At 40.1% G+C, this 57,671-nt stretch carries 45 protein-coding genes, 1 tRNA gene and 1 other RNA gene (2 of these 47 only partly in view); 13 read left to right on the top strand and 34 right to left on the bottom strand.

The window, feature by feature from the left end; translation table 11 throughout:
- A protein-coding gene (locus tag HG267_RS14235; RefSeq protein ID WP_096621593.1) for an IS701 family transposase crosses the window boundary here: on the bottom strand, positions 1-562 show its 5' end (the start). The gene continues 749 nt to the left of window position 1, outside the view; the window shows 562 of its 1,311 coding nt (coding positions 1-562); the start codon lies at positions 560-562; its stop codon lies beyond the left edge, outside the window.
- 213 nt (positions 563-775) lie between these two features.
- Here HG267_RS14235 and HG267_RS14230 point away from each other — a divergent pair, with 213 nt between their 5' ends.
- The 3 genes from HG267_RS14230 (at position 776) to HG267_RS14220 (ending at position 4,329) form a co-directional block, all read left to right on the top strand.
- Positions 776-1,774, top strand: a complete 999-nt coding sequence (locus HG267_RS14230; protein WP_045872571.1) for a hypothetical protein — start codon at positions 776-778, stop codon at positions 1,772-1,774.
- Between the two features lie 947 nt (positions 1,775-2,721).
- Complete coding sequence (locus HG267_RS14225) at positions 2,722-3,288, top strand: hypothetical protein (protein ID WP_045872570.1); 567 nt, start codon at positions 2,722-2,724, stop codon at positions 3,286-3,288.
- Positions 3,289-3,351: 63 nt separating this feature from the next.
- Positions 3,352-4,329: a sucrase ferredoxin gene (locus tag HG267_RS14220; RefSeq protein ID WP_045872569.1), complete on the top strand. Its 978-nt coding sequence runs from the start codon at positions 3,352-3,354 to the stop codon at positions 4,327-4,329.
- A gap of 534 nt (positions 4,330-4,863) precedes the next feature.
- On the opposite strand, the gene HG267_RS14215 is transcribed toward HG267_RS14220, so the two are convergent.
- Both HG267_RS14215 and HG267_RS14210 read right to left on the bottom strand, forming a co-directional pair.
- Positions 4,864-6,744, bottom strand: a complete 1,881-nt coding sequence (locus HG267_RS14215) for an ABC transporter ATP-binding protein (protein ID WP_045872568.1) — start codon at positions 6,742-6,744, stop codon at positions 4,864-4,866.
- A gap of 192 nt (positions 6,745-6,936) precedes the next feature.
- Positions 6,937-7,656, bottom strand: coding sequence for a class I SAM-dependent methyltransferase (locus HG267_RS14210; protein ID WP_045872567.1), 720 nt, complete (start codon positions 7,654-7,656; stop codon positions 6,937-6,939).
- A gap of 211 nt (positions 7,657-7,867) precedes the next feature.
- On the opposite strand from HG267_RS14210, the gene HG267_RS14205 reads away from it, so the two are divergent.
- Both HG267_RS14205 and HG267_RS14200 read left to right on the top strand, forming a co-directional pair.
- A complete protein-coding gene (locus tag HG267_RS14205; RefSeq protein WP_045872566.1) occupies positions 7,868-8,107 on the top strand; it encodes a hypothetical protein in 240 nt (79 codons plus the stop codon).
- A gap of 570 nt (positions 8,108-8,677) precedes the next feature.
- A complete protein-coding gene (locus HG267_RS14200; RefSeq protein WP_045872565.1) occupies positions 8,678-9,208 on the top strand; it encodes a GNAT family N-acetyltransferase in 531 nt (176 codons plus the stop codon).
- A gap of 149 nt (positions 9,209-9,357) precedes the next feature.
- On the opposite strand, the gene HG267_RS14195 is transcribed toward HG267_RS14200, so the two are convergent.
- From HG267_RS14195 to HG267_RS14185, 3 genes are read right to left on the bottom strand one after another with little or no spacing between them, the layout of a single operon-like run.
- Positions 9,358-11,640 carry a response regulator gene (locus HG267_RS14195; protein WP_045872725.1) on the bottom strand — a complete coding sequence of 761 codons (2,283 nt, stop codon included), beginning with the start codon at positions 11,638-11,640 and terminating at the stop codon, positions 9,358-9,360.
- Positions 11,641-11,645: 5 nt separating this feature from the next.
- A complete protein-coding gene (locus tag HG267_RS14190) occupies positions 11,646-12,071 on the bottom strand; it encodes a response regulator (RefSeq protein WP_228045638.1) in 426 nt (141 codons plus the stop codon).
- A gap of 17 nt (positions 12,072-12,088) precedes the next feature.
- A complete protein-coding gene (locus tag HG267_RS14185; RefSeq protein WP_045872563.1) occupies positions 12,089-15,034 on the bottom strand; it encodes a PAS domain-containing protein in 2,946 nt (981 codons plus the stop codon).
- 722 nt (positions 15,035-15,756) lie between these two features.
- Here HG267_RS14185 and HG267_RS14180 point away from each other — a divergent pair.
- A complete protein-coding gene (locus HG267_RS14180) occupies positions 15,757-15,954 on the top strand; it encodes a hypothetical protein (RefSeq protein WP_045872562.1) in 198 nt (65 codons plus the stop codon).
- A gap of 275 nt (positions 15,955-16,229) precedes the next feature.
- Here the strand turns inward: HG267_RS14180 and HG267_RS14175 are convergent, their stop codons facing one another.
- The 10 genes from HG267_RS14175 to HG267_RS14130 all read right to left on the bottom strand — a co-directional run bounded on the left by HG267_RS14175 (position 16,230) and on the right by HG267_RS14130 (position 26,045).
- Positions 16,230-16,640, bottom strand: a complete 411-nt coding sequence (locus HG267_RS14175) for a hypothetical protein (RefSeq protein WP_045872561.1) — start codon at positions 16,638-16,640, stop codon at positions 16,230-16,232.
- A 31-nt stretch (positions 16,641-16,671) separates the two neighbouring features.
- Complete coding sequence (locus tag HG267_RS14170) at positions 16,672-17,016, bottom strand: hypothetical protein (protein ID WP_155539474.1); 345 nt, start codon at positions 17,014-17,016, stop codon at positions 16,672-16,674.
- Complete coding sequence (locus HG267_RS14165; RefSeq protein WP_045872560.1) at positions 16,949-17,218, bottom strand: YciI family protein; 270 nt, start codon at positions 17,216-17,218, stop codon at positions 16,949-16,951. The genes HG267_RS14170 and HG267_RS14165 overlap by 68 nt, the downstream gene beginning before the upstream one ends.
- A 111-nt stretch (positions 17,219-17,329) precedes the next feature.
- The gene (gene pheT / locus HG267_RS14160; protein WP_045872559.1) at positions 17,330-19,765 is read right to left on the bottom strand and encodes a phenylalanine--tRNA ligase subunit beta; all 2,436 of its coding nucleotides are present in this window, start codon (positions 19,763-19,765) and stop codon (positions 17,330-17,332) included.
- Positions 19,766-20,220: 455 nt separating this feature from the next.
- A complete protein-coding gene (locus HG267_RS14155) occupies positions 20,221-21,519 on the bottom strand; it encodes a M16 family metallopeptidase (protein ID WP_045872558.1) in 1,299 nt (432 codons plus the stop codon).
- A gap of 575 nt (positions 21,520-22,094) precedes the next feature.
- Positions 22,095-23,336 (bottom strand): M16 family metallopeptidase, encoded by a 1,242-nt coding sequence (locus HG267_RS14150; protein WP_045872724.1) that lies wholly within the window; start codon positions 23,334-23,336, stop codon positions 22,095-22,097.
- Positions 23,337-23,617: 281 nt separating this feature from the next.
- Positions 23,618-23,801: non-coding RNA, 6S RNA (gene ssrS / locus HG267_RS14145), on the bottom strand.
- A gap of 51 nt (positions 23,802-23,852) precedes the next feature.
- Positions 23,853-25,010 (bottom strand): 5-(carboxyamino)imidazole ribonucleotide synthase, encoded by a 1,158-nt coding sequence (locus HG267_RS14140; protein WP_045872557.1) that lies wholly within the window; start codon positions 25,008-25,010, stop codon positions 23,853-23,855.
- On the bottom strand, positions 25,007-25,495 hold the full coding sequence (locus tag HG267_RS14135) for a pentapeptide repeat-containing protein (protein ID WP_045872556.1): 489 nt from the start codon (positions 25,493-25,495) through the stop codon (positions 25,007-25,009). Before HG267_RS14135 ends, HG267_RS14140 begins: the two co-directional genes overlap by 4 nt.
- 133 nt (positions 25,496-25,628) lie before the next feature.
- Positions 25,629-26,045: a Fur family transcriptional regulator gene (locus HG267_RS14130; protein WP_045872555.1), complete on the bottom strand. Its 417-nt coding sequence runs from the start codon at positions 26,043-26,045 to the stop codon at positions 25,629-25,631.
- Positions 26,046-26,264: 219 nt separating this feature from the next.
- Here HG267_RS14130 and HG267_RS14125 point away from each other — a divergent pair, with 219 nt between their 5' ends.
- From HG267_RS14125 to HG267_RS14115, 3 genes are all read left to right on the top strand, one after another.
- Entirely contained in the window at positions 26,265-26,837 is a 573-nt protein-coding gene (locus HG267_RS14125; protein ID WP_045872554.1) for a peroxiredoxin, read from the top strand.
- Between the two features lie 338 nt (positions 26,838-27,175).
- Positions 27,176-28,528 carry a glutathione-disulfide reductase gene (gene gorA / locus HG267_RS14120; protein ID WP_045872553.1) on the top strand — a complete coding sequence of 451 codons (1,353 nt, stop codon included), beginning with the start codon at positions 27,176-27,178 and terminating at the stop codon, positions 28,526-28,528.
- A 759-nt stretch (positions 28,529-29,287) separates the two neighbouring features.
- Positions 29,288-29,611, top strand: coding sequence for a hypothetical protein (locus HG267_RS14115; RefSeq protein WP_194007866.1), 324 nt, complete (start codon positions 29,288-29,290; stop codon positions 29,609-29,611).
- 142 nt (positions 29,612-29,753) lie between these two features.
- Here the strand turns inward: HG267_RS14115 and HG267_RS14110 are convergent, their stop codons facing one another.
- The 4 genes from HG267_RS14110 to recR all read right to left on the bottom strand — a co-directional run bounded on the left by HG267_RS14110 (position 29,754) and on the right by recR (position 33,826).
- On the bottom strand, positions 29,754-30,845 hold the full coding sequence (locus tag HG267_RS14110; protein WP_263420060.1) for a hypothetical protein: 1,092 nt from the start codon (positions 30,843-30,845) through the stop codon (positions 29,754-29,756).
- Positions 30,829-31,476 (bottom strand): hypothetical protein, encoded by a 648-nt coding sequence (locus HG267_RS14105; RefSeq protein ID WP_263420059.1) that lies wholly within the window; start codon positions 31,474-31,476, stop codon positions 30,829-30,831. Before HG267_RS14105 ends, HG267_RS14110 begins: the two co-directional genes overlap by 17 nt.
- A 567-nt stretch (positions 31,477-32,043) precedes the next feature.
- Positions 32,044-32,913: a hypothetical protein gene (locus HG267_RS14100; RefSeq protein WP_263420058.1), complete on the bottom strand. Its 870-nt coding sequence runs from the start codon at positions 32,911-32,913 to the stop codon at positions 32,044-32,046.
- 355 nt (positions 32,914-33,268) lie between these two features.
- The gene (gene recR / locus HG267_RS14095) at positions 33,269-33,826 is read right to left on the bottom strand and encodes a recombination mediator RecR (RefSeq protein ID WP_045872549.1); all 558 of its coding nucleotides are present in this window, start codon (positions 33,824-33,826) and stop codon (positions 33,269-33,271) included.
- Between the two features lie 220 nt (positions 33,827-34,046).
- On the opposite strand from recR, the gene HG267_RS14090 reads away from it, so the two are divergent.
- Both HG267_RS14090 and HG267_RS14085 read left to right on the top strand, forming a co-directional pair.
- A complete protein-coding gene (locus HG267_RS14090; RefSeq protein WP_045872548.1) occupies positions 34,047-34,340 on the top strand; it encodes a type II toxin-antitoxin system HigB family toxin in 294 nt (97 codons plus the stop codon).
- Between the two features lie 17 nt (positions 34,341-34,357).
- Entirely contained in the window at positions 34,358-34,738 is a 381-nt protein-coding gene (locus tag HG267_RS14085) for a type II toxin-antitoxin system HigA family antitoxin (RefSeq protein WP_045872547.1), read from the top strand.
- Positions 34,739-34,820: 82 nt separating this feature from the next.
- Here HG267_RS14085 and ftsH2 read toward each other — a convergent pair whose 3' ends face one another.
- The 9 genes from ftsH2 to HG267_RS14040 form a co-directional block, all read right to left on the bottom strand.
- On the bottom strand, positions 34,821-36,707 hold the full coding sequence (gene ftsH2 / locus HG267_RS14080; protein ID WP_045872546.1) for an ATP-dependent zinc metalloprotease FtsH2: 1,887 nt from the start codon (positions 36,705-36,707) through the stop codon (positions 34,821-34,823).
- Positions 36,708-37,416: 709 nt separating this feature from the next.
- Entirely contained in the window at positions 37,417-37,911 is a 495-nt protein-coding gene (locus tag HG267_RS14075; RefSeq protein WP_045872545.1) for a hypothetical protein, read from the bottom strand.
- A 383-nt stretch (positions 37,912-38,294) separates the two neighbouring features.
- Positions 38,295-39,737: a glutamate--tRNA ligase gene (gltX, locus tag HG267_RS14070; RefSeq protein WP_045872544.1), complete on the bottom strand. Its 1,443-nt coding sequence runs from the start codon at positions 39,735-39,737 to the stop codon at positions 38,295-38,297.
- Positions 39,738-39,787: 50 nt separating this feature from the next.
- Complete coding sequence (locus HG267_RS14065) at positions 39,788-41,020, bottom strand: RNA-guided endonuclease InsQ/TnpB family protein (protein WP_045872723.1); 1,233 nt, start codon at positions 41,018-41,020, stop codon at positions 39,788-39,790.
- A 228-nt stretch (positions 41,021-41,248) separates the two neighbouring features.
- A tRNA-Asp gene (locus HG267_RS14060) sits at positions 41,249-41,322 on the bottom strand.
- Between the two features lie 248 nt (positions 41,323-41,570).
- A complete protein-coding gene (locus tag HG267_RS14055) occupies positions 41,571-43,121 on the bottom strand; it encodes a serine/threonine protein kinase (RefSeq protein WP_045872543.1) in 1,551 nt (516 codons plus the stop codon).
- A gap of 200 nt (positions 43,122-43,321) precedes the next feature.
- Positions 43,322-44,938 (bottom strand): serine/threonine protein kinase, encoded by a 1,617-nt coding sequence (locus tag HG267_RS14050; protein ID WP_045872542.1) that lies wholly within the window; start codon positions 44,936-44,938, stop codon positions 43,322-43,324.
- A gap of 610 nt (positions 44,939-45,548) precedes the next feature.
- A complete protein-coding gene (locus HG267_RS14045) occupies positions 45,549-46,724 on the bottom strand; it encodes an esterase-like activity of phytase family protein (protein WP_045872541.1) in 1,176 nt (391 codons plus the stop codon).
- A 373-nt stretch (positions 46,725-47,097) separates the two neighbouring features.
- A complete protein-coding gene (locus HG267_RS14040) occupies positions 47,098-48,381 on the bottom strand; it encodes a CCA tRNA nucleotidyltransferase (RefSeq protein WP_045872540.1) in 1,284 nt (427 codons plus the stop codon).
- A gap of 87 nt (positions 48,382-48,468) precedes the next feature.
- On the opposite strand from HG267_RS14040, the gene HG267_RS14035 reads away from it, so the two are divergent.
- Together HG267_RS14035 and tsaB are read left to right on the top strand one after the other, a co-directional pair.
- Positions 48,469-48,717, top strand: coding sequence for a Ycf34 family protein (locus HG267_RS14035; protein WP_045872539.1), 249 nt, complete (start codon positions 48,469-48,471; stop codon positions 48,715-48,717).
- A 416-nt stretch (positions 48,718-49,133) separates the two neighbouring features.
- Positions 49,134-49,790, top strand: a complete 657-nt coding sequence (gene tsaB, locus HG267_RS14030) for a tRNA (adenosine(37)-N6)-threonylcarbamoyltransferase complex dimerization subunit type 1 TsaB (RefSeq protein WP_045872538.1) — start codon at positions 49,134-49,136, stop codon at positions 49,788-49,790.
- Positions 49,791-51,043: 1,253 nt separating this feature from the next.
- Here the strand turns inward: tsaB and HG267_RS14025 are convergent.
- The 5 genes from HG267_RS14025 to HG267_RS14005 all read right to left on the bottom strand — a co-directional run.
- Entirely contained in the window at positions 51,044-52,927 is a 1,884-nt protein-coding gene (locus HG267_RS14025; protein ID WP_045872537.1) for a CHASE2 domain-containing protein, read from the bottom strand.
- Positions 52,928-53,404: 477 nt separating this feature from the next.
- A complete protein-coding gene (locus HG267_RS14020) occupies positions 53,405-54,082 on the bottom strand; it encodes a response regulator (RefSeq protein ID WP_045872536.1) in 678 nt (225 codons plus the stop codon).
- 386 nt (positions 54,083-54,468) lie between these two features.
- Positions 54,469-55,176: a hypothetical protein gene (locus HG267_RS14015; protein ID WP_309227627.1), complete on the bottom strand. Its 708-nt coding sequence runs from the start codon at positions 55,174-55,176 to the stop codon at positions 54,469-54,471.
- Between the two features lie 340 nt (positions 55,177-55,516).
- Positions 55,517-56,926: an HlyD family efflux transporter periplasmic adaptor subunit gene (locus tag HG267_RS14010; RefSeq protein WP_045872535.1), complete on the bottom strand. Its 1,410-nt coding sequence runs from the start codon at positions 56,924-56,926 to the stop codon at positions 55,517-55,519.
- 29 nt (positions 56,927-56,955) lie between these two features.
- Positions 56,956-57,671: the 3' portion of a peptidase domain-containing ABC transporter gene (locus HG267_RS14005; protein WP_045872534.1), read on the bottom strand. The gene runs 1,435 nt beyond the window's last position; 716 of the gene's 2,151 nt are visible here — the last part of the coding sequence; its start codon lies off the right edge, out of view; it ends in the stop codon at positions 56,956-56,958.

Raw genomic sequence — 57,671 nt, 5'->3', positions numbered from 1 at the left:
GTACTAAGTTGAATTTAAAACCCATTGATTGTAGCTTTTTTATCAGTATTGCTGCTATTTCTGGTTTAGTGCGGTACTTATCTCCTGCCTGTAATCTTTCCCTGGGTTTATACACTTCAAACAGTAATGGAAATGTCATCCCACAGAAAACACCATATACTGTCACTGCCACAATTCCATTATCTGTTTTTCCCAAATTTCCTATATACTGCCGTTTCACATAATCTGTCTTGCTCCCTTTCTTTTTATCCCCTGTCTCATCAATAATTAAAATGATTGGTCTACCTTTTAGCACTTGTAAAATTAACTCTAACCTTAAGGTTCTTAACTTTTCTATATCCCAAGGTGATGTAGTTAGAAAATGATGCAACCCTTGCTGGTTATCTAATCCTACGATTTTTGCTATTTCTGGCAATGTTTTACGTTTTAGATCAGAAATGCAGCCTACATGGAGATATTTAAAAGCCTCGAAACTCCTAACATCTGGAAACAGACTTTTATACCACTGGCAATATTCGTCCACAAATTTGACTGTTGGTGCGGCTGGACGGGGCTGTACCATGCTCTGTGTCTTGGTTCTAGCATTTTTACCTTATTATACTACTGCCAGAGTGACAAAACAGGGTTAATATTTAGTAACCTCAGCGTCACCGCTACTAGCAAAGTAGTACGCAAATTTAAATAATTCCCGAAAAATTATCACTATTAAGTGCTTATTCCGGAGAATTGGGATGAGTAGCTAGTTTAACTATGCAATTCTCAAGGTAATAAAAGCATGACAAATATTCCTAAACAATCCCATGTGAGCAACGTTACCAGTCATATACCGCAAGGCGTGATTTTAACTTTAGCGCTAACCAGTCTCCTATCCTACGGAATTGGACTTAGCAGTAATAATACTGCTACTGCGGCTCCGCGCACAGCACAGATACAATTATCCCAAAATGTCCAAAATACTGGAAACAGACTACCCAAAGTTGTGGCTCAAGCTGTACTTAATGATGTATCAAAGCGTTCTGGAGTAGCGATCGCTAATTTAAAAATAACTCAAGCTACAGCCAAAACCTTTGCTAATCCTTGTATTTTCCAGTTTGGGGAAGTTTGCACAAGGGAATATCGGCCAATTCAGGGTTGGGAAGTAATTGTGCAAGTTAATGAGCAATCTTGGACTTATCACGCCAATAGAAATGGCTCACAAATTCTCTTAGATCCCAAAATTAATGTATCGGGAAATGTTACTTTACCAAGAGCGATCGCTAATAAAGTTTTAGCAGATGCGGCTAAACGTTCTGGAGTAGCAGTTACAAATTTACAAATTACCCAAGCGACAGCCAAAACTTTTGGTAACGAATGTCATTTTAATTTTGGCGAAGTTTGTGCAGAGATTTACAAACCTGTTGAAGGCTGGGAAGTAATAGTTAAGGTAAAAGAGCAATCTTGGACTTACCATGTGAATAAATCCGGTTCACAAATTGTTTTAGATCCCAAAATTAAGACATCGCCAAATGCTAGTTTACCAAGAGCGATCGCCAATAGAGTTTTGGCAGATGCGGCTAAACGTTCCGGGGTAGCAGTTGCAAATTTACAAATAACTCAAGCGACAGCCAAAACTTTTGGTAATCCTTGCGAATTTAACTTTGGTGACATCTGTACTAGAGAATTTAATCCTGTTGAAGGCTGGGAAGTAATAGTTAAGGTAAAAGAGCAAGCTTGGACTTACCATGTCAATAAATCTGGTTCGCAAATCGTTTTAGATCCAAAAATTAAGGTATAGGCAAATGTTGCTTTATATTCTAGAGAGCACAGTTATGCTTGCCCTCTAGAATATATTGATATGCCGCAAAGATTATTTGAATTGGTATAAGCTGCAAAATTCTTGTGTAGCCAATTTGCAATAGCAACAGGCGATCGCAGATGTAAATTTCTCAAATGGACATACTCTGGTTGAGTAAATAGCTGGGGGTATTCCCTGCGCTTTTTATAGTAAGTCTTTAGCGCCCACAAAATTAGGAATCGTGGCTAAAAGTAGTTTGTCATGTTTCGCAGTTGCCATTGCAGACTTCTTGTTGTATCACTACCCGCGACATTGTGCGCCGCAATATTCGACTCATCACCCTGACCAAAAATAATCTAACCACATAATTGATGGATGATCAGTACAGTAGCGCAGTTTTTTGGGATGCGATCGCCCTTGCACCATAGTATAAAAATTATCCCTTATGTGTTATCTAACATTGATTTGTCACCTTTCTCACTGCAATATTCATTCACTATTGAGAAAAACTATTATTTGTATTGAAGAACACAATAGTTATGATCAGGAGCAAACTCAACTATTAATTATGCTATTAGTCTTGATTTATCTAGGATTGATGAGTCTGTAAATTGCAGCGAAATCCATAAAAGTTATCAAATACTTGCATTTATTCTTGACTTCAGTTACATTCAAAGTAGGTATAAAATCAAAGCCCAATGAAAATTTCAGTAGATGAAACGAGTAAAAGGGATGGCAATTTCTTTAAAAACTGAATATAACTGCAAAATTAACAATATTTGCTGGAAAATAGTTCCCTACCTCCAAAAATCAGCAACTTATTTATTCACAGTTAATTTTGCTTTTTTTAACCTTACACAATGTCAGTAAAGGTGATAAAACAAAATACCTAATTTTTAGTTATAAAATTCTATTTTTTTCTAGCTTAATTGAGAATCTTTATCAATATGTTTTTAAAGCCCAATAGAGATAAATACTTAAAAGACCATGAATCAATCCAGACAATTTCTCTATCTGATGGCGGATTACATCCAGCAGTAGGAGTATATAAGCGAAATGCGATTCAATCTATTAGATGGTGGCGAAAACAGCTAAGTTCCTTAGTAAAACAGTACAAATGTAAATTTATACCTACAGATGTAGAGACACGGACTACAAATGATTATATATATCATTTAATTAAAAAAAATTTAAATAACTCCCGTAATTTTAGCCAGATTTATGACTGTGTTATCAGTTACTTGAATCGCTTAAGTAGGCTAAAGCTACAATACTTTGACTGTGGCTCTTTCATCAAGAGTACACAAGGCTGTCATCAGCAATTGAGAATTTTTCAACTGTCAAATGGCAAAGGATACAAAAATAACTTTGTCGGTACGGAAGAAATTTTTCTCAGCTTTTCTACCCCTATTGTGGAGAATTTATTAACCGGAAATAGGTTTAGTAGAAATGAATGTTATAAAGTGGCTACCTGGTTTTATCCAGTTAATTCAGTTAATTGTAGGCTATGGTAGCCAGGCTCACAATTTTATTTTGTCCTCACATTGTCCATAAAATATCAGCATGAGATCAGGTAGATGAATACTTTTTTCTGTTCAGACAATTCTAAACAAATAGGAGAAGATTTAATTGGTAGCGCTACCAATTCCGAAACTTATATTTTAGTTGAATGTCCACCACCTTGGACTTCAGAAGCTTTTAATTCTAAATGGGTACCTAGTAATTTAAAGGCTTTGGTAGATGATGTAAAACGTGCTAAATTACCAATTCGCTTTCTATTAATTGCAAATGATTTATCGCATAAAGTCGAACAAACAACTCTGTTAATTTACCAAAAACAAAAGGGCTTAAGTCAAGGATACCGTAAGCATGAATTTCAGCTAGCGAATATTGAGCAAGTAGCAACGCTACTAAAGAAATTCTTATGGGGTAATGTTTCTGATTATGAAAGAGAAACTAAAGTTACTAGAGATATTTTAGTATGTACTCACGGCAGCCATGATAAATGCTGTGCAAGATATGGTAATCCTTTTTATTTCTACGCTGAAGAAACTATTGCTCATTCAGGCTTAGAAAATGTGCGGATTTGGAAATCAAGTCATTTTGGTGGACATCGATTTGCGCCGACAATGATTGATTTACCAGAAGGACGCTATTATGGTAATTTAGACCAAGATACTTTTAAATCAATTTTGACTCGAACCGGAGATATTCAGTTATTTAATCAAGTTTATCGCGGCTGGGGAATTTTGCCAGCATCCTTGCAAATTTTAGAAAAGGAATTAATTCTGCGTCATGGATGGGATTGGTTCAATTACGCAGTAACAGGTAAAATTCTGGAACAAAGTTTAGATAATCAGACTTTATTAGCTGAACTGAGTTTTGAAGATAATTCAGGTTCGCTATATACTTACAAAGCTAAGTTAGTGAAGGATGAAAAGAGAACTGTGGAAGTGAAGAGTTCTTGTAATGCTAAAGAATCCTCAGTAGTTCTTAAGTATTCTATAGCTGCACTTTGCCTAGATTCTAGAAAAGTTGTGAGTTTAAGCGCTTAAAAAATCAGTATTCTTTCAATTAGCAAAGGAGTGAACATCTACCAAGAATCGGATTGAGGATTGAGACATTTCACATCATCAATTTGTAGCAAAATTTTTTAAATCCATAATTAATTGCAAATGTAGGGTGTGTTGTCGCGCAGTGCAACGCACCAATGTAAAATCAAAAATGAGGTACGAAATTTGATTGAATAAACCGCAGATAAACGCAGATAAACGCCGATGAAATTGAATTTTATGTAAATACAGTTCAGTTAAGAAAATTAATTGATCACAAAACCAAAAAACTAGTTACTCAACAAAAAAACAGAACAATAATTTTGGAGGGGGTTTGGGGGACGCAACCGTCACCCAATCGGGGGTTTGGGGGAGAATCCCCCCAATTCTTCTGGCTTTTTTAATAAGTGACAAATCAATCACTAATGAGCTTAAACCAACCGTATTGAATTTTAAGTTCTTCAAAGAGCTATTAAAAATTAAGGTGCGCTGCGCGACAACACACCCTACGAAATCTTAAATTTATTTTGAGTTTGTTTACGTTCCTAACATTTGTAAGTTATGCAAGGTGGCGTACATTCCGCCTTTTCGCAGTAATTCTTCATGGCTTCCTTGCTCAATCAGTTCACCGCGCTTTAACACAAAAATGCGGTTGACATTGCGAATTGTCGATAGGCGGTGAGCAATAATAATTGCAGTCCGCCCTATCAAAAGCTGATTTAAGGCTTCTTGTACTAAAGCTTCTGTTCCTACATCTAAGCTAGCTGTAGCTTCATCTAATACTAATACTTGGGGATTGCGAATTGCCGCACGAGCAAAAGCTAAAAGTTGTTTTTGTCCGCTAGAAATATTTGTACCCCGTTCTCTGAGTTGGGTATCATAGCCTTGAGGTAATTGTTGAATAAACTGATCGATATTAGTTCGGTGTGCAGCTTGTTGGATTTGATCAAAGCTGTAATTATCTCCCAGGGTGATATTACTTTTCACATCCCCAGCAAATAAAAACCCTTCTTGTAAAATCACCGCCAGATAACGCCGCAATTCTGCTTGTGGTAAGTCACGAATATCGATTCCATCTACAAGAATGCGTCCTTGAGTGGGTTCGTAAAGACGACATAGCAGCCGAATGATGGAACTTTTACCTGCACCAGTAGGCCCAACTAATGCTATTTTTTCCCCAGGATGAATAGTGAAATCTAAATCTTTGATTACATAATCATTGTCTTTATAGGCAAACCATACATGTTCAAAGCGGATTTCTCCTAACTCTGCTTGGGGTTTTGCTACTTCTGATTCGAGATTAGCAACTACCTCATCTATATAGCCGAATTTGGCATCATAAATTGAAACTCGCGAATTATAGCGATCGCGGATTTCGATTGGTTCATCTAAAATGTTAATAACTCGCTCAATCGCCGTAAAACCTGCTTGAATGACAGTAAATTTTTCGGCAAAATTCCGCAAAGGCTCAAATAATTGTTGAGCATACAAAACAAATGCCGATAAAACCCCAAAAGTCATGCTTTTTCCTAGTAGCAACCAAGCACCTACTACTAGCACAGCTGCAACCGCCACTAAGCCAATCCATTCTAAAATGGCGGAAACTGCCGAATCATAAAAAATGGTTCTATCTATTTGCTGTTTATAACGTTGATTAGTAGTGCGAAATAATTCAGCATTGAATTTTTCGCGACGGAACAGCTGCACTACATTAATCCCAACTATATTTTCTTGCAGTTGGGAATTCAGCATCGAAAGTTCTTCTCGTGCTTTGTAATTTGATTGGCGATACTGTTGTTGAAAGTAGATGATGATCAAGCTCACTGGTAACAGCATCACCAGCAATAAACAAGCCAATTCCCATTGCAGAGAAAACATCAAGCTGATAACTACCAGCATAGAAAATAAATCAGAGACAATTCCTACTGCTCCCGTAGAGAACACATCCCCTAAAGCTTCCACATCGCTGGTGAGTCTGGTAATTAATTTACCAATCGGTGTGCGGTCAAAAAAGCGTACAGATAAAGATGTCACATGATGAAATAAATCATCACGAATTTCTGCTGTAATTTGTTGCCCTAACTTTTGTACGAAATAACCCTGAAAACCTGTAAGTGAGAGCCTGATAACAATTGCAACCAGCAACAACCCTTCCAGGATATTTAACCCTTGCAGCAACGGACGATTTTTGAGAAACTCATAAACGCTGGGTTCCTGGCGAATCAAGGAAATCGCCTGTCCAATCAATAATGGTTGTACAGCATTAGCTAAGGCGATAGGTACGAGCAATAACATTGACAGCGCTAGCAATCGACTGCTACGACGAGCATAAGGTACTAAGCGCAAAAATAACCGCCAGTCATTTTCACGCCGACGGTGTTGTCTGTAGGATTTTTTAAGGGGTAAGTAGGTGCTCATAGTAAGAGCATTATAGTTAACTACCTACGCATTACGCTATGTCTGGGGGGGGATTGGGGATTGGGGACTGGGGATTGGGGATGAGGGGGAAAGGGGAAAGGAGAAAGGGGAAAGGGGAAAAAAGGGAAATTATTATTACCCATTACCCATTACCCATTACCTATTACCCATTACTCATTACCAATCACCACTTCAAAATCTCACTTTGTATAAATCAAACAATTCCCCAGATTTGCGGGTGACGATTTTAGCGCCAGCGGCTTTAATTGTTTTTTCCCAGTCTGCTATCGACTCGAGAAATACTTCTGCACCTAAATAAGTTTCTAACACTGCCCAATCTTCTGCTAAAGGCTGTTCGGGATTGAGGATGTCAAATACAAATTGTCCGCCAGGTTTGAGGACTCGTTTGACTTCTGACAATACAGCAGTCCAATAATCTAAAGGAAAATAGCAGCTGAATCCTGTTGCGATCGCCATATCAAAAACAGCTTGAGAATACTTTAATTGATGAGCTGGGCCTAACTCTACACCTTTAAATAACTTTGAGTTTAATTGCGAACCCCGGGAATTGAGGGTATCTCGTGCTATGACACTAACTTCTTGCCCATAAAAGTATGCTTGCCAATCTCGCCAAGGATAAATGAGAAAGCTGACACCGCAACCAATGTCTAAACAATGCTGATTCTTTTGCGGTTGCCCGATTTCCCAAAAATGAGAAGCGATTTTCCCTGGTAATGTACCACTAATCCAGTCCCTATATATGGGCATCGCTTCAACTTCTGCAGGTAATTCAAAAGGTTGATTCTCGTACTGGCGATTGAAACGATATGTAACTTGTGTTACCATCTGCTGCCATTTATCTGAAGAAGTTTGTAAGCTAAAAAAATCGCTTTGAGAAGGCTTTTTAGACATTATGCCTGTACTGCTCCTTAAGAAATTCGTCAAATTCTCAGTATAGTTATGGTAAAAAAGCTATATTGCAGTTTTGGTTTCTTTTACTATGGGTATTGATCAAGTCTGGTGATGAGTTCACTAAAAAATTCCCATAGCATGACACCGTTAAGCGCGTAGCCAATTTACAAGCTTAACAAATTCAAGGAAATTCGGTAGACGCAGACAAACTATGGAATTCAAGCGATTTAACTATCAGCCTTTATCACCTGACGAACTCGAAGATATCAACCACCTAAAAATTATTGTTGAGCGTGCTGTGGCAGATGGCAAGCTCTCGAAGCAGGAAATGGATTGTATTAAAATCGCAATGCGGAGAAATATTCAAATTACATTTGAGAAGCTAGTTATTTGTAGAGAACATATCTGGGACAAAATTCAAACAGGAGAATTGGAACATAGCTGGTGGTAATTGGTAATTGGTAATTGGTAATTGGTAATTGGTAATTGGTAATTGGTAATTGGTCATTAATAATTCGATGCGGTAGGATAATCGCCATTTAAATGCAATACTACTCAGTTAAGCATTTTGAACTCCAAATTGGTTTTGGGGAAAAGGTTAAAGGTTAAAGGTTTTTATTTCCCTTTTCCCATTCCCCTTTTTCCCCTTAACCAACAAGTATTTCATTGAATTAGGCTTCTTGGACTGGCAAGAAGCCTGCATCACAGGAAACTGAAGAAATTTAATGTGCTTAGATGTGTTTGAGCTTGAGTAGTTCACTGATGGTAAACAGCAATTACTTTGAAATTATCTTATGTGTGATTCAAGGCAATAAAATTTAGCTGAAAAGATATAAAATATGGTGAGCAAAGAAGATTTTACTTGCTCATCTACCTCATTTTTGCCAATAAATAACTGTTCTTAACCGAACATTATCATCAGGGAAGGAACTCCAAGCCCTAGATATTGCGTCGTTTCATTCGCAATGACACATCTATAAGTATTTTGCCAGCCATCAAATTCCTTTTGCCTTGTAAAACTATGCCTGAAATAGAAACTTTGCGTCTGCGATTAAGACACTTAACGTTGGCTGATTTTGATGACTTGTTTCGTATCTACAGCGATGCGGAAATTATGAAATATCTGGTACCCAGAACAGCAGAGCAAACACAGACTAGTTTATACAGACATATTAAACAATGGGAAGAAAACAACTTTGGTATGTGGGCAGTAATACACAAAGAAACTGGCAAAATAATTGGGCGTTGTGGATTGGGTTATTTGGCAGATACGCCGGAAGTGGAACTAGGCTACGTTTTTGACAAGTCTTTTTGGAACATGGGTATAGCAACAGAAGCATCGCAAGCCACTTTAAAATATGGTTTTTGGGAAGTAAAGTTAGATCGGATAGTTGCGATCGCACATCCAGAAAACATCGCTTCTGTGCGTGTAATTGAAAAGCTAGGGATGAATTATCAAAAGCATACCAGCTACTACGGTCATGATGTAGTTTACTACACCCTCCCCCGCGACCAATGGCAACCGGATGACTCTCTGTATATTTTGCGGTGAAAAGGGCATTGGGCATAGAGCATAGGGCATTGGGCATTGGGCATAGGGCATAGGGCATTGGGCATTGGTAATAATTTCCCTTTTTTCCTTTTCCCCTTTCCCCTTTTCCCCTCATCCCCAGTCCCCAGTCCCCAGTCCCCAATCCCCAATTACGCAATCACCCTCTGCAATGTCAGCAACAACTCATTAATGGTGTATGGTTTGGGTAAGAAGGTTGTCACGCCACTGTTGGCGACTGCTTCTAGTTTATTGCTAGACATCAAGCCACTGGTGGCGATAATTTTGACTTTGGGGTTGATTTTTTTCAAGGTGCGGATGGCAGTTAAACCGTCGAGGGAAGGTAGCATCAAATCCATGAGTACGACACTGATTTGATCCATGTGTTTGGCGTAAACTGCGATCGCTTCTATGCCATCACTAGCGACAATGGTTTTATAGTTATGAGTTTCGAGAGATGTTTTGGTAATTTCCTGAATAGCAGGTTCATCTTCAACAATCATAATCGTTTCACCATTTGCGGTGGCAACTTTGGCATTGTCTGCTTTCAGTGTTTCTACACCCTCAACTGCTGGTAAATATACTTCAAAGCTTGTACCTACACCTTTTTCACTATGCACGTTAATAAAACCACCGTGGCTTTTAATAATTCCCAAAACAGTAGACAAACCCAAGCCTGTACCTTGTCCTACTTCTTTAGTGGTAAAGAATGGCTCGAAGATTCTATCTAAATGTTCTTCTGGAATTCCTACGCCTGTATCAGTAACAGTAATTACTATATAGGGGCCAACTTTGGCTTCCAGGTTCATGCGCGCATAGTTTTCATCAATATACAAATTTTTGGCGCAGATAGATAAACTACCGCCATTGGGCATCGCATCGCGTGCATTAACGCAGAGATTCATTAACACCTGATGAATTTGTGTTCCATCTCCAGAAACTACCCACAAGTCTTTTGACAAATCAGTTGAGACTTGAATTGATTTGGGAAATGTTTCTTTCAGGACTTTGGAAACTTCCACAATCAAATGTCTAATTTGCAGATTAATGCGCTTACCTTCTACACCCCGTGCAAATGACAACACTTGCTTAACTAAATCTGCGCCGCGTTTGGCGTTGACTTCCAAAATTTCTAATAGGTGACGAGTTCTTTCATCTACATCGGGAAATTTCATGGGTAGGAGTTGCGCTCCTGCCAAAATTGGTGTGAGGATGTTGTTTAGGTCATGGGCAATGCCGCTAGCTAAGGTGCCTATGCTTTCTAGCCGTTGGGCACGAAATAATTGCGCTTCTAAGCGTTTCTTTTCGGTAATATCTGTATCAACGGTGAGAATGGATTTTGGTTTACCTTGGTCATCACATACCAAACTCCAACGGCTAGCAACTAAAATTTCTTTGCCAGTTTTGGTAAGTTTCGCTAACTCACCTTGCCATTTACCTTTATTGATGACTTCCAAAAGTGCCGCTTCCATATCTGACGACGGTTCATCGTTATCTAACAGTTCGCTGGCATTTTTGCCTTTAGCTTCTGCCGCAGCCCAGCCATACAGGATTTCTGCACCTGTGTTCCAAAAGAGAATTTTGTTTTCTAAATCTCTAACTAAAATCCCATCTGTAGAAATATCTAATAATGCTGCTTGTTCACGAATAGTAGCATCAGCGTGCTTACGTTCTTCTAAAGCTGCTTGACGTTCGCTAATATCTATGCAGGCACAAGTAATACCTATAATTTGTTGTGCTTCATTTCTTAATGGTTCTACCGTCAAGTCATAATATCGGATGCCTTGGGCCGTTGTAATTGATACCTCATCTCTAGTACCCACTCCCGTCACCAATACACCCAACTTCATCGCCGTTAAATGGTGGGCGCTTTCTAGGGGAATTAATTCTGAGTCACGTTTCCCCAACATTTCTTCGGCTGTAAACCCAAAAGCGGGATTATAAACCCAGGTATAACGTAATTCTAGGTCTTGGTTAAACACAAAAATGGGTGAGTTTTTCAGCGCGACTCGAAAGCGCTCTTCACTTTGTCTCAAAGCATCTTCTATTCTTTGACGCTCAATAGCATAACGCATGGAGCGTACCAGCAAATCACCTGTAACTTGCCCTTTAACTAAATAATCCTGCGCGCCTTGTTGCATCGCTTTCAGTGCTAAAGTTTCATCGGCAATTCCTGTAAGGACAATAATTGGAGTTGATTTTGCTTGATTGTGCGCTTTAATAAAGGTTTCTAAGCCCTGGCTATCTGGTAGGGAGAGATCCAAAAGCATCACGTCAAAGCTGTCGCGAGCTAAATGGTTTAATGCCTCATCAAGTTGCTCAACCGGCATCAATTCCACTACAGTTGCGGTGACATCCTGTAAAAATTCTTGCAATAAGAGGACATCACCGGGGTTATCTTCAACTAACAGGACTTTAATCGTTTCACCTGTCATTAGCATTACTCCGGTGGCAATTTGACAACCGCAAACCAAAAGTTCTCTATAGAACGAACAATTCTCACAAATTGATCGAAGTCCACTGGCTTAGTTATGTAACAGTTTGCAGCTAGGTTATAGGCTTTAAGAATATCTTCTTCGGCTTGGGAGGTTGTCAGCACAACTACAGGAATCCGTCTGAGATGTGCGTCACCTTTAATTTCTGCTAGTACCTCCCGCCCGTCTTTTTTTGGCAGGTTTAAATCAAGTAAGACAATATCGGGATGGGGGACATCAGCATATTTATCTTGTTTTCGCAAGAATGCCATTGCTTCTACCCCATCCTCCACAACATTTAAGTTCACCGAGATTTTGCTATCCTCCAAAGCGATGCGTGTCAGTAACGCATCGCCAGGATTGTCTTCTACTAGCAAAACCTCAATAGGCATAACTGCTGATAAATTGTTCACGATTGCTTACCTGCTTGATCTGGAATCGTAAAGTAAAAAATCGAGCCTTGACTCGGTTTTGACTCCATCCAGATCTGACCGCCGTGGCGTTCTATAATTTTCTTACAAATAGCTAGCCCGATTCCAGTACCGGGGTACTTACTTCTGCTATGCAAACGCTGAAAGATGACAAAAATTCGTTCAGCATACTGGGATTCTACACCAATTCCATTATCACGTACTGAGAATAACCATTCGTTTCCTGTGGGGGTGAGATGGGGATTTTCGGCTGTTTTGATGGTGTTTTGGATGGCTTGGATGTGAATTTGGGGTGGTTCCTCCCGATGAAATTTGATAGCGTTGGCAATCAGGTTTTGAAAGACTTGTGCCAGTTGTGTAGTATCAGCCATAATTTCGGGCAGAGGATCGCAGGTAATTACAGCATTGCTTTCTTTGATTGCTACTTCCAAATTGGCGATCGCTTTTTCCACCACAGTCTGACAATCTATTAATTTAAAGGGTTGTCCCCTAGTGCTAACGCGGGAATAGTTCAACAAATCATTAATTAAGGTTTGCATCCGCTGCGCCCCATCAACAGCGTAGTTAATAAACTCATCTGCACGGCTATCTAGCTGACTTTTATACCTGCGCTCTAAGAGTTGTAAGTAACTAGTCACCATCCGCAATGGTTCTTGCAAGTCATGGGAAGCAATGTAAGCAAACTGTTCTAACTCGGTATTAGAACGAGTGAGTTCTTGCCGTTGGCGGGTTTCTTGTTCTAACAGTTGGGCTTGCCACAAAGCAATACCAATTTGGTTAGCTAGTTGCTGTAATAAATCCAGTTCATGACTATGCCACTCGCGGGGGCTACTACATTGATGAGCAATCAACAAGCCCCAAATACCCTCGCCACTAAGAATTGGCACTACTAAGTTAGATTTAACACCATACTTTTGCAGCATTTCTCGATGGCAGTTTCGGATATTAGCATGATCAACATCTGTAATTGTGCTGACTCTACCTTGCCGATATCTTTCTAAGTAATTTTGCTGAAAGCAGTGGTCAATAATTTTTTGCCCCAACACTACAGGCCAACCAGGTAACACTGCTTCTTGCACTACCGTTCCCGAACCATCTGGCCACAGCCGGAAAATTAAAACTCGGTCGGATTGTAGGAGTTTTTGCACCTCTGTAACTGTGGTTTGCAGAATTTCTTCTATCTTGAGAGAGTCACGAATTTTGACAATGATTTGCGAAAATAATTGCGATCGCTGATTTTGCTGTTTGATTTGTTCTTCTGCTTGTTTGCGGTCATCAATATCGGTATGAGAACCGACCATTCGCACGACTTCTCCGTTGCTATCCCAAACTGCTTGCCCCCGATCTAAAATCCACTTATAGTTGCCATCTTTGCACTGAATGCGATGCTCAGTTACATAATATGGCGTTTTTTTGTCAAAATGTTCGTGAACGGCGGCTAATACCCAATCTAAATCTTCAGGATGAACTCGTTTTGACCATTCATCTAAATTATGAGGAATTTCTTGGTCGGTATAACCCAGCATTTCTTTCCAACGTGGGGAAAAGAATACTTCATTGGTTTTGACATTCCAATCCCAAATACCATCATTGTTGCCAGTTAAGGCCAATTGCCAGCGTAGTTCACTCGCCTGTAATGCTTCCTCAGCTTGCTTGCGCGCAGTCAAGTCAAGTGTAACCCCAATCATCCGCGTCGGTTGACCATCACCATCATAAATCCCCACACCTCGCGCTAGTATCCAGTGAACGCTGCCATCTGGCCAAATATTGCGATATTCTGCCTCATAATCGCTGTGATTTGCTAGAGCTTGTCTGACAGACTCTTGCATATAAGCGCGATCGTTGGGATGGATAGCTTGTAGTAAAGTGTCATAGGTAAACTCAGCTGACTCATCCAGACCCAAATTAGCCTTGCATTGCTTAGAGGCTGATAGCTCGCCTGTGAGCAAATTATGCTCCCAAGAGCCAAGTTTAGCAGCTTGCAATGCTATCTTCAGACGGCGATCGCTTTCGGTTAAAGCTGCTTCTACTTGTTTGCGATCAGTAATATCTCTGGTAAAACAGCGTGTATGGATAAATTCACCGTTTTCCCACAATACATTAGAGTGAATCAAAACATAGCGAATCGAACCATCCTGACAGCGCATCCGGGCTTCGTAATTTTGTAAATTTTCATTGTTACTCAGCCTTTGCATAATATCCGCGATCGCTTCTGGGTCAACATGAAACTCCGCGATCGAGTGTCCAATATACTCTGAGCGAGTGTAGCCTAAAAGGTCAAGTTCTGCCTGATTTGCCCAGAGAATCGTGCCATCAGCCTGTACCCAATGCATCCCGACATTAGCATTTTCTACAAAGTCTTTCAGTTCTTGCTGACTTCGTTCTAGTGCGGCTGTGACTCGCTGCTGTTCTAGGGAAACACGGGATAATTCTGCTAAATTCCGTCTTAATTCTAATTGGTCAATGACCTGGCGACCTAAAGCTTGCAGTGCTTCTATTTGTTGTTGGTTTAATTGTCGTGGTTCTTGATCGATAACGCAGAGAGTTCCTAGTACATCTCCCGTGGGAGTAATCAAAGGCACACCTGCATAAAATCTGACAAAGGGATAGGCAATGACTACCGGATTATTAGCTAACTTTTCATCAGCTAATGTATCCGGCACAACTACAAAATCTCGTCGCTCTACGCAAAGATAGGATAAACCTACATTCCGAGGCATTTGTGGTACATCTAAGCCTAGTTTGGCCTTAAACCATTGGCGGTTTTCATCAATGAAATTGACTAAAGCGATCGAAGTACCACAAATAAAGGCTGCTAACTTAGCCAAGTTATCATAGGCTGCTTCTGGTTCGGTATCGAGAATTTGGTACTGGCGGAGGGCTGCAAGTCTTGCGGCTTCGCTATTAGGTAGCACAGGCTTTATAAATAATTATGAACATTTCTGATTTATCTAAATTTTAGAGAATTTTTTAATTTGAGCATCAAAGATGGTTGCTAACTGTTTAGGACTTACGCAAGTGTCACATTTTTTTCGTTGAGGCTGTCAAGGGGAGCCAGTTACGTGCGGTGAGACCAGCGCTGCAGGAGGGTTTCCCTCCGTAGGCGACTGGCGCTCGCGTAGCGTATCCGAAGGATTCACCCGAAGGGAGGTTCCCTCCGTTGAGTGAACTGGCGTTCAAAAGTCAAAAGTCCAAAAAACTGAATTTTTGACCCTTGACCCTTGACTCTTGACTCTTAAACCAGAAGATGGGTGTACCAGTTGCGTAAGTCCTGCTGTTATCTGACTTGATGCCTATCAAGAACTGTGGAAGAAGGAAACAGAGAAGAAAGAATCAATGTATACATAGCTTCGCACAAATCAAATATGATTCCTATAGTTAAGCTGGCAAGGAAATAAATTATCTGTTGTGGTTTCGCCTCAGAATTAATGAAAAGCCTACACCCTATGGATTTTGCATTTTGCCCCACAGTACTAGCGACTATGCAAGAGGCTACTCTAAACTGGAATAATGGAAGTATCGTTCAGCAAACAGCTAGCAAAAACTGAAGATTGTAGTTTTTCCTTGGCGATTTTCGTGAACACTTATTTAAATAGTGTAGAAATCCTTAACTCAAATTCTGTCAGATGTGCTGGGAGTAATAATAATGGTTGTTAAGTTAATTATTTTTGGGCTAATTGCAGGTTATGTATATGGCGCTTGGAAGTTCTGGAAGGGATTTGAGCGCACTAACTTTAGACCTAGTTTGACCAATCGTATTGGTTTATCTTTGTTGTGGCCTGCTTTATTTGCTACGAATCCATCCTATCGCCGCAACTTTAGAAAAGCTTTAAAAGGCCAATAATCAGCGAATTTCCAACTCGGAATAATTATTTATACCTTTTAATGTTTTTATGAATATTCCCTAGCCAAGCTAGGGAATATTTTTTTCAGGCATGATCAAAAGTTAAGTTATGCCTGCTAGAGAGCGAAATGGGCAAAATTTTATGGATTCTGGAATGTCAAAATCCTTATCCTACAAGAAAATCTGGGATATTTTTTATTGGCAATTTCCTGAATCCATCATCCATAATTCGTAATTGTTTAACTACAAATTATGGATTAATTATGGATTGTTGATTATCTATTTCTACGACCATTGGTGAGAACGTTAATTGCTGCACCTGCTGCTGCACCATCGATCGCATCGCCACCAGGATTTTTGGTGCCATGCAGAATGATGCCTGTAACTGTACTAGCAGCTGCACCAACTCCCACATCTTGACCTAAGTTACCAACTCTGCGGTTACGTGCTTGCTTTCTTGTACCGTGGACAGCATTCACCGCAGCACCAGCCGCAGCGCCTTTGATGGCATTATTAATAACGGCACCATTTCCTCTAACAGCACCAGTGACTACACCTGCACCTGCCCCAATACCGATATCGCGTAACATATCAGCAGAAGCCGGTTTAGCAGGGACTAAGGTACCGCCGGCTAAACTTGCAGCCATCAAGCCGGGTAGAATTGCGCGTTTTAAGTTGAGATTCATAGTGGTATTTTCTCAAAAAGTCCAACAATGCTCATACAACCGAAGTTGTTGTATTTACTGACTTTATTTTTATTCTAGACAACAACCACGGTTCGTTATGGCGTGAATACCGATCATCCCATATACAAGCAGGCGATCGCATCTGTAAAAAGCTAGAAATTGGGAATGGGGCATTGGGCATTGGGCATGGGGCATTGGGTGTTTGGTAATGGGTAATTGGTAATGGGTAATGGGTAATTGGTGTTTCTCCCTTATCCCCCTTATCCCCCTCATCTCCTAGTCCCCAGTCCCTAATCCCCAGTCCCCAATCAAATCGCCTGTATCCACTCTTGAATAGAGTATTCTGTCCAAATACCGTTTTGCCAGTAGGGGTCATTTTCAATCAACTGGCGTACGGTGGCTTCGTCATCGGCTTCATAAATACCAAAAACTTTGGTGACATCTTTGGTAGGGCCGATTGTAATCAGCACACCAGATTCTTTTTGTTTGGCTAAACCATCTAAATGGGCTTGACGATAAGGGGCGCGTTTTTCTAAAACATCTTCGCAGTAACTTCCCAATAATACATATTTGGGCATTTGGTATTTGTCCTTTGGTGTTGGGTGTTTGGTGTTTGGTAATTGGTGTTTCCCCTTGTCCCCTTGTCTCCCAGTCAACAGTCCCCAGTCAACAGTCAACAGTCAACAATCTTAACTTCTCAAATTCACACCAAATTTCTCTACCAAAGCTTCGCGCACTTTGTTGTGTACTGGTTCGACTTCGGCATCGGTGAGGGTGCGATCGCTGGAGCGGTAAATTAGGCGGAAGGCTAAACTACGTTGTCCTCTGGGGACGTTTTCACCGCGATATTCATCGAATAATTCCACGGATTCTAGTAATTCTTTACCTGCTTTGTTAATCGCTTTTTCGATTTCGGCGACTGTAACTTTCACAGGTGCGAAGAAGGCGATATCGCGATCGCTGGCGGGGTAGGTGGAATAGGATTTAAATACTGGGGTGAGAATTTCGTCTTGATCCAGGGCATCCAATAGCACATCCGCATCTAGTTGAAATGCGTAGACGGAATCTGGTAACCCTTTTTCTCGCCGCAGTTGGGGATGGAGTTGACCAAAAATGCCCAAGCTGTTACCTCTAATCCAGAGAGAAGCTGTGCGTCCTGGGTGTAAGCGTGGATCGCGGCAATCAGGTTGATATTCTACTTGTAAACCAAGTTGGCCAAATACGCTGTCGAGAATGCCCTTGGCTTCATACCAAGTCATGGGTTGTTCGCGTCCGCTGCTTGTCCATTGGCTGACAGTGCGATCGCCCCCTATAATTCCCGCGATCGCTTCGGTTTCTTGTAATCCGTCTTCTTCGCGTGAGAAAATCCGCCCAATTTCAAAGCCGTTGAGGGAACCGTTTCCTTGTTCGAGGTTGTATTGGAAGGCATCAATTAACCCAGAGATTAAATCGCTTCGCAATGCGGAATATTCGACAAATAAGGGGTTTGACAGGACGATTTGTCTGTTTTCCCCTGGTTTGACTAGAGAGTATTGGATTAATTCTGTCAGTCCGGCGGCGCGGAATAAAGCGCGCAATTTGCGGATGAGTTCTTGATCTAAAGGCAAATAGCCGGCTTCTGCTTTGTGGGGTAAGGTATCACAAAAGTTGTCATAGCCGTAAAGCCGGGCAATTTCTTCAATTAAGTCAATTTCCCGTTCTAAGTCGCGGTAACGGTAGGGTGGTACAGAAACTTTCCAAGAGCGATCGCCTGCTGGGGTGAGTTCACAACCAAGTGCAGTTAAAATCCGCTCAACGTCCTTTTCCTCGAGTTCTCCAGTCTCTTCGCCTAAGTCAATTGGCCCTAGTACTTGATTAACTCGGTCTAAGCGCAGTGCAATGGAACGCGTCCAGGTTGAGGGGTCGGGGCGAGTATCAGCGATTTCTTGTTGGGTAATTACGCCACCAGCTAATTCAGTTAGCAGCGATAAAGCCCGACGACAGGCTACTTCTAATTCGGCCCGGTTCACACCTCGTTCGTATCTGCCAGAAGATTCACTTCTTAAACCAACACCACGAGAAGAACGGCGAATCGCTACGGAATCAAATAAGGCGGCTTCTAATACCAGGCTTTGCGTACCTTCATAAACTTCCGTTTCTTCTCCACCCATGACTCCTGCGATCGCCACTGGTTTGTTGTTGGCGGTGATTAATAAGTTTTGGGCTGAGAGGGTGCGGGTTTGTCCATCTAAGGTTTTGAATGATTCCCCTGCACTGGCGAAGCGCACACCAATTGTCACATTATCGCTTCCCGCTACACTTTTCAGGCGTTCTCTATCAAATGCATGTAACGGCTGTCCCCATTCCAACAACACATAGTTGGTAATATCCACAACATTATTGATTGGTCGCACGCCAGCAGCCTGTAGGCGTTGTTGCAACCACCCAGGAGAAGGCGCAATTTTTACCTGTTCAATAACTGTGCCAATATAAGCAGGACAAGCTTGAGTTTCCGAAACACTGACAGCTAAATTTCCCCCACTTTGGGTAATGGAAACTTCCCCTGGTTGCGGAATGCTGAGTTTACCACCTGTTAAAGCTGCGACTTCCCTAGCTATACCTACCATACTCAAGGCATCAGCGCGGTTAGCTGTGGCGGTGACATCTAAAATTACATCTTCTAAACCCAGCAAAGGACGCACATCGCTACCCAAGGTGAGATTTTCTTGGGAAAAAATATGAATACCATCAACATCGGTGGGTAAGCCTAGTTCTTTTAAAGAACAGATCATTCCCTGAGAAGGAACACCACGCAGTTTCGCAGGCTTAATTTTTAAATCGATATTTGGTAAATAAGTACCTATAGTAGCAACTGGCACATAAATATCTGCCCGGACATTTGCAGCACCACAGACAATATTTAAAGTCTCAGCTGCGCCAATATCTACTTGACAAACACTTAATTTATCAGCGTTGGGGTGGGGTTGACGCTCAAGCACTCTCCCCACAACAACGCCATTGGCCCAAGTGCGGCGGTCTTCAATATCTTCTACTTCAAACCCAGCCATTGTGAGGGTTTCGGCTAATTCTTCCGGGCTAAGTTTTATTTCTACTAGTTCCCGCAGCCAGCTTAAAGAGATACGCATGGAGTGTGCTTGTTTGAATAATCTTCTTTTGCTCTCATTTTAGGGTGCCTATTGGCGAGCGATCGCTTTTCGTCAGGCTTACCCTTCACTTGAACAATCGTACTACGTTGATTTGAACTGTCAGCAGCCAAATTGCGGAATTAGTTTTGAAGATTTTGGATCTATGGAGAGTTGGAACGCTGAACTACAAAGGTATGAACGTTAAATATCAGCAAATTCAGAAATTGATTGTACGCCCAGCTGCGATCATGATTACATATCAATTCCTATTAGATTCATTTAGCTGCAGCTAGAATGATAGGAGTTCCTGGTGAGTAGAGGAATAAAAAATTAACCGCCGATGTCAGAGGATAAACGCAGATAAACGCAGATAAATTTGTACTTAGCAGATTAGTTCACGTAATTCACGTAGGATGCGTTACGCTATCGCATCAGTAACAACAATAGGATATTTTCTATTTAGAATTTCCTGAGCTAAAAGCATTATTAATTGCTTCCTCTGGCCCCACTAAAGACAAGTAAGGTTCCTGTAAATATCGACAAGCAGCAGCCATGCTATCTGCAATATTCACCGATGCAATTAACTCCTGAAATTCCCGGTCAAATTCAATTCCTAAACCTAAAACTTCATACCAGCCATATATCTGAGCAATTTGCCCATTAGTTTGTTTACCAAGGGCGTATTGTCCCAATATCTTGTTTTTAGCAGCTTGGAGTGCATCAGCAGCTACTTCAGTAGTACAAAGCAAATCTACTTCTTTCTTTAGCCCTTGCAGTGCAACAGTGGTATTGTCTGGTGCTGTACCCATGTAAACTACAAAGGAAGCGGGAAACAGCCTGGTAGGATAAAATGCTGAGACTTCGTAAGCTAAACCCTGCTTTTCGCGCAATTCCACAAATAAGCGGCTAGAAAGCCCATTTCCTAAATAGGTAGATAGTAACTTCAAGGCTGCATAGTCAGCAGAACTTACGGCTGGCCCTAAATAACCCAGCATGACAATTGATTGCTGGGTTTGCAGGGGATGAAGTTGGCGCTGGGGTTGCACCTGAATTTCTGGCAAATTTAATACTGGCTGAGTTTCTGCTGGAGGTTGCCAATCACTAAAAACTTCTTCTACTAGGTTGACAGCTTCCTCTGGTGTGATTCTACCAGCAATACTAATTACTACCCGATCTGGACGAAAATAAGTCTTGTGATAATTAGCTAAATCATCGCGAGTTAAGCGACTCATAGTTGTTTCATCGCCTAGTACTGACATGGCATAGGGATGATTTTGATACATTGTTTGACGTAGTTGGTCAAAAGCAATCGTAAAAGGCTGCTCTTTTTGGGAGCGAATATCTTGCAATGCTAAACGCCGTTCGAGTTCCACTTGCGTTTCGGGAAAGGTAGGCGATCGCAAAATCAGCCCCGCCAATGTTAATATCTCCCTAAAATCTGATGTCACAGTTTTCAGAGACAACAAAAAATAATCAGTGGCGGTATCTGTACTTAAACTTGCACCCACTGATTCGACTTTTTCCGCAATTTGCAAGCTAGACAGTCCATCGCATCCTTTAGTCATCACTGCTGAGAGTAAATGTGCTAAACCAGCTTGATCGCGGTCTTCAGCACAACTTCCCGCACGGACAAAAATTCGCGCCGCAATAATATCTGCTGCAGGATTTTCTGCCACTAATACGACAATGCCATTGCTTAATACTGTACGGTGGATCGGGGAATGAGATAAGGATGAGTTCACAGTTTGAGTCATTAGTCAGGGAAAGAAGCAATCAATCGATTTTGGATTTTGGATTGGGGATTTAGAATTGGGGATTTCAAACTTGGGATTGACCCCAACCACAAGATTATGTAGCTCAAGGATTTTAAATATGAGATTTTGGATTTGTTCTATTGTCCTGCGGGGACTTCCAGAAATGAAATTATCCAGTTTTAAAAGTTAAAGTGACGATTCTATTCTTTTTATACTGACACAGCTATAGGATATTGTTTTGTTCGGAAGTTCCTCCCACAGTTGCACGAAATGCCTAGTACAAGTCGGCATAAATAAACAGACCATCTGTAATTGCTAAAAAACTTGTGGTATGGGTACTATTTCTTTTTACTTTTGACTCCTGCGGAGTTCGCCAGTTGCTTTATGCCGACGGCACTTCCTTCAAGTCGGCAAAGCCGCCCAACGGAGTGCCTTGGGAACCCGTCCACCGCACTGGCTCACTTTTTACTTTTGCCTTATTGTACTAGTGTTAACCGAAGTAATTTTAAATTTAAAATCTAAAATCCAAAATCTAAAATTGCCACGGTCAACAGTCTTTAGTTAATAACTAATGACTAACAGGGTTTAAGAATAGTAACAGCGTAATTGTGCGGTGAAAGATACTGTTTAGCTAATTGTTGCAGTTCTTGGGCATCAAAAGACAAAACTTGTTGAGGATAGGTAACTGCTAATTCAGCTCGGGCGATCGTATTGTAGTATCCGTAAAGGCCAGTCAGTTGATTGGGCGTTTCTGTGGAAAACGCATACTCATTACACAGCAGCCTGCGTGTGCGGTCTAATTCATGCTGGCTGATGGGCTGATTTTGCAAATCTTCCAAGTGGGCGCGAATCAAAAACTCAACTTTCTCCAAATGTTCTGGTTCTAACCAAGCAGTAATTGTAAATAAACTAGATTCCCGTTGCAGGGAAAAATTACTACAGATCCCTTGTACTAATTGTAGTTCTTCTCGCAAATCACGGACTAATCGTGAAGTTCTTCCTTCTGCAAGCAAAACGGACAGCAAATCTAAACCATAGGCTGTGCGGAGTTGTTCAACCCCAGGAGCCAGCCACGCCATCATCAACCGCGCCTGTTCTAACCTGGGTAAAGTCAATTCTTGACGCTTAATTCCCTCAATGATTGGGTTTTGGCTTTTTTCTACCAAGGGACAATCAGAACGTTGAGCAAAATTACCAAAAGAGCAATTTACCAAATCTAAAGCTGATTGTTGATTCATCCCGCCTACAATTACCACCGTCATATTTTCTGGTTGGTAATGAGCACGGTGAAAACAGCGCATTGCTGCTGGTGACTGCTGCATCAGTTGTTTTTCTGTACCCAGCACTGAACGTCCGTAAGGGTGCTTATGGTATACAGTCTGAATTAGCGCCTGAAATCCCAACCAATCTGGATCATCGTGATAAGAGCGAATTTCCTCTAAAACTACATCCCGTTCGCGGATAAATTCATGATCTGGAATTGCTGCATTCAGCAATAATTCACTCAAATGCGGTAGAGTTTCGTGCAAGTAAGGTGCAGCTGTTGTTAGGGAATAATGAGCATAATCGTAGCTTGTAGCTGCATTACTCACTCCACCTTTATTTTCGATGTTATAATCAAAGACCCCAGGTGGTAGACTTTCTGTACCTTTAAAAATCATGTGTTCCAAAAAGTGAGCCATGCCAAACCAGGGTTCTGGTTCTAAGGTTGCTCCAGCACGTACCCACACATCAGCCACAACTACAGGGGTAGTCGGAATTTGTTGATGAATAAACGTTAAACCATTGTCTAGATGGAAAACCGAGGCTGGGAACACGGTATTGATTAATTGTTGTTGTGACAATTTTTTGTAGCTTTAACCACAATTTAACGCAATCAGGCCATATTAACTCTCAAGCTTACTTAATTCCGAATCAATTTATACAAAATTGGTTTAAATCAAAATAAAATTTGGGCATTGGGCATGGGGCATTGGGCATTGGGAAACACCCAAAACCAATTACCCATTACCAATTACCTAATGACAAATGACAAACGACAAATGACAAATATAATTAAAGCTCCCAAAGTTTGATCAACTTGGGAGCTTAAAATTTTGAGTTCACCGCGACGCCGTTTTACCTAAGTTTATGACCTGGTTAAACCAGGTGGGCATCTAAATCGCTCGTTTAAAGTTTCCGGGTACTTGCCCGGTCTACTGCCACGAGAACTCTTTGATTCCCTTGTCTTTAAAGGCATAGATCAAAAAACTTGATGGCAGTCACCAACGTCGTAGTGCAACTAACTCATTATAGCTTTCAAAAAGTTGTTGTGTGTTCAATAGAAAAATTTTCTAGAAAAATTCACTGGGATACCAGATGGATTCTATGGTGTGGGCGATCGCGATCGCATCGTCGCGGTTTTGACTATCTAGCAAAACGGTGACGTGTCCTAGCTTACGCCCAGGACGAGATTCTGTCTTGCCGTACCAATGAATGTAAGATTGGGGAATTTCTGCGATTTTCTGGCGTTTGCTTTGGTAGTCGCTTTGAGAAGTTTCGTAACCTAGCAGGTTTACCATTACAGCGCTAGGGGTTTTGATGGCGGTATTCCCTAAAGCCAAACCACAAACGGCTCTCAGATGTTGTTCAAATTGGGATGTTTCACAAGCATCTAGGGAAAAATGCCCAGAATTATGGGTACGCGGGGCAATTTCATTGACTAAGACTGTACCATCTGGGGTGAGAAATAGTTCTATCCCAAAAACTCCTACTGCTTGTAGGCTATTTAATAAAGTATGAGCGATCGCTTCTATTTCTGCTGCTTGATTGGACGTAATCTCTGCTGGCGCAATCACTCGGCGACAAACCTGTTGTTCTTGTTGGGTTTCCACAACTGGATATGTCACAACTTCGCCATCTACAGAACGAGCTGCGATGATTGCTAACTCTCGCTCAAAGGGTACAAATTCTTCTATTAAAAAGAGTGATGGATTGGGAGTTAGCTTTTGCTGCAAACTAGCCCCATCCTTAATGATAAACGTGCCTTGACCGTCATACCCGTGACGACGAGATTTGACAACTACAGGAAAACCCAAATGTTCAATTTTAGATTGGAGATTTTCTTGGACAGTATTGAAATCGTCGTCAAGAGCAAAAAACTTGGGAACAGGTAAGCCTAATTCTTGTAAATAGCAGCGCTGATGATATTTATCCAAAAGTGGAGCTAAAGCTGCTAATCGAGGACGGAAACAAACACCTTGGTTTTCTAGGGTAGATAAAGCATCGAGGTTGACAAATTCGTTTTCAAAGGTGATGACATCGCTCTTTTGCGCTAACACTGCTGTACTAGCAGCATCATCAACTGGGGCAAAAACTGCTTCCTGAGCAATACTCACAGCGGGATCATTTTTACTTGGAGTTTGCACCAGCAAATCTACACCTAACTTTTTTGCTGCATCTCCCATCATCCAGGCGAGTTGCCCGCCACCGATTATACCAACAAGCTTCATTGACATCCTAGAGAATCTCGGGTTTGCACACCTGTTTTAGAATTAACACCACTGGCTGTGGCGCAAAGTTCTTTAATTTGGGCCTTATCTAAAACTGCATCCGTGAAATCTGCATTACTAATGTTCACATCAGTAAAAATTGCACGTAACAAGAGGGCTTCTTTGAGAACTGTATCGCTTAAATCAGATCCAGTTAAGTTTACCTGATCCACCATTGCATTTGTTAAATCAGCCCCGTGCAGGTTTGCTTTTGTCATTACCGAAGCACTCAGAACTGCACCCCGCAAATCAGCACCCGTAAAGTTAGCCAATTCTAAATTGGCATTAGAAAACTCTGTGGCTTGCAAACTCTCTCCCGAAAAATCATGCCTTGTTAACTGTGCATTGCTAAATGACAGCGGATGAGTCCAGTCTGCCAGTGCAGGAGGAGCAATGAAGAATACCATTATCCCCAAAATTAATGCCAAGCTTTGCCGCCAAAACATATTTACTAGCTCATCTAGTCGGTGTATTTTAGCTTATCGCATTTAGAGTTTGGGGAATGGGGAATGGGTAATTGGTAATTGGTAATTGGTAATTGGTAATGGGAATTTCTCCTTTGCTTCCTCTGCTCTATATTTATTGACAGCGATCGCAAATTCCCTGAACTATCACCTCTAGTTTTTCGGCTTTTAACCCTGGGCGCAGGTGGCTTAGATCAATGTTACCGAAAGTATCCCATTCAATATCTTCTATGGTGCGACAGTTGGTGCAGCGAAAATGATGATGCTTTGTCACATTGGCATCGTAGCGAGAAACACCCTCTTCTAATAGCACTTCTCGCACTAAACCTACCTCACGCAATGCTTGCAACGCTGCATATACCGTGGCTTGTGATGAAGTGGGTACATCTTTATTTAAATCCGTCAAAATTTGCTCAACGGTGGGGTGGTCTTGTCTTTCCCGCAGGTTTGCATAGACTGCGAACCTCTGAGGCGTGACTCGCAATCCTTTACTCTTCAGTATCTTAATAATCTCATCAGCTAGTTGCTGCATAGGATGTACTTGAATAAAGTAAATTCGCCTATAACTATAATATAACTTTTCTACTCTAATAATTCGTTTTTAAAGAAAAAAACTCAAAAAAATAAGTATTTCTAACTATTTACTAATTATTAAATCAGAATTATTCTGATATACAAGTGGTAAGCGACCACAGCAAAATATTCAAGCTCACACAAAAGTTTAATTATTCCATCTAACAAAGAGGTATTTATGACTGCTATTACTCGCGTTCCCGATGTTGTATTCAAAACTCGTGTTCGGGATGAGTCCGTATCTGGCCCTAATCCTTACCGTTGGCAAGACCGGACAACTGAAGAAATTTTTGGCGGGAAAAAAGTAGTCTTATTTGCTTTACCTGGGGCGTTTACACCTACTTGTTCTTCTACCCACCTACCCCGTTATGAAGAACTGTACGATCAATTCACAGCTTTAGGTGTCGATCAAATTATTTGTCTTTCCGTAAATGATGCGTTTGTAATGTTCCAATGGGGTAAACAACAAGGAGCGAAAAACGTGTTATTGTTACCCGATGGTAACGGAGAATTCACTCGCAAGATGGGAATGTTAATAGATAAGTCTAACATCGGCTTCGGGATGCGGTCTTGGCGGTATGCAATGGTTGTCAACAATGGACACATTGAAAAGATGTTCGTTGAACCAGGCTTTGAAGACAACTGCGCCACCGATCCTTTTGAAGTATCTGATGCAGATACAGTTTTGGCTTACCTCAAAGGTGTAGAAAGAGTTAAAGAAGTTGCACCTCGGTTAGCATTTGTAGGCTAGGTAGAATTTTGGATTTTGCAGAAAGTTGTAAGGAGGGTTTCCCTCCTTAGCAAACTTTTCAAGACGGATTTTAGATTTTGAATTGAACCCAGAGTCCAAAACAAAAATTGAATAGCCAATTAATCAGTCATCAGTCAAAGGTTAAATCTTATATCGTTAATTGTTTCTGCAATTGTTGGTTTTTAGGCAAGGGAAGTTAAATCAAAATTACTTCCTTTGCCTGTTTCATTCATAACTGAAATTAAGTTATACGTAAATTTATTAAAACTCAAACAATAGTAATTTAAGTCAAATATTTATCAATGTAGTAATTAATTTTGAATTAGGAGCGAAGTGATATGACTTACGATTTTGATTTATTTGTGATTGGTGCGGGTTCAGGTGGGATTGCTACTGCGCGGCGTGCAGCGGAATATGGTGCAAGAGTTGGTATTGCAGAGTTTGATAGACTTGGTGGTACTTGCGTAACTCGTGGTTGCGTACCGAAAAAATTAATGGTTTATGCTGCTCGTTTTCCTAGCCTTTTTGAAGAATCACAAGGGTATGGTTGGAGTCCTGTACAAAGTTCCCTGAATTGGGAAGATATGATTAACCGTGTGAATAATGAAGTAACACGACTGAATGGTATCTACCAACGGATGTTAGATAATTCCAAAGTGCAGGTATATCAGGGTCGGGCAAAATTTGTTGATAATCATACTGTGGAAATTGGTGATACTAAAGTTACTGCCGATAAAATATTGATTGCTGTTGGAGCTATGCCAATTCGTCCTGATATTCCTGGGATTGAACATGCATTAATTTCTGATGATTTATTTACGATGAATCCCCAACCTCAACGAGTAGTATTACTTGGTGGTGGGTATATTGGCTCGGAATTTGCTTGTATATTGAATGGTTTAGGTGCAGAAGTTATTCAGGTGATTCGCCACGATAAGATTTTGCGTGGCTTCGATGAAGATTTACGGACAGAAATTCAAGAGGGGATGATTCGTCACGGCATTAAGATTATTAATAATGCCGAGATTTTAGAAATCACAAAAACTGATACTGGTGTCAATATCAAACTGAAAACAGATAAAGAAGAAAATATCTTAGCAGACGCGATTAGTTTGGCAGCGTTGGGACGTAAACCTAATACTGATAACATTGGTTTAGAAAATACTGGTGTCACAGTCGATGAAACAGGAATGATTTTAGTTGATAGCTACAGTCGCACAGCCGAAGAGAATATTTATGCTGTCGGTGATTGTACTAATAAATTGCAACTCACTCCTGTAGCAATTAATGAAGGACGAGCCTTTGCTGATACCGTCTTTGGTGGGAAATCTCGCGTGATGAGTTATGAAAATATTCCCACAGCGGTTTTTACAAATCCTGAAGCGGCGACAGTAGGGTTAACGGAAGCAGAAGCCATTGAGAAATATGGTAGCGATCGCATTCAAGTTTATCGCAGTCGTTTCCGTCCTATGTACTACACCCTAGCAGGGAAAGAAGAAAAAACCTTGATGAAGCTGATTGTCGATCAAGAAAGCGATCGCGTTTTAGGCGCACACATGGTAGGTGATTATGCGGCTGAGATTATCCAAGGCGTGGCGATCGCTGTGAAAATGGGTGCGAAAAAAGCCGATTTCGATGCAACAGTGGGAATTCACCCCAGTTCGGCGGAAGAATTCGTCACTATGAGATAAGAGTGTCAGGCAAAATCATTTCTTCAGCTTCTTCCAGCTTAATGAAGTACACAGTTAGGGCGTACAGATGTGCGCCCTAAAATTTATCAGTAGTTTACTAAATTGCAAGCTGCTGTATTTGTTCTTTTTTCATTACACATTAAACCTCTTGCAAAAAGCATTTTTGCAAGAGATGGAAAAAGGGGAAAGGGAAAACACAAAACTTTTCCCGACTTATACAAGAAGTCTGTTGCTCCTAAACCTGCCAATTATCCATTAGTTATATTTTTCTGAACCTTCCTGTAAGTCAGACTATGAGGGGATGGCAGAAGTAAATAACGCCAGCATTATGGAATGTATAAACAGAAAATATAACCTACCAGCAAGGAGTAATAAAGTTATTCAACCCCGATATTTATCGTTTACAATTCTTGATTTTTAATATTTAGTTTTTATTTTGCTTTAGTATATATATTTGTTTTATGACTATTTTAGATTTGAGTAAATGCTCAGATTTTTGTTTACAATAGTTTACCTCTTGGTTTGTAAGTTAAGTTTATTGACTTTTGATTTAACCAGCCTCATTAGGCTGTTAGTCTTGTAATCAAGTTAAGCGTTGTTTGAGTTTATTTATATATAGTTCTCAAATGCTTGATAAAGCTTTATTTTTAGTGGAGAAATACCTTAAGCTTATAACCTTCAAATAGCTGCTCTCAACTATAACTAAGAGTTTTTATTCACAAAACTACACAGATTTCACAATTCCTACTAGCAAACCTGATGATGAATCATTACGCAATTGAATGGATTGAGGCATGGTGCCTAGAAAATGGCTGGACAGATTTATTTGTTGAGCGCCGTGATAACTTTTGGGCTTTTCCTCCTGGCTGCGTAATGCCAGAACCAATACCCACTGACGTGCTGAGACTGATTAAAGCCGAAAAGGGACAGACTAAGGAAGAAAAGCTGTGGTCAATATCAGCAATTCTTGGCACAGTTGTAGCGGTCTTGTCTACTGTTTTCTTAAAATGTCCTATGCCTTTGGTATTAGCTTTTGCTTTTAACGCTGTTACTGTGGCGCAATTAGAACTTGAAGATGCCTAAATTTAGAGTTTGGGTCTCACTAATTATTAGGCTTAATATTTTCAAACTGCTCTTGACTATCCCTTCAGCAAGAGCAGTTTTTTATTTGTTCTTTAGCTAATTACTCCCAGTTCGCCCATTTTTTTGGAAGTTAGAAGAAAGACTACTCAGGAGTAAAAGATTGACCATCAAGTTGAGTGTAAATACTGATGGAAAAGCCCAGTAAAGCAAGAATACGCTTCTGCAAAGGTGAAAGAGCGGTCAAGTGAGCATAAATTTCGTTTTTCACCTCAATCAACAGCAGTGTAATCTCTTTAAATGCAGCCAGAATTATTTCTGCGCTAGGTCTTGTAGTTTCGCGCTTCGGATTGCCAACATAAAGACCCGCAAGTTTTTCTTTCTCTTTTTCTAGATTGTGGCGAACCTGGAATTCTAAAAGGTTTAAAACTCGCAAACCAATAGACAGTAGTCTTATTAAACCAGTAATATGGTCTTCACGTTGTAAATATATCGGAGTCAATGAAAAAGGAAAGTTTTTCAGCCTCGCAAATCCTCGTTCCATTAAGTACTCATCTCTATAGGCACGAACTGCTTGTTTTAAACCAAATTCATTTGGATTTTTATTTGTAACGTAAACCCGCCAGCCTAACATTTGAATTTGGTGTTGAACTGCGGAATCGTCAATCTTAAAACTCATGTCAAACCATAGTTCTTCTACTATTCTAGCTTTGCGGTCTCGGTATCTTTTTTGAACTTTTTTAACTCTTTTTGTTTGAATGTCAACTTGAAATAATCCACTTGTTTGATATCTGTTGAAAATAGCTTCACATGTTTCTAACCATTCAAAGTGTGAAGTGAGCTTTTTCTTGCCACGTCGAGGCACTTTAAGTTTTTCTAGAGCATCTACTGTTTTCTGTATTCGTTCACGTAGATGTTTTTCTGCTGTTTTTTGAATCGCAAATGAGCGCACAATTAATTGTCTTTCCGACCAAGAGATTTCTTGCCCATCAATCTCTATTTCATGGATAATCTCTATTTCAAAGCCATCCGCTATATTTTTGGTTTTGGCATCTGCATATTCGTAATCTATAATTGTTAGTTCTTGTTGACCATCCCAAACTGGTTGGAGATATTTGCTTAGTTCTTCGTTAGATACTTGCTTGGCTGTTAAAGGACATAAGTAAAAATCTCCGCCCAATACTATATGAGTTCTTGTCTTTATTGATGACATTTTACAGTCACCAATATATAACAATTCTGACTTTTTTTATTGTTGAACGTACTTTATCTATTGCTGGAATATATAATGGGTCATCTGCTTTTTCTCCTGACAATATTTCCGTCGCTATTGGCATTCCTAATGGGTCTAATGTCGATAGCATTATTTTCACTTGCGCCAAATCCGGACGATTGTCTTTGCTATGACCCCATTGAAATAAGCCTTCTGGGTTAACTCCACAATGACTTGAAGCCGTTGTACTATCTAAACGTACCTGTTCTGGGATAATATCGTACACCCGTAGCAAACTACTTCCTAGTTCCGACTCAAATGAAAACCAGTTTGCATCTATAGATAGGTAACGTAATACTGCTTGCAAACGGTCATCTGCCAAATCGAGCGAGCGTAAAGATTCTTCCGTAAAGCTTTTTAACGTTTCTAACCGCTTACTCACCCAACCTTGAACGTGGTTCAAACGGTGATCTGCTTGCGATAATATGTGTGTTAACCATATTACCACCACACTACCTAGATTTAATCCTTGCCAGTTTCCGTGACATGGAAAATGTTTATCGATTAGTTGTTCTACTCCCATCTGCTCCAGTTGTGTTAGCAGTAGGGGTATATCATCAACTCGTTCGTTTGTAATTCTGGGTTCAAATTCCATAAACCCGAACTTATACCTACTTAGTTCTTTTTGGAATATATCTAGAGGTATACTTTTTTGGCTAACTCAGAAAAAAATGAGCGAACCGGGAGTAATTAAATAGCTATATTTTCATTCACATATCCTCAGATGGATAGTTAATGCTGACAGTTGACGGTTGACTGGAAAGACAGCCCCCAAATTGATCCGTGGAGTTATTTAATAGGAGTTGACCCAATACTGCTCGGTTAAGGATTTTCAACTCGGAATTTGGTTTGGGGAAAAGGTGAAAGGGTAAGGGTTAAAGGTTTTTTCTTGCCCCTTTTACCCTTCCCCTTTTCCCCTTAACCGACAAGTATTGGGAGTTGACCGTTTAAGTTAGAAATCCAAAAAAGTGCAATAATGTGATATAAAACTGCGAAAATAGGCAAATTAAACGATTAAATAATTATAATATTGATTTATTGCGTTAATAATCTGTCCTAAGAGTTTTGACGTTGATAAACGAGTCAAAAAGTTAGTTTGCTAGTCGCAAAAGTTAGTTTGCTACTTGCAAGAGTTAAAAAATGAGACCAAATCTAATAATGTTTAGGGTAAATAGCGATTCATCCTTACCCAATCTTGAGTTGAGCCAAAGTTAGGATTTTCGGTACTGTTATTAGTACCATATATTTGCCCTTGACGATTGATCCAATAGTAGTTGTAGTTGTTTGGTAACTCGACGGTTGGATAACCATAAGAGTTTGTCCAAGTTGTGACATTACCCAGGTTTTCACGAAACTGGAAGTTTTGACGATCTATAGATTCATTTCTTTGACCTCTGACTTCGTCCCAAGTCCGTTGAGACCATTCGCGGTATTCCTGATATCTTTGCCCTTCAGTCTGCGAAATATCTAGATTTTGCGCCATGATTCCTTGCATTCCAAAAGCCGCCCCATTAGTTGCTGAAACCTGAAATGCTACCTGTGGCAACCATGAAGCATAATTAGCCCACTGTGATTGGTGCGATGCGGCACAAGTCATTACCATAGTACAGATGTTGTAACTATATGCCACGCTGCATTTGGCTAGACCTTGGTAGGGAATACCATTAGAGAAGTATGTGCAATCAAACTCATAAGCCACTGAACATCCAGCAATCGGTGGCGCTGGGCGGGGTTGACCAATCCGCAGGTCGTAAGGTTGCATTGCTAACAACTTCTCATAAACAAACTGCCAAGGGTTGTAGTTTACAGGTAGTCCCGAATTTCCCACCATAATCGTCAAAGCAGCATTGTCTGGAGAAACCAGAACAACAGCAAATTGACCATCCTCAACCACTCGCCAATTATTTGGTACTACATAGTTGAAATAATTTCCCCGCCAGATTGACAGCGAACCAGGGTGAGGAAAAGAAGACTGATTGTAGTTGTTGTACATTGGCTTGGTGGCAGAGAAGAGAACTGATAATATATACATCCTAAAAATTGGCTTTTACGGACTTTCCCAGCTCAATCCTCAACAAAAAGCTGCACATTATAGCAATTAAGGCATTTACGGGCGTGCAGTTTTTCGCCTTCTCCCCATGTAGCATTCGATGCCAGGAAATATACCCAAGTACTTGGTGATTCGCCTACAGCGCGACCCCAAACAAAATTTTGTGAACCACAGATAAAACAGGGTCTTTCTTGTGGACTAAAATTTTGTGGATTGTCTTGGTTGTTCATGGGTTGTGTCTAAAAATTAGTGAGTGTGATCGCTTTTATTCAGAGCGATCGCACCTTTACACTTTCTATTTTTCTTCTGAGTAGATTTTGCTTGGCGAAAACTGCTGCTAATCTAATTCTCTGCGGCCTTCCAAGGCTCTCGCCAAAGTTACCTCGTCGGCGTACTCTAAATCACCGCCCACAGGCAAACCAAAGGCAATCCGCGTCACCTTCGTGAAAGGTTTCAATAACTGACCAATATATAATGTTGTGGTTTCCCCTTCCACACTGGGACTGATTGCCAAAATCACTTCCTGGGGTTTTTGTTGACTGACTCGCCGCACCAAAGCCTGGACGGTTAGCTGTTCTGGGCCAATTCCATCCATTGGCGAAATCACCCCACCTAGAACGTGATACTTACCTTTGTACTCGCGGGTTTTTTCCAGTGCAATCACATCACGGGAATCTGCTACCACACATATAGTATTTTGCTCGCGGTTAGGGTTGCGGCAGATTTCACAAACTGGTTCAGCAGATAAATGAAAGCAGACAGAACATAAACCTACCTGTTTTTTCGCATCAATCAGGGCTTGTGCTAAAGCTTCTACTTCCGTTTCTGGCCGCTTCAGAATATGCAAAGCCAATCGCTGGGCTGACTTGGGCCCAACTCCCGGTAGGCGTTGCAGTTGCTCGATTAACCGTGCTAAAGGACGTGCGTAAACCGTGGCTTTATCTCCAGAATGTTTTTACCTTAACTATGATGACATTCTTACAACATTTTGGATGGATGATTCCCGAATCGCTAACTGTCTAAAAAATTAAGTAAGAAATTACCTGATGCATAAATGTAATTTATGATGCTTTAAAAAATTTACTGTTCATAGTTGGAGTGATTATAATCTCATTATGAGAATCATTGCCCGCAGCACTTTAAGAAAGTTCTGGGAAGCATATCCAGATGCAGAACAGCCATTAAAAGCTTGGTTTGATGAGGCATCTCGTGCTGAATGGGATAGCCCTGCTGCTATCAAAAGCATCTATCGTAATGCCAGTATTCTTGCCAATAACCGTGTTGTCTTTAACATCAAAGGCAATGATTACCGCTTGATTGTCCATATTCGTTATGAGATTCAAATTATTTTTATTCGTTTTATTGGAACGCATAAAGAATACGATAACGTAGATGCGACAAGTATTTGAGGCAATAATATTAATATATGCTTGAACTCCATCCCATCCGAAATGAAGCTGATTATCGTGCGGCGCTGGCAGAAATTGAAAGATTGTTTGATGCAGACCTAAATACACCAGAGTATGACCGCTTAGAAGTTTTAACTACACTTGTAGAAGCATACGAGCAACGGCATTACCCGATCGCAGCACCAGATCCTATTGAGGCGATTTTATATTATCTCGAATCCCGAGGATTGTCCGAGCATGATTTAGAACGAGTAATTGGTACTCAGGTACAAGTTGCAGAGATTCTGAACCGACAGCAGCCTCTGACTTTGGATATGATTCGTCTTTTGCATCAGCAACTAGGCATTCCGGCGGAGGTGTTAATCCAACCTTATCCTCTGATGGAAAAATCGGCTTGAAAGCTGCAACTATTTCAGCCAATAAAAATGGGTATGGTGTTGTTACCATACCCATCTATTTCAATAATTTTTAATTACTGAATTATAGCTGAGGTGCATACTGAGGCTTTTCTGGAACATGAGTGTACTCAGCCACAATTTGCCGAAATTCAGCGCCGTCAATTGTTTCTTTTTCGATCAACAGATCAACTAAACGGTCGGTGACGCTACGATTTTCACGAATGATTTTCTTAGCTTGTGCGTAGCATTCTTCTACGATCGCTCTGACTTGAGCATCGATCCGAGAAGCGATCGCTTCGGAATATTCAGATCGAGTTGTCCAGTCACGACCTAAAAATACTTCACCTTGTTGGCTTTCCAAAGATAGGGGGCCTAAATCAGACATCCCGAATCTGGTTACCATTTGTCTAGCCATTCCGGACAACTGTTGTAAGTCGCCACCTGCACCAGTGGTAACTTCCGCAGCACCAAAAATGACTTCTTCAGCAGCACGTCCACCTAAAGCACCAGTAATCCGGGCTTTTAGTTGAGAACGAGTAATTAATCCTTGTTCTTCGTTGGGTGTAAACCAAGTTAAACCCTGTGCTTGTCCGCGAGGAATCAGGGTAACTTTCTGTACTGGGTCATGGTCTTTTAAGACGGTTCCCACCAAGGCGTGTCCTACTTCGTGGTAAGCAATTAAGCGCTTGCTCTTGCTGTCAACCAAGGGAGTACCTTCCATCCCTGCAACTACCCGATCCACCGCGTCATCAATTTCGGTGATGGTAATGCCTTCTTTGCGTCTTCTGGCGGTGAGAATAGCCGCTTCGTTGAGTAAGTTGGCTAAATCTGCACCTGTAAATCCAGGTGTGCGGCGAGCGATCGCATCTAAGGATACACTAGGGTCAAGTTTTTTATTGCGGGCGTGGACTTGTAAGATTTCCAAACGTCCTTTAATATCCGGTGCATCGACTGTTACTTGACGGTCAAAGCGTCCGGGACGTAATAATGCTGAGTCTAATACGTCAGGACGGTTGGTGGCAGCAATAATAATGATGCCTGTGTTACCTTCAAAACCATCCATTTCGGTGAGTAGCTGGTTGAGGGTTTGTTCGCGCTCATCGTTACCACCACCGATACCAGCACCCCGTTGTCTACCTACGGCATCAATTTCATCGATAAAGATGATACAAGGGGCATTGTCTTTGGCTTTTTTAAATAGGTCACGTACACGAGACGCACCTACACCTACAAACATTTCTACGAATTCTGAACCAGAAATACTGAAGAAAGGTACACCAGCTTCACCAGCGATCGCTTTTGCGAGTAAAGTTTTACCAGTTCCTGGAGGGCCAACTAACAGCACACCTTTGGGAATTCTTGCGCCTACAGCAGTAAATCTTTCTGGCTGTTTTAAGAAGGTAACAACTTCTTGCAATTCTTCTTTGGCTTCTTCAATACCTGCTACGTCGTCAAACTTCACGCCAGTTTTGGCTTCCATTTGAAAACGCGCTCTTGATTTGCCGAAGTTCATTGCTTGACCTGGCCCGCCTGGGAGGTTGCTAGAGCGACGGAACAAAAAGAACAGACCCGCAATCAATATAATGGGAAAAACAAGATTGCCTAAAAGGCCCCAAATAGCCCCATCATTCCGCATGGGGTGGGCATCAAAACTAATTCCTTTATCTTTCAGCTTGCTAATTAACTCAGGTGCGTTAACAGGCAGATCCACTCGCCAGCGTTGAATACGATTTTCAATATCTGGATCTACGGCTTCGATAATCGCTGTCCTACCACCTTCATAGAGATCTACACTACTGACGCGATTAGCATCCAAATATTCTAGAAAGCGTCCATAGGTCATGCGCGTATTAGCTGCATTCTTCGTCATGTCAGCAGGAGCGCCAGCAAATGCCCCTTGCCAGAAGAAGAAGCCAATTACCAAAGCAGGCAATGTCCACAGTAATAGGACTTTCCAAGAAAGTTTCATTTTAATCTGCCTCTAAATGCCAATACAACTAATCAGCTTTAGCAACCAAATAGATCAATCACCCTGCTAAATTTAGGATGATATGGAAGTAAAAAGTATAAAAATTTTCAAACTAACTGACCCTGCAGCACTAGCTAGAGGGCGCGTCATCCTAGAATTCAAAACTTCTTTGTAATCATCCATCCTTTCTTGGTTGCTAGCTAGCTGTGAAACGGACTCTTAATAAATCCATTTTGATGAATTTGATGTTTTGTGTGCAGCGTCCTAGAACTATAAGGTCTTTACAGCAAATCTAGAGCGACGACACGAATCTTAATTAAAGTTAACTTAATTTTAATACATAATAGCTCCACAGCAAAACGAGATTTGAGGAACATCAGCGTGAGGAAGCGTTATCAAATCTATGCTCCCTGAGCTATTGCTGTGCCTCTACCCCTCTATCCTATTGTGGATGCTCGATTTTAGATTATGAAATTCTTTAGCTAAAGCTAATGTATTGTCGGCTGCAACTACCGAAGAGCACTGCGCGCAACCTACAGCACGAGATACATGACTGGTTTTGAGGTAGGAACCAGTCCCAATGAAAAATTTCACAAACCATGCATGAAAGTTTCAATGAGAATTTTTACTCAGAACTCAGAACTTAGCAACGCCACTTGCTTTAAGCCGGGAAACCCGTCCAACGCAGTGGCTCCTCAGCACTGTTTCATTATTTCACTTCACTAATTTGGAGAGTATAAGGAAAATATTTGCCTTTCACATAAGAACCCACCCAAATCTGATAAGTTCCTGGGAGCCATTCACCAACCATCCCAGGATTTTTACCATCAAACTCGTCATTGCACCATGTACCACCAGGGCCTTTGACTATGAGTGTAGTATCTTCAGGACTTTGCACTAGTAGCTTCAAGTAATCCAATTTAGTAGTGATTTCTAATTTATGGTCTGGTGTTTCATCAACAAATCCAGTACATGGCCCAGTTGCAGTTTCAGTTCGCTTTGCTACTTGGTTACTTGGAACTGAACCGCCACTCATACCCCGAACGGTGAAGGGGTCAGGAGAAAAATTCTTACCGATGGAGATATCTCCAAATATTGGTGGTGTTTGTGGCACATCTGCTCCAGCATGAGTGACCGATGTGACTAAGAGTGTAACCACCATTAATGATAATCTTATTCCTTTGTTAAGAACTCTTTTCGGCATTTTAATCACATGGTTGTCTAAGTGGAGTTAATGACATGAATTTTACACGTAAAGTTCCCAAAAATAGAAGAATTAACTAGTAGTACGCGAAGGTAACTTGGCGGGGTAAAGGGGAAAGGTTTTTGTCCCTTACCCTTTTCCCTTTAAGCTTTACCCAACCTCCACCTAACATTTTTGGGTTGACAGACTACTAGTATGGTGTTGGGTATTTGTCCCATTCCCAATTACCCATTACCCAGTCCCCAATCCCTATTACCCCTAATCCCCACTCCCTGCGGTCGTGGGGGCCCCGAGTTCCCCAATACCTGCGACTGCTTATATTATGAATAGAGGCGCACTTGAGTACGCCTCTAAAAATCTAAAATATTGTCAAAGACTCTGAGCTAACTGCTTGCTGCGATCGCTTTACTCAAACGGGGGCGATCTGAACCAATTTTGTGGAGTAATAGCCAGGATTGAATCAAGTCTGGGCCATGAACATCTCCGGTTAAAGCAGCGCGGAGCGATCGCATTACTAAGCCTTTCTTGACATTTTGGGCTTTTACCACTTGCTTAATAATCTCTTGGGCGGTAGCTTCTTGCAATTCTTGAGTTTCTAAAGCTGCAAGAATTCCTTGTAGAACAGCCGCAGAACCTTCTTGTTGCAACTGTTTACTGGCTTCTTCGCTAAATTCAACTGTCTCAGTAAAAAACAGTTGGCTCTGAGCGACAGCATCTTTGAGGCGAGTTAAACTTGGCCCAAGTAAAGCTACTAATTGCTCTAACCAAGCGCGATCGCGTCCCCCATCAAAGTTAAAGCCTGCTGCTTCCCAATAAGGGATGAGTAAATCTGTGAGCTGGCTGACTGGCATATTATGGATGTACTGGCTGTTTAACCAATCCAATTTCGCCCAGTCAAACTTTGCACCTGCTTTATTAACACGCTCAAAGCTGAATTCTTTGGCTGCTGCTTCTAAAGTGAAGATTTCTTGAGTAGAGTCTGGTGGTGACCAACCCAATAAAGTCATGTAATTCACTAAGCCTTCGGAAGTGAAACCTAATTGCTGAAAGTCGGAAATTGAAGTTACACCATCTCGCTTGGAAAGCTTCCGCCCTTCCATATTTAAAATTAGCGGTGAGTGGGCGAATTGGGGAATTTTTGCCCCCATAGCTTCATAAAGGAGAATTTGCTTGGCGGTGTTGGCGATGTGGTCTTCTCCCCGAATTACATGGGTGATTTGCATATCAATGTCATCCACTACAACCACAAAGTTATACAGTGGTTGACCAACACCATCTTCGGAAGCACGGGCGATCACCATATCACCACCCAAATCGCTACCCCGCCAAGACATTTTTCCTCGGACTAAATCGTCCCAAACAATTTCTCGGTCGTCTTCGATTTTGAAGCGAATGACAAAGCTACGTCCTTCCGCTTTGAAAGCAGCTTCTTGTTCTGGGGTGAGATTGCGGTGACGGTTGTCATAACGTGGTGCTTCCCCTTTGGCTTTTTGGGCTTCCCGTAAAGCCTCTAGTTCTTCACTGGTGGTATAGCAGCGATAGGCTAAACCTTGTGCTAGCAGTTTTTCTACTGCTTGTTTATAGAGATCCAGGCGTTGAGATTGAAAAAATGGGCCTTCATCCCAGTTCAGCCCTAACCAGCGCAACCCTTCAAGAATATTCTCTGTGTATTCAGGACGCGATCGCTCTAGGTCTGTGTCTTCAATTCGCAGGATAAATTTCCCACCGTGGTGGCGAGCAAATAGCCAATTAAATACAGCCGTTCTAGCTGTACCAATATGTAGATTTCCAGTTGGACTTGGAGCAATACGGACTCTAACAGTCACAGTTCTTTCTCTCTTTAGCAAAGCATGATCACTTTGACACTCCCCTCTGCCTAAAGGCGAGGGGATTCTACATTCAACGACTCGCCGTTAGACAGCAGGCTTGCGCCAACTGCCCAAGAGGGCAAATCTCCTGTAGCGTAAGTTCCGGTATGCCCTACCGTACTGAGTCCTAGTCTCAAAATGTTGATTGCTGCGTTGACATCCCTATCTTCTGCGTATCCGCAATGAGGACAAACATGAGTCCTAGTAGACAGAGATTTTTTCACTTTCTTGCCACAGTTAGAGCAGTTTTGGCTTGTATTGTGGGGAGGGACTGCAATAGTCACCTTTCCATATTTGTGTCCAAAATACTCTAACCAACTACGGAAAGTGTACCAGCCAGCATCAGAAATAGATTTAGCTAGATGTCGATTTTTAACCAACCCTTTCACATTTAAATCTTCGTAGGCTACCAAATCGTGAGATTGGATAACGGAGTATGCCAACTTCTTGCAATACTCTTTTCGTTGCCTACTTACCCTTAAATGCTTCCGGGCATATCGCTTTCTAGCTTTGTGGTAATTGTTTGATTGTCTTTGAAGAGATTTCTTTTTATCTCTACTGAACTTCTTCGACTTCTTGCGGTTGGCACGATTGAGTTGTTTTTCTGATTTCCGGTAACACTGGGGGGAAGGTTCTACATTGCCTTGATTATCAGCAATGAAGTACTTCAAACCCAAATCAATACCCACTATTTGATTTGTGGGTTGAGTTGCGATTTTGACGTTAACATCAATCGCAAATTGGGCATAATATCCATCAGCACGGCGTACTAAGCGCACCCGTTTAATTTGCTTGATGTCATAGTAATTAAGGTCATAGGTTCCCTTTAATTTCAGAGTTCCAATACCTTTGTTGTCTGAAAAGGTGATAGCCTTTCGAGTTTGAGAAAGCTTCCATCCAGTTGATTTATATTCCACTGAACGGCAGTTTTTCTTGAACTTTGGAAACCCCTTTTTACCTTTAACCTTTTTCTTGCAGTTATCGTAAAACCTAGCTATCGCACTCCAAGAACGTTCAGCCGCAGACTGCCTAGCCATTGAATTGAGTTCATCAGCAAAGGGGAATTCGGCAGCTAATACAGCGCAGTATTTATTCAATGCGTACTTATCTACTTTTGAATCTTTGTTGTCCATCCAGTAGCGTAAGCACATATTTTGAATGAACTGGCTAGTACGAATTGCTTCGTCTATCGCCTGATATTGTTGGTCTTTTGCCTTGACTTTGAACTCGTAAACAATCATGGGCATCGACCAATTTACCACATACTTATGCTAACATAAAAAGCATAAGTATACCAAGGCATAGAAAGAGTGAATGAGGCGTAAACAGGGCTAAAGCCACAAGGTTTTCAATGAACGTCCTGATAACCAGCACTGAGGAGCCAGTGCTTTGCAGAGGTAAATGTTGATAATTAGTTGCCTTTACCTCAGTTTACCGAGTGTTCAGCATTTATGAATCTTTCGTTAGAACGGGACTGACGGGGCTCGAACCCGCAACTTCCGCCGTGACAGGGCGGTGCTCTAACCAATTGAACTACAGTCCCTTGATTACCGACTTTGCTATTATGCAAATTTTTTTTTAAGTTGTCAAGCAATTTGGCGGAGGAAATTTCAAAGAGAAGACCAGAATTGTCTTCTTCCTCCTCTGCTCCCTCTGCTCACGCCAGTTGCTACAATGGAGGGAAGCTCAACGGACAGTTTGCTCAAGTCGGGAAACCCGCCCACGCAACTGTCCTCCGCAACGCACTGGCTTCCTCTGTTTCCTCTGCTTATTTTTTCAGTTAGAAGTCCCTCAGCCGACAGATGGCATTGAAGCTAAATGCTCCTGAATCTGGGATTGCATTTGCTTGTACTGTTGCTTTAAGAGGTTTTTACTCAAATGCGCTTGAGATGAGGGTGGTAAGGTTTTGCTCTGTTCTAGCCAAGTTTTCAACGTTTGTCGCTGAGTGTCATTAATGTAACTGCTCATAACGCTAGTACAAAGATTAGGCGCTTCTAGGGTAAATAAAATTAACGGGTAGCGTTCATTGCTGGCTAAGGAATACACCATTTTTTGATTTTGCGGTTCTTGCATATCGAGGTAGCAGGGTAGCCACTTCGGCCCTAGTTGCTTGTTATACAGAACTGTTAGCCACAGCAGCATGGGATGAGGAAGTTTGATGAAGAGAAACTGGTTGTAACGGATAGAATGGGAACGCTTTTGAATATCTGCTTTGGGTAACATCAGCCATAGGGAGGCTATAGAGTCTTTTTCGGTATCTAAAAGTCGCGGAAACACAATTTCCTGAATCGGTTTGTTTGGCGGCCAAATTGCTTGCCAAAAAATTTGTTCTACAGCCACAGGTAAATCAGATTTTGTAGCAATATGAGAATTATTGCCATTGACTGATTCAGATGGCATACGACTACCCACTTTCATGGAACTCTTATTTGCAGGCCAATTCAGATAGTAAGTGCGATTGATAGTTTCCAAAACTTGCAGCAGTTGGGTGCTACTTTGCGGGCGATCGCGTGGAGCTTTTGCCAAACAAGCCATAATTAAATCATTGAGTTCTTTGGGGAATTGCAGTTCTGGTTTAACTTCTGCGATCGCTCTTGGTGGCTCAAAGTGATGTGCTTTATACCAAGCACCAAAGTGATCGGTTTCTGGTTCCCAAGGTTTTTTACCTGTGAGCATTTCAAACATCATCACACCTAGGCTATAAATATCAGAGCGGCTATCTAATTCGTCCCCTTCTAACTGCTCTGGTGAGCAATAGGGTAAAGTGCCATGAAATCCTATATTTGTACTAAGCGTTGATACAGAATTGACAAATTTAGCAATGCCAAAATCTAAGATTTTTGCTAAATAATCTAATATAGGGTCGGGCATTACTAAAATATTTGCTGGCTTAATATCTCTATGCACAAGGGGATAAATCTTACCTTCTATATTCATCCCTTGATGGGCGCACTGTAAGCCTAAACAAATCTGACGAGTCAGATTCATAAACATTGGCAAGTTCATCGGTATGAATTTTTTTAAAGATTTTCCCGATAAATATTCCATGACGTAAAAGGGGTAACCTTGTTCACTTACGCCATAATCATAAGCCTTGACGATATGTATACTTTTTTGGCTCAAAGCTGCGCTCACCATTGCTTCTCGTGCAAAATCTTTTTGCAACTTTGGGTTTAAAACAGTTTGAGCTAGAAACTTGATAGCGACTGGTGTTCCTCCTAATAAAACATCATTCGCTAAAAAAACTTTGCCCATACCTCCTGTGCCAATTAACTTGATCAGTTGATACCGATTGGCAAGTAACCCTTTACTATCGGGAGACGCTGATGAGCTTTGATTCACTTTTATAACCTCTTAAATACTCACCAAAATTAATAATGAGCATTTTAACTAACAATTTTCAATATATGTATATAATTCCGGCTATCTATCCTTTAAGGTTTTTATCTGACTTCTCACAAATAATGTCTATTTTCCAGCTATTCATTCACAAGATAAATGCTGTTCTCTAACTCTAGTCAATCAACCCTTTTTATCCAGACTTAACGGCGCAATATCATCTGAAAAAAGGTATAAAATAATTTCATGATTTTAGATTTAAGATTATCATCGTTCTTTGGTAAATTAGCTACCATTTTCCGGAGAATGCTAGATTTTAAACGTTCGTAATCTGCCTTTAAAATAATTTTTGCTTGTTTAGCAGAAATAAATTCATTGGCGTTTTGACTGCTACCTAACCAATCTAGTAATTGCTGACGTTGGTTAGCATTAAGAGTTAAAGTCATTACCTTAGTGCATTTGTGCGGTTCTTCTAAAGGAAAGAATAATAAATGATAAAATCCTGTTTCTGCTAAACTACGCAGGATTTTTTGACCTTTATTATCTTTCATATCTAAAAAACATGATAGCCATTTAGCTTGAGAGTTTTGAGTATTGTATAGTAAAGTACTCCATAAAATCATGGGATAAACATTGATTTTGGCAATAAATTCAGTGCCATGAGATTTCTTGAAAAATTTGTTAATTTCTTGTTGGGGTAACATTGCCCAAAAGGTGGGTACAGTTCCTTGTAATGTATGTAATAAACTAGGAAAACCTATGGTCGCAATTGGCCGATTTTTCGGCCAGGTTTTCTGTAAACACTCTTTTTCTGTGAATGATGTCAGAGGTACTATCTGTAATATTGGATTACTTTCTACCCGCTCAGTACTACTATTAGAAGCCAGTGCAACTTCCGATTTGACTTGTTCTAAAATTTCTAATATTTCTTTAATATTTTGTGGGCGATCGCTAACTGCTTTCGCTAAACAACGCATCACTAATTTTTGTAACTGCTCGGGTATGACGACTTGCGAATTTACCTCTGCAAATGCTGGTGGTGCTTGAAAGTGATGAGCTTGATACCAAATACCAAAGGAGTTACTTGTTGTGTGAAATGGATGTTTTCCTGTCAACATTTCAAACATCAAGATTCCTAAACTGTAAATATCAGAGCGCACATCCAGGAGTTTACGCCCTTCCATGTGTTCTGGGGAACAGTAAGGTAAACTACCAATAAATGAATCAGTGAGAGTCATCCCACTGCGCTCTGTTAAAAATTTAGCAATGCCAAAATCTAAAATTTTGACCAGAGGCTCTTTTTTACCATCTTCAATAATGAAAATATTTTCTGGCTTAATATCACGATGTACAATCGGATAATTTTCTCCTTTGAGGATGATACCTTGATGAGCACACTGTAAACCTAGACAAATTTGATTGGAAATATCTAAAACTTTTGTGATTGAAAATGTCTGAGTTTTGAGAATGCGTTTCAGGTTTTTTCCTTGGAGATATTCCATGACATAATAAGGAATATTTTCCTCAGTTACGCCATAGCTAAACATCCTCACAATATTTTTACTTTTCCGTCCTAATTGAGCGCCAATAAAAATTTCTCTAGCAAAGCGTTGAGTCATTTGCTGACTACCCAAGCTCAGGGATAGAATTTTTACGGCTACTGGCATTCCGCCTTTGGCAACATCTTCTGCTAGGTAAACCCTACCCATTCCGCCTTTGCCAATCAAATCTCTGATTAGATAGCGATTATTGAGGAGTTTACCAATATAAACATCTAATTCAGTTTTAACATTAGCGACATTAGGGATAGGATTTAACATAAAATTTTTTATTAATAAAAAGCCAGATACTTATTAATAAAGTGCCTTTTCAGCCTTTATTTTATCTAAAAAGATACTCACATTTTTATAGAGTTGATTATGCCAGCTAAAATTTACAATAAAACCTGGTTAATTTTTAATAAAATTACGGAAAATCTGTGTGCAATTACTCTTAAACATGGTGTAACATATTTGTGAAGCTAAACGTATGGTAAATTACACTGAATCCGCAAATAATGATAATTGCTTTGTATTGCTGCCTCAGTAATTACACGTAAGTACAAAGAATCTTCAGGAAGCAATGAAATTTTTGTAGTGTGCATATTACCAGTACAACACGTCGGAAATAAGCCACCCATTTAAAACAAGTGTAAAGCTTACAAAATCATCATTCTTTCTTTCTTTTTACTTTTGCCTTGTTACTTTTGCCTTGTTGTACTAGATGTTTCTGCAAACCCCAATCAAGAGTAAATTCGTAGCTACAACTTTAGTTTCGGTTTCTAAAGTGCTGACTACAAATTTTTGTCCCATAATGATATACAGGAATAGCGCTTAAGTGGAATTTTACTGCAGCTAGATCAAGCTGACAAAAGTATTTTCTAATTTAGCGCTAGAAATTGGGTATAAAACGGCGCAAAAGCCTGATTAGGGGTGAATCGATTTTCACTTTAAAAGCTAATATTTGGGTACGTTGTAGCGCATTAAAATTGTTATCGCTGACCAAGATTAAAGCACGTTGCCCATCGGGTAATATGGGGCCAAGAGTTAAGCCTTCAATATTGTCTAGCAATACATTCAGACCTCGCAAATCTAACAGTAGCTTTTTCTGCACAGGTTTGATTTTTTGCTGAACATTCAACAGGCTATCGAGATGATGAATATCATCAGCACCTGCTAGAGAAATCTCAAACAGGAGAATCGAAAATCCTAAGCCTGTGAAAGAGCGTTCTAAACTCAGGAATGTTCCTTGATTATCGAGAGCAACTAAATCAGGTAAGCCGCTAGCAAACTTGCCAGTAATATTTAAAAAGGGTGAGACTGCTTCCGTGAGGTATAAAAATTCCTTTTCTGGCTGTTTGGTGAGCAAGTTATATTGTAGAATCCGGCAGGGAGTGCTGATATTAGGTTGAGCAGCTGGCCCATCTTGCATTAGGGCATTTTCGGTAGCTGTAAACAGTTTATTTTTATCTGGTGTAATAGTGAGGCTTTCAAAAGCCAAATTGTTGCGGATACCATGCTGACTATTTTTATTGCGTAAAAATTTGTCTGGTATAGGTAGCGTTGCGATCGCCTTACCATTAGACAATGAGAATTCTTTAATGAAAAGATTGCTGGATTCTCCAGAATCCCCTTCAGATGAGATGAAAACAGTTTTTTTGTGAGTTAAAGCAATACCTTCTGTATCGCTAGTACCTGGAGAGAACTTTTCACCATTCTCATTTAACAGAGTTGTTACACCAATAGTAGCAACACCATTGTTTTTGAGTGAACCTTGACTGAGGTCAATTTTTAAAGTATAAAATCGTGCTGAAGCTTTATTGCCTCTGTCATCAGATATAGCATAATAAACATCATTGTTGGCATCATAAGTAATTCCAGATAAGCCTCCCACTAGAGTATTTTGTACAAGCAATCCCTTTGGGATTGTTGCTTCTCCCATAAACTCAATACTACTAACTGTGACAGCCCCCCACGTAAAATTGCTGGCTAAGAAAATGATTACAAGTATAGGAATAGTAAAATAAATAATTCTTCGCCAAGTTAAGATTTTTCTGATAAATTTCATGAATACTGCCAGGATTAAAGTAATTCGTCATTAATAATAAACTGCTGCAATCTGTTGCGCTAGGCAATTGCTACATACAGCATATTTCATTTGCATGAAGTACAAATTGACTAGTTTTGAAGCAGTAGTGAGAATAGTAGTTATCCTATTTATGTACCTCATTTAGTTGTAAACTGCTGTATATGAAATACAGAGTTGCGTGCATTTTATCTGCAAAAGAAAACTTATATGATGATTTTTTATATTTGATATTCCTGCAATCAACTATAAAATCAGAAATCACAGAAAAATGCGATCAATAATATCATTTCAATTAAAAAATTATCCCTATAGGCAAGCAGAGGGAGCAGAGGAGCAGAGGAAGTAATTTGTATCAGTAATTTCGTGAATTAGTAACTATCTGCTGGGCAAAGGCGATCGCCTCTTTTGGTGTAGAGACTTTTCCCTCAGCTTGGGCGATCGCAATTTCTGTAAGAATTTTCCCAATTAATGGCGAAGGTGAGAGATTTAGTGCTATAATAATCTCCTTCCCACTCACGATTGGAGAGGGATGAGCGACCAGGTCATCAGGGTTTAGGTAGCGGCTGATCAAAGGAGCGTAAACGCTAAGTGGTTTATCCCTAGACATCGCCCCTACCAGATTATCACAAGCTAGGGACAACGCTACAGCAGTACTAAATACATTGCCTGCTTCCTGAAAGAAAAAATATTGTTCTCTCAAAGACATATTTGTGGCTTTTAGCCTCTGGAGAAGTCTCAGGGCTGTAATGACAGAGTGAATTTCAGCACGGCTGTAGGTTAGTTGCAATAGCTCCATTTCCGCAGCTTCGGGATTGGGGTGGACGAGACAAGCAAGTTTGGCGATACCTAAGTATGTAGTTTTAATGGTGTCGCGGATGTACTCTTGTAATTCCACCCCTAAAGGCTGCCAATTTTGTATTATGTAAGCGGCGGCTGTATCAACAGCAGCGATTTTTGCAAAGCTTTCATCTGTAGCGTTTTTAAAGAAAGGTGCTAGTACCCCATCTTCCCAAGCCATCGCGATCGCTTGCGTACCTTGAGGTATTGCCAACAAATAGCCAACTTCTACCCTGACTCGTTCTGCGGCTACTGTAGTGATGTGTGCAGCTAAAGTACGAATTGCTTGTTGTGTCGCGGGTTCGATATTAAAACCTAGTTGGGCGGCTTGGCGGTAGGCGCGCATTAATCTTAAGGGATCGTCTTGTAAATTAGCTGGTGAGATCATGCGTAAAACACGCTTCTGTAAATCAGCTACGCCTTGTAGAGGGTCGATGATTGCTTGGGTATGGGGATCGTAGGCGATCGCATTAACTGTAAAATCTCTTCTGTGCAGATCGGTTTCTAAAGAGTCTCCTTCCTGTTGGGCAATATCAACGGTAGCGTTGGGAAATACGACACGAGCAATTTGGCGTTGGGGATCGAGTAAGACAAAACCAGCTTGATAATGTTGAGCGATCGCCCTTGCTACTTTCACCGCATCAGTAGGGATGACAAAATCTAAATCTAGGTATTCACGACTTCTACCTAAAAGCGCATCCCTGACTGCACCACCTACCATATATGCTGGTTGTGGCAGTAATGATAGGCTAAAAGGCCAAGTGTCGGGAGCTAGGGTAGAAGAAACTGAATTATCCATGTTTAATAAAAATCAACCTAGCAACTAATGAATATAAGTTTGTCTTAAGCTAGATTAACAATAAAGGTTCCTGGAGTTGGTTCTATTATGTGTATTTGCGTCAACTGCCACTATGTAGACCGATGTTTAACATATCATGCCGTCGAAGCGCAGCACCAACAGCCCCATTTGACCGAAACACCCACTTTTGATCCTAATGAGCCTTCAATCAATGTCAACATCCGCACAAAAGAGGATGTGATTGAAATGGAATGGGATGTAGTCGGTTGTCTCAGCTTTAAGCAAGAAACTGGTAAGTGGGCGAAGTTGCGTCCAGGCGAATTAGTACCAACGTAATTGGTGCTATGCTCAAATTCAAAAGTTTTGAATCTATAACTTTTAGAGTTTTCCATAGTAGCTAGAATCTGAGCAGTATTCAAAATTGAATGATGATAAAAAAGTGTTTTGATATTCTAGCCACCTGCTGCTGTTTAGTGAGAATTCAAAATTAAAATTTTGTTGACTTTGTCATACTCTTTTTTCTAAAGTTATAAAACATAGCGATTTCAAAAAGAGTCTAGGGTCAAATTTATGGTAGGGGCGCAAGTTATTGTACCCCTGCTTTTAAGTGTGAATTATCATCACATTTAAAATAATTAGTAAAATAATTGGTTCTATTATTTAAATCTTGACCCTAAACTCTTGTACAGACGCGATGAATCGCGTCTCTCTGATTCTCCAACTCTTGACCCTTAACCCCAATTAACTTAATTTTGACTACTGAATTAGAAAACCTTGCAGTCACAAAATATGGTTTAGCACTGCACACCACAACCCCTGAATTAGGATTAGCAATTAATAATTTTGCTGGCGATAATCGCTCTCATGTATGGAATTTAGGACGTGATTTGTCCAGCTTTGTCCATCAATACTTAGTAGAATTTATTCAGCCACAAACTTGGTCAGATATAGGCTTTTTGGCAGTGGCTAAAGGCCCTGGTGGTTTTACAGGCACAAGGATTGGTGTAGTTTTAGCACGGACATTAGGACAACAATTAGAGATTCCTGTATTTGCAGTATCTACTTTAGCTGCAGTTGCTTGGAGTGCAAAAGATAATATTGCTAAAACAGATGCGATCGCAATTCAAATGCCAGCCCAACGAGGTCAAGTTTTTGGCGCTATTTATCAACCTCATGCCGATAGCTCAAATCTGACAACATTACTACCAGATAGCGTATTTACACCTGAAGCATGGCAAGAGACTTTAGCAAATTGGCAGACAACTTATCAATTAATTGAAGCAAAATCTGCGTTAGCAGCAACAGTCACTAATATTTTGGAACTAGCTGATCTAGACTGGGAACAAGGAAAGCATCCGCATTGGTCTGAGGCTTTACCCTACTATGGACAGCATCCTGTAGATGTTTAATGAAAAGTTAGGGTAATACCAATTCAAACAATTTTTGCGACCAATAAATGTTTTGTATTTTCTCTTTCCCCTTTCCCCTTTAACCTTTTCCCACCTCTTGCAAAAATGCTTTTTGCAAGAGGTCTATTGTTTAAATTGGGATAACCGATATTTATCGCTAACTATCTCACACCTGATGAGTCAGTATAACTAATAGGAGCTTTTTGCGGTGGTAATGAGTAATATTCCGCTAGTGTAGCTATAGCGAAACATAATGTCAGACTCAAAACAAAAGTTGTGAAAAACTGCATGATAAAAAATCGGTGCAAAAGCCACTTCATATAATTCATCATTGTTAAGCCTCCGGCATTGCACGGGGAAATTATCAAAAAACTTTTGACAAATTATGTATGAATAAGTAGGTTAGCGATCGCACATGGCTATTTGTAGAAGAGTCAAGGGAAAAGTGTTCTCCTTTCTCCCTATAAAATTTTAAATAGTTGGGTTAACTCTAGCCTACTTACTTAACAGTTCAGTGCTTAATTGCTAAACTTAATTTTTACCTTTAACTTCACGGCAATTAACCCCAACCATCATTGATAAATGAAAGCTAGGAATATTGCACTGAATCTGTATTTATTAGTAGTCTGCACCCAAAAGGTAATTTAAAAATTGGTAATTTATTAATTCTATTTTCTGATAAAAAACTACCTAATTGTTATAAATGCACGGAATATCTTAATCTTATAATTCACTCCATATCTATTTATTTCAGCAAATGGCTTTGCCCTTATGTAGATAGAATTTGGCTTAAGCCAATTTAATTATACATATACAAGCAGATAAAAGCATCTATCTAACGATAGATGCTTTTTATGTAATAAAATTTAGAGTAGTTCTAAATTATTTTAGGTGAGCGAGTATAAAAGCCATGATTTAACTAATTTATATTTAAGGATAGCAACCAAATTATCTCACATAAATTATACCAGTTCCTCATTAATGTTACTTGCTCGGGACGGAGAAGCAAACTATATAATTACAAACATCCAATCATTAAATGCTTCACAGATGTGTAAACATAAAGGGCAACCGCTTTTACCATCGAGACTGTACACCCAAATTAATAAATAAGAAATATAAACTTTAACATCGGATAGTTCGTAACCAGAGTTTTGTATAATCTATTTAAATGTAAAATTTAATACTGTTAATTATTTCTTTTGAGAAACTCCAGTTCTGAAACGGGATATGAGTCATATAAATTTAAATTATTAATAGAACCAAAACTTGCTAACTGGCCAAGAAAGTTCACAAAGAGTACCCCTAGGAGATAGAGAAACCCGTCGAAATTTACCTTTAAGTTGTCGAGCTAAATTTCTAAATTGTTGTGTGCCTCTGCCTTCTTTGTAAGAACTAATAGCTAATGCATCATCTATAATACTTAAAGTGTGCCAGCCTTCAGAGGCAGAACAATTAACTTCCAGACGGGTGACTCCGGCGGCGTGTTTGCCAACATTACATAATGCTTCTTCTAAAAATCGGCAGAGTCCTCTTTTTTGTTCAATACTCAATCCCTTTTCTTCGATAGGTTCAAATGTGCGGATTTTAACTTTGATGGTTTTAAAGCAGGGAAAGTCTCGCTCTAAGGTATAACTGTAAACTTGATAAAGAATCTGGTGGATAGGGTCATGTAAATTGATGACTAATCCTTGTCCTAAATATAAACTTTTATCCTGATTTACAGGTTCTCGCTGCAAGAATTCATAAATTCCCCGCAGATCGTAATTTAATTTTTCTAGTTCTTTTTCAATTTCAGGTAGTAATTTATCTGTAGGTAAGTTCTGCTCTTTCAAGAGTTTCAGAACTTTAGCCAGAGTTTGTAGAGGCCCATTATGAATTGTTTCAAATGTGCGTTCAATCATCGTATAATGAGCATTAATTTCTGCTTTTAAAGTTTGTTCGTATTGGTATAAAGCGGTAAGTCCTAGAGAATTCAATGTATAAATAATTATGGTTGGTGCTAATGGAATCCACCAACCCAAAATTAAAAATATATAAGCTACAAGAACGAGAATAAAGCTAGCAAAACCAATTGTCACAAGATTGAGCAAAGGTAATTTAGTTAACCTGGCGTGAGCAATTCCTAAAAAACCCCAAGCAATAATCCAAAGATATTCCCATTCATCTTGCCAAGTCTTTAACAGGGGTCGAGAATTAAGAACCGCACTGATTAATTGGCTAACAGCATGAGCATGAATTTCTACGCCATAAACTTGGCCTGGGGGTGCAAATTTTGCCGACGGAATAGCAGAAGTTGTGGTCAAGTCTTTGGCGCTAGGGGCCGTCATGCCAATAATGATAATGCGATCGCGTATCCACTCAGGCTGGAATTTTCCTGCTTTGATATCACCAAGGGTCACCGTTCTAAATCGTTCTGGGCCACTACGAAAGTTGAGTAATACCTGAAATCCCCCCGCATCGGTTCGCACATATCCGCCAGAGTTGCTGTAGACGCGAGGTAGCTGGATATTACCAACCCAGATGAGATTGCGATCGCCAACTCTATGTTTTAACTGAATCCCTTCATTAGCTAAATAAATCTCTGCTAACTTGAGAGATAAGGCAAATTTATATCCTTTCGGTGTAATCGTTCCTAGTAGGCTGCGTCTTAATTTACCATCCGCATCTGGAATTTGATCTACAAAACCAATTTGTGCGTCAGGTAAATATGGTGGTGGATCGATTGTGACAGGTAATGCTTTTTCAATCCCAATTAAATTTTTATGCTGTTTAAATGTGTTTACTAGTTCAGCAGAACCAGGCTCAACTGGTATATCCCTAACAATATCAACGCCAATGGCTCGAGGAGCGTAAGCCTGCAATTTTTTTAACAAGCTTGCCATTTCTTGATCTGGGATAGGATATCCAAAATTATGGATATCATCTTCGTTAATACCAACAATTACAATTCGTTCATCTACAGATTCCACAGGCCGTAAACGGAGGAAACTATCAAACACTAGCCACTCTAAAGATTGCATTGCACCAGTCAGACGAACAATAATCACCAGACAAAGTACTACAATCCCGGGCAGCGTTCCTACACGCCAAATGGAGATTTCCTCTTTGATTCTTCTCCAAATTCCAGGCTGCATAAACCAGTTTCCTAGTCTTTAGTTATTAAATAAAAATCACCGATAATAATTCATCATTATGCAAAAATTAATGATTATTCACAAATACATATTACATTTTCCTGGCTTCAATTTGCTTGTGGTTACAAATCAGACCTAAGCAATAGTCAACCTTAAATATCGGGATTTACTCAAATCCTGATTTAATTTTATATCTAAGTGTTGGCCCTGATAGCAATGGGTTTGAGCTATAGAAGTAAATAGAAAAAAATATTTACATTGAATGCGATCGCCTTTGGCCTTCCCAAAGAGTATTCCTTCAACAAAGGTGCTTACTCTGCGGGAACGCCAAAGGCTAATGGGAAAGTTTCGTTTTTTTGTATTCGTAATGACATTGTCTCATAAATTATGTGATGAATTTTGCCTTAATACTCGTATCATTACGAACTAAATATTTCATATTGCACAGAAACAGCACCTACTAAAGCTTGACTATGATCAATCAATTAACCCTTCATGTCGAGCTTTCATTTCAGTTTGAATGCGGATATTTTTACCTTCTTCTGGGTAAACATCTAAAGCATCTTGTAGCTTATTCCAGTAATGACGCACCATGCGTTCAGACATACACATTCTTTCTGCGATCGTCTTATCTTGTAACCCTTCTTCAAATGCGAGAGTTAATACCTTCAGCCACTCTGGTTTTACTTCTAAGCCAGAATTGATACCTTTGATATCTTTAGTATGAGTTAATCCTTGTAATGCCCAATCAACTCTAGTCAACATTTCTTGGGTGGAAAGGCTTTTATCTGCAACAGTAAAGCCACCTTTATGACTATCAATCTCCGGTCTAATTCTGACTAAAGTTCTAGCATGGGCACTTTGCACAACAATATCTAAATGCGGATAAGATTTCATCAGATTCCTTAGAAGTTGAATTCCTGTATCAGGACGTGCTGTTGCTCCGGGGTGTTCTGGCATTGATAGATCCATCACTACAAGGTCTGCCTGTGATATCATCATCTGCTCGAGAGCATTCTTAGCATCGATAGCAGTAATAAATTTTGCACTAGCATATTTTTTTTTCAGTACATCGACTGTTCCCCCTAAAACTGATTCATGGTCGTCAATCACCAAAATTGTGAGCAATTTCTTCTCTGCTGCAAGTTGTGTCATAATTAACACCTCGTTATCGAACTAAGTAAATACTAAGTTTTCATCTACTGCCTAGAGCAAGACAGATGAAAATTGTGCTTTTTTGTCATTTGTTATTCTTTTCATCCCTATTCACAGCATTTCCCTGCAAATATTTATAAATTGCAGAAAATCGCCGGATAAAAAGAAAATTGAGGACTAGTATTCCTGACTCTGTACTTAGCGATCAGTCGAAGTAAAAGCAGCTATTTGAAGCTAGATTGTTGATGTTTATCAGAAAAAACGCTGAATTTATGATTGTATAATTTGTATTATGTTATTGACAAAGGAAGATGCCCTGAGCAATTATCAAATTGACGATCTAGAGGTCTTCAATTAAGACTGCTGATAGCAATATTAACTGATGCTTACCAGTAGAAATACCAAGTTAGCATGAGGCTGGTACTACGATAAAAACATTTACCTGAAGTTAATAGGTAAAAGCTATCACACAAATATTGTAATTCTCGTAGATTAGCGTAAGAAACACGGGTAGATACATCCGGATAAGTAATTTGTACCATTAAATGGCATAAATTGTGGCATTGTTTTAAATTGATATAAATTGATATAGGTGTTAAAACTTGGGGCAAAGCTATTGTGAGCAATTCTTCTAATAGGCTTAAAATTATTAAGCTTTGTTCAGTTGACTGATGTTGCCAGATCACTGGCATATCACGGTGAAAAGATAACTGAGAATTATTCGTCAGCCTAGACTGTAATAAACAATCAATAGCTAACGGCAAGCTATACTGTAGCTGCGATGGAAATAAGCGATCGCTCAATTCCACCAAAGATTGATGGAACCTATCAATTTTTTTTACAGATTCTTGAATTTTGTTAACTGATAAATCTAAATTATCTACTGTTAACATTTCTAGATTGCGCCTGATAATAAAGGATTCCTGCAATAAATCATCCCGAATTTTTTCAGCTTCTAAAAATCTTTTTATCGACTCTTGATAAGACCACCATTTTAATGCTTGCCGAATTCTTAATTCAGAGCTGATAAACCAGAGGAGGGTTATGAAGCTGGCTATTAACAGTATAACTTGCGTCCACAATAGCAGTTTCACAGGAAGTTTTGATGGGTATTTTATGCCGATTAAATATAGCTTTAAAACAAAATATATCAGATTTGTCTTTTGTAAAATGTTTAAATTGAATACAATAAGCGCCCATAACATTGATGATAATTACAACAATATGCATATAATTTTATAGTTTTAATGAGTAGATAAATCTTGGTGGTTCGCAAATAAAAATCTTGATTGCCTAAATTTAGACAATCAACTATTTAAATGCTAAATATAACGCTATTTTTAAATTTTTGTACAAATATATGTACACTTTATATCTTCTTGTTTTCCCCTTACTGACTAGACAGAGAAGTTTGCTGAAATTAAATAAACTGATTTATATATCAGTAATTAATCTTGCCTTTCGCAACATAAATTGCAGCGCTGTTTCCTGTTTAGAGATAATATAAGCTTTAGCATCCATACCTAATTGGATATGACACTGATGTTTCTGATGACCGAATACTAAACTTTCTGGTGCGATAGTAGCCTCAAAATAGCTAGCAGCCAGAACATTAGAACTAGATGTTGGAGAATTTGTACTGTTATTTTGAGATGTAATTACATCTGGAGAAACTGTATTCACAAATCCTTTGAGAGTACCATAATCAGGATAAGGGCAAGAGTCTATTCGTAATTGTACTTCTTGACCAACTTCCACACTTTTAATATCTTGAGTGGGAATCATTGCTTTAATTACTAAAGGCGCATTACTAGGTGCAATTTCTGCGATCGCATCACTAGCACCCACAACCTGACCAGGATTGCGTAAATTTAGCTTGAGAATAGTACCTTCAGTAGTGGCGCGAATTACAGTATCTTGTAATTGTTTAAAAACTTGCTCGAGTTCTTTGTGATATTGGATTAATTGGGATTGAATTTCCACTCGTCGCTGAATTAAAGCTTGTCTTTCTTTATTTAAAGTAGCAATGTTGGCTTGACCTCTAGCAACTTCTTGAGCAATCCGTTCTTTAGCTATTGCGACTGTTGCATCAGTAGGATTAATCGCAGATCTAGCTGATTCCACTTTAGCCTGAGCTATTTCAACAGCTTTTCTCTCACCTTCAACAATAGCTTTTGTCTGTTCAAATAAGAATTTTTTCTGCTCAAGTTCTCGCCTACCAATAGCACCTTCTTTTGCTAATTGTTCATAGCGATCGCGGTCTAAATTGGCAAAGTCGAAATCAGCTTGAGCTTTTTGCAAATCCGTGTAAACTTTTTGCAAATTAGCTTCAGCGACTTGTAAGTCAGTTCGAGTTGTAACTTGACGTTCTTGATACTCTCTTTGGTTACGTACTAAATCAGATTGAGCCGCAGCTACAGTCCGCTCAATTAGTGTCTTTTCTGCTTGAATTTGACTATCTAAATTCTTGATTTGAGCATCAATTTGATCTATTTGTAACCTACCTTGTTGACTATTTCCTTGCAGTTGGCTCTTTTTAATTTGTAATTGTTCATCATCAAGGTAAGCAATAATATCTCCTTGCTTAACTACTTGATTTTCTTGCACCAAAATCCGTTTAATAGTTCCCTCCATTTTCGGTTGTGCTAACCGAATTTCGCCAGTAGGACGGATACTGGCTGGAGCTTTAACGGTAACATTATATTTTGCCCATGAAGAGAGGGCGATCGCAGAACCAAAACTACCAACAAGAAACATTCCTGCAAATGATGTCCAAGCACTCACAGGAGGAATAAAATCTTCTTGGACTTCAGGTAGGACTTTCTGATTATGGATGTAGAGCATATCATATCCCCTCTGAAAATGAGTGTGAATTAAGGAATGAGAAAATCTAGATGGTCACCTGGTTGGGATATCAAATCTTTTAAGGAACCTTGCAGTTTTAATTTGCCGTTTTCTAGTAAAACCACCCAATCAGCGCGGTTAATTACTTTGGGGCGGTGCGTAATCAAAATGGTGGTTTTACCTTGGCGATGCTCAAACAGCCGATCCAAAACCTGCGCCTCACTCACGGGATCGAGTCCACCAGTGGATTCATCCAAGATTAAAACTGGTGGATCTGTGACAATCGCCCGTGCGATCGCTAATCGTTGACGTTGTCCGCCAGAGATATTGGCACCAAATTCTCCTAAAATAGTTTGATATTTCTCTGGGAATTTATTAATAAACTCGTCGGCTCCAGCAATTTGACAAGCTCTCACAATTTGCTCAAAACTAATATGAGGTGTTCCTAAACGAAAGTTTTCGACAATAGAACGATTCCAAAAGTGAGCATCTTGGGGAACTAGTACAATCTGTTGACGCAAACAATCTAAAGAAAGGTCTTGGATGTTATATATACCAATTTGGATATTACCTGATTGCAGTTGATACAACCCAGCAATTAATTTCGCTAAAGTACTTTTACCACAACCAGATTTACCAATTAATGCCACAACTTGACCACCTGGAATTGTTAATGAAAAATTGTCTAACAAGTCCAGGCGACCAGCATAATGGAAGCTGAGATTAGTACAGATAATATTAGCAT

The organism is Tolypothrix sp. PCC 7601, from assembly GCF_025677855.1.
In the GTDB taxonomy this organism is placed as follows: domain Bacteria; phylum Cyanobacteriota; class Cyanobacteriia; order Cyanobacteriales; family Nostocaceae; genus Aulosira; species Aulosira diplosiphon.
This window is presented reverse-complemented; position numbering and strand designations above follow the sequence as displayed.

Coding starts and splice junctions, on each gene's coding strand:
- HG267_RS14200 (WP_045872565.1), top strand. CDS start 8,678: ATGCCTGAAATAGAAACTTTGCGTCTGCGATTAAGACACTTAACGTTG.
- HG267_RS14170 (WP_155539474.1), bottom strand. CDS start 17,016: ATGACCCCTACTGGCAAAACGGTATTTGGACAGAATACTCTATTCAAG.
- HG267_RS14190 (WP_228045638.1), bottom strand. CDS start 12,071: ATGCCTATTGAGGTTTTGCTAGTAGAAGACAATCCTGGCGATGCGTTA.
- pheT (WP_045872559.1), bottom strand. CDS start 19,765: ATGCGTATCTCTTTAAGCTGGCTGCGGGAACTAGTAGAAATAAAACTT.
- HG267_RS14175 (WP_045872561.1), bottom strand. CDS start 16,640: ATGAATCTCAACTTAAAACGCGCAATTCTACCCGGCTTGATGGCTGCA.
- HG267_RS14020 (WP_045872536.1), bottom strand. CDS start 54,082: ATGACACAACTTGCAGCAGAGAAGAAATTGCTCACAATTTTGGTGATT.
- HG267_RS14130 (WP_045872555.1), bottom strand. CDS start 26,045: ATGCAGCAACTAGCTGATGAGATTATTAAGATACTGAAGAGTAAAGGA.
- HG267_RS14205 (WP_045872566.1), top strand. CDS start 7,868: ATGGAATTCAAGCGATTTAACTATCAGCCTTTATCACCTGACGAACTC.
- HG267_RS14090 (WP_045872548.1), top strand. CDS start 34,047: ATGAGAATCATTGCCCGCAGCACTTTAAGAAAGTTCTGGGAAGCATAT.
- HG267_RS14180 (WP_045872562.1), top strand. CDS start 15,757: ATGGTTGTTAAGTTAATTATTTTTGGGCTAATTGCAGGTTATGTATAT.
- HG267_RS14125 (WP_045872554.1), top strand. CDS start 26,265: ATGACTGCTATTACTCGCGTTCCCGATGTTGTATTCAAAACTCGTGTT.
- HG267_RS14050 (WP_045872542.1), bottom strand. CDS start 44,938: ATGTTAAATCCTATCCCTAATGTCGCTAATGTTAAAACTGAATTAGAT.
- HG267_RS14100 (WP_263420058.1), bottom strand. CDS start 32,913: ATGTATATATTATCAGTTCTCTTCTCTGCCACCAAGCCAATGTACAAC.
- HG267_RS14225 (WP_045872570.1), top strand. CDS start 2,722: ATGTTTTTAAAGCCCAATAGAGATAAATACTTAAAAGACCATGAATCA.
- HG267_RS14165 (WP_045872560.1), bottom strand. CDS start 17,218: ATGCCCAAATATGTATTATTGGGAAGTTACTGCGAAGATGTTTTAGAA.
- HG267_RS14105 (WP_263420059.1), bottom strand. CDS start 31,476: ATGGAATTTGAACCCAGAATTACAAACGAACGAGTTGATGATATACCC.
- HG267_RS14025 (WP_045872537.1), bottom strand. CDS start 52,927: ATGCAGCCTGGAATTTGGAGAAGAATCAAAGAGGAAATCTCCATTTGG.
- HG267_RS14035 (WP_045872539.1), top strand. CDS start 48,469: ATGTGTATTTGCGTCAACTGCCACTATGTAGACCGATGTTTAACATAT.
- HG267_RS14040 (WP_045872540.1), bottom strand. CDS start 48,381: ATGGATAATTCAGTTTCTTCTACCCTAGCTCCCGACACTTGGCCTTTT.
- HG267_RS14210 (WP_045872567.1), bottom strand. CDS start 7,656: ATGTCTAAAAAGCCTTCTCAAAGCGATTTTTTTAGCTTACAAACTTCT.
- HG267_RS14065 (WP_045872723.1), bottom strand. CDS start 41,020: ATGATTGTTTACGAGTTCAAAGTCAAGGCAAAAGACCAACAATATCAG.
- HG267_RS14230 (WP_045872571.1), top strand. CDS start 776: ATGACAAATATTCCTAAACAATCCCATGTGAGCAACGTTACCAGTCAT.
- HG267_RS14215 (WP_045872568.1), bottom strand. CDS start 6,744: ATGAGCACCTACTTACCCCTTAAAAAATCCTACAGACAACACCGTCGG.
- HG267_RS14045 (WP_045872541.1), bottom strand. CDS start 46,724: ATGAAATTTATCAGAAAAATCTTAACTTGGCGAAGAATTATTTATTTT.
- HG267_RS14010 (WP_045872535.1), bottom strand. CDS start 56,926: ATGCTCTACATCCATAATCAGAAAGTCCTACCTGAAGTCCAAGAAGAT.
- HG267_RS14115 (WP_194007866.1), top strand. CDS start 29,288: ATGATGAATCATTACGCAATTGAATGGATTGAGGCATGGTGCCTAGAA.
- ftsH2 (WP_045872546.1), bottom strand. CDS start 36,707: ATGAAACTTTCTTGGAAAGTCCTATTACTGTGGACATTGCCTGCTTTG.
- HG267_RS14085 (WP_045872547.1), top strand. CDS start 34,358: ATGCTTGAACTCCATCCCATCCGAAATGAAGCTGATTATCGTGCGGCG.
- gorA (WP_045872553.1), top strand. CDS start 27,176: ATGACTTACGATTTTGATTTATTTGTGATTGGTGCGGGTTCAGGTGGG.
- HG267_RS14195 (WP_045872725.1), bottom strand. CDS start 11,640: ATGACAGGTGAAACGATTAAAGTCCTGTTAGTTGAAGATAACCCCGGT.
- HG267_RS14155 (WP_045872558.1), bottom strand. CDS start 21,519: ATGACTCAAACTGTGAACTCATCCTTATCTCATTCCCCGATCCACCGT.
- HG267_RS14140 (WP_045872557.1), bottom strand. CDS start 25,010: ATGAAGCTTGTTGGTATAATCGGTGGCGGGCAACTCGCCTGGATGATG.
- HG267_RS14135 (WP_045872556.1), bottom strand. CDS start 25,495: ATGTTTTGGCGGCAAAGCTTGGCATTAATTTTGGGGATAATGGTATTC.
- HG267_RS14220 (WP_045872569.1), top strand. CDS start 3,352: ATGAATACTTTTTTCTGTTCAGACAATTCTAAACAAATAGGAGAAGAT.
- HG267_RS14075 (WP_045872545.1), bottom strand. CDS start 37,911: ATGCCGAAAAGAGTTCTTAACAAAGGAATAAGATTATCATTAATGGTG.